This window comes from Roseivirga sp., from assembly GCF_034669765.1.
Classification (GTDB): Bacteria; Bacteroidota; Bacteroidia; order Cytophagales; family Cyclobacteriaceae; genus Roseivirga.
Genome location: NZ_JAXMOQ010000005.1, coordinates 346,030 through 403,567, shown reverse-complemented (window position 1 = coordinate 403,567; position 57,538 = coordinate 346,030). Strand labels below are relative to the sequence as shown.

The 57,538-nt window shown below is 40.2% G+C and carries 55 protein-coding genes (2 of these 55 running past the window's edge); 30 read left to right on the top strand and 25 right to left on the bottom strand.

Annotated features, from left to right (window positions below):
• The 4 genes from VOI17_RS12665 to VOI17_RS12650 all read left to right on the top strand — a co-directional run.
• Window positions 1-164, top strand: the end of a protein-coding gene (locus tag VOI17_RS12665; RefSeq protein ID WP_323757588.1) for a porin. The gene continues 889 nt to the left of window position 1, outside the view; the window shows 164 of its 1,053 coding nt (coding positions 890-1,053); its start codon lies beyond the left edge, outside the window; the stop codon is at window positions 162-164.
• Window positions 165-347: 183 nt separating this feature from the next.
• Window positions 348-701, top strand: coding sequence for a phage holin family protein (locus tag VOI17_RS12660; RefSeq protein ID WP_323757587.1), 354 nt, complete (start codon window positions 348-350; stop codon window positions 699-701).
• Window positions 698-1,105, top strand: coding sequence for a hypothetical protein (locus tag VOI17_RS12655; protein WP_323757586.1), 408 nt, complete (start codon window positions 698-700; stop codon window positions 1,103-1,105). Before VOI17_RS12660 ends, VOI17_RS12655 begins: the two co-directional genes overlap by 4 nt.
• Complete coding sequence (locus tag VOI17_RS12650; RefSeq protein ID WP_323757585.1) at window positions 1,095-1,850, top strand: geranylgeranylglyceryl/heptaprenylglyceryl phosphate synthase; 756 nt, start codon at window positions 1,095-1,097, stop codon at window positions 1,848-1,850. The genes VOI17_RS12655 and VOI17_RS12650 overlap by 11 nt, the downstream gene beginning before the upstream one ends.
• On the opposite strand, the gene VOI17_RS12645 is transcribed toward VOI17_RS12650, so the two are convergent.
• The 7 genes from VOI17_RS12645 to panC form a co-directional block, all read right to left on the bottom strand.
• Window positions 1,836-2,759 carry an AraC family transcriptional regulator gene (locus VOI17_RS12645; protein WP_068416427.1) on the bottom strand — a complete coding sequence of 308 codons (924 nt, stop codon included), beginning with the start codon at window positions 2,757-2,759 and terminating at the stop codon, window positions 1,836-1,838. The genes VOI17_RS12650 and VOI17_RS12645 overlap by 15 nt on opposite strands.
• 129 nt (window positions 2,760-2,888) lie before the next feature.
• A complete protein-coding gene (locus VOI17_RS12640) occupies window positions 2,889-4,028 on the bottom strand; it encodes an acyl-CoA dehydrogenase (RefSeq protein WP_323757584.1) in 1,140 nt (379 codons plus the stop codon).
• Between the two features lie 54 nt (window positions 4,029-4,082).
• Window positions 4,083-4,772, bottom strand: coding sequence for a zinc metallopeptidase (locus tag VOI17_RS12635; RefSeq protein ID WP_323757583.1), 690 nt, complete (start codon window positions 4,770-4,772; stop codon window positions 4,083-4,085).
• Between the two features lie 9 nt (window positions 4,773-4,781).
• A complete protein-coding gene (gene rfaE2, locus VOI17_RS12630) occupies window positions 4,782-5,207 on the bottom strand; it encodes a D-glycero-beta-D-manno-heptose 1-phosphate adenylyltransferase (protein ID WP_323757582.1) in 426 nt (141 codons plus the stop codon).
• 37 nt (window positions 5,208-5,244) lie between these two features.
• Window positions 5,245-6,249 (bottom strand): lysylphosphatidylglycerol synthase transmembrane domain-containing protein, encoded by a 1,005-nt coding sequence (locus VOI17_RS12625; protein ID WP_323757581.1) that lies wholly within the window; start codon window positions 6,247-6,249, stop codon window positions 5,245-5,247.
• A 7-nt stretch (window positions 6,250-6,256) separates the two neighbouring features.
• The gene (gene panD / locus VOI17_RS12620) at window positions 6,257-6,604 is read right to left on the bottom strand and encodes an aspartate 1-decarboxylase (protein WP_323757580.1); all 348 of its coding nucleotides are present in this window, start codon (window positions 6,602-6,604) and stop codon (window positions 6,257-6,259) included.
• Window positions 6,605-6,629: 25 nt separating this feature from the next.
• Window positions 6,630-7,478, bottom strand: coding sequence for a pantoate--beta-alanine ligase (gene panC / locus VOI17_RS12615; RefSeq protein ID WP_323757579.1), 849 nt, complete (start codon window positions 7,476-7,478; stop codon window positions 6,630-6,632).
• Window positions 7,479-7,609: 131 nt separating this feature from the next.
• On the opposite strand from panC, the gene VOI17_RS12610 reads away from it, so the two are divergent.
• The 3 genes from VOI17_RS12610 to glmS are packed head-to-tail and all read left to right on the top strand — an operon-like array spanning window position 7,610 to window position 11,586.
• Window positions 7,610-8,422: a glycogen/starch synthase gene (locus VOI17_RS12610; RefSeq protein WP_323757578.1), complete on the top strand. Its 813-nt coding sequence runs from the start codon at window positions 7,610-7,612 to the stop codon at window positions 8,420-8,422.
• Window positions 8,415-9,707 (top strand): DUF4270 family protein, encoded by a 1,293-nt coding sequence (locus VOI17_RS12605; RefSeq protein WP_323757577.1) that lies wholly within the window; start codon window positions 8,415-8,417, stop codon window positions 9,705-9,707. Before VOI17_RS12610 ends, VOI17_RS12605 begins: the two co-directional genes overlap by 8 nt.
• A gap of 43 nt (window positions 9,708-9,750) precedes the next feature.
• Complete coding sequence (glmS, locus tag VOI17_RS12600; RefSeq protein WP_323757576.1) at window positions 9,751-11,586, top strand: glutamine--fructose-6-phosphate transaminase (isomerizing); 1,836 nt, start codon at window positions 9,751-9,753, stop codon at window positions 11,584-11,586.
• A 51-nt stretch (window positions 11,587-11,637) separates the two neighbouring features.
• Here glmS and VOI17_RS12595 read toward each other — a convergent pair whose 3' ends face one another.
• A complete protein-coding gene (locus VOI17_RS12595) occupies window positions 11,638-12,306 on the bottom strand; it encodes a 3-hydroxyacyl-CoA dehydrogenase family protein (RefSeq protein WP_323757575.1) in 669 nt (222 codons plus the stop codon).
• Between the two features lie 49 nt (window positions 12,307-12,355).
• Here VOI17_RS12595 and VOI17_RS12590 point away from each other — a divergent pair, with 49 nt between their 5' ends.
• From VOI17_RS12590 to VOI17_RS12580, 3 genes are all read left to right on the top strand, one after another.
• Window positions 12,356-12,739 (top strand): RidA family protein, encoded by a 384-nt coding sequence (locus VOI17_RS12590; RefSeq protein WP_323757574.1) that lies wholly within the window; start codon window positions 12,356-12,358, stop codon window positions 12,737-12,739.
• Between the two features lie 91 nt (window positions 12,740-12,830).
• The gene (gene gltX / locus VOI17_RS12585; protein WP_323757573.1) at window positions 12,831-14,345 is read left to right on the top strand and encodes a glutamate--tRNA ligase; all 1,515 of its coding nucleotides are present in this window, start codon (window positions 12,831-12,833) and stop codon (window positions 14,343-14,345) included.
• Between the two features lie 41 nt (window positions 14,346-14,386).
• Complete coding sequence (locus VOI17_RS12580; RefSeq protein ID WP_323757572.1) at window positions 14,387-14,608, top strand: hypothetical protein; 222 nt, start codon at window positions 14,387-14,389, stop codon at window positions 14,606-14,608.
• 26 nt (window positions 14,609-14,634) lie between these two features.
• Here VOI17_RS12580 and VOI17_RS12575 read toward each other — a convergent pair whose 3' ends face one another.
• Window positions 14,635-15,636: a hypothetical protein gene (locus VOI17_RS12575; protein ID WP_323757571.1), complete on the bottom strand. Its 1,002-nt coding sequence runs from the start codon at window positions 15,634-15,636 to the stop codon at window positions 14,635-14,637.
• A gap of 33 nt (window positions 15,637-15,669) precedes the next feature.
• Between VOI17_RS12575 and VOI17_RS12570 the strand changes: the two genes are divergently transcribed.
• The 6 genes from VOI17_RS12570 to chrA are packed head-to-tail and all read left to right on the top strand — an operon-like array spanning window position 15,670 to window position 21,760.
• The gene (locus VOI17_RS12570; RefSeq protein WP_323757570.1) at window positions 15,670-15,993 is read left to right on the top strand and encodes a 2Fe-2S iron-sulfur cluster-binding protein; all 324 of its coding nucleotides are present in this window, start codon (window positions 15,670-15,672) and stop codon (window positions 15,991-15,993) included.
• A 1-nt stretch (window position 15,994) separates the two neighbouring features.
• Window positions 15,995-16,600 carry a thymidine kinase gene (locus VOI17_RS12565; RefSeq protein WP_323757569.1) on the top strand — a complete coding sequence of 202 codons (606 nt, stop codon included), beginning with the start codon at window positions 15,995-15,997 and terminating at the stop codon, window positions 16,598-16,600.
• The gene (locus tag VOI17_RS12560; RefSeq protein WP_323757568.1) at window positions 16,597-18,843 is read left to right on the top strand and encodes a T9SS type A sorting domain-containing protein; all 2,247 of its coding nucleotides are present in this window, start codon (window positions 16,597-16,599) and stop codon (window positions 18,841-18,843) included. The genes VOI17_RS12565 and VOI17_RS12560 overlap by 4 nt, the downstream gene beginning before the upstream one ends.
• Window positions 18,843-19,532 carry a DNA repair protein RecO gene (gene recO, locus VOI17_RS12555; RefSeq protein WP_323757567.1) on the top strand — a complete coding sequence of 230 codons (690 nt, stop codon included), beginning with the start codon at window positions 18,843-18,845 and terminating at the stop codon, window positions 19,530-19,532. Before VOI17_RS12560 ends, recO begins: the two co-directional genes overlap by 1 nt.
• Before the next feature lie 53 nt (window positions 19,533-19,585).
• On the top strand, window positions 19,586-20,560 hold the full coding sequence (locus tag VOI17_RS12550; RefSeq protein WP_323757566.1) for an isopenicillin N synthase family dioxygenase: 975 nt from the start codon (window positions 19,586-19,588) through the stop codon (window positions 20,558-20,560).
• Between the two features lie 15 nt (window positions 20,561-20,575).
• Window positions 20,576-21,760: a chromate efflux transporter gene (gene chrA / locus VOI17_RS12545; RefSeq protein WP_323757565.1), complete on the top strand. Its 1,185-nt coding sequence runs from the start codon at window positions 20,576-20,578 to the stop codon at window positions 21,758-21,760.
• Here chrA and VOI17_RS12540 read toward each other — a convergent pair.
• On the bottom strand, window positions 21,744-22,637 hold the full coding sequence (locus VOI17_RS12540) for an LD-carboxypeptidase (protein WP_323757564.1): 894 nt from the start codon (window positions 22,635-22,637) through the stop codon (window positions 21,744-21,746). The two genes, chrA and VOI17_RS12540, sit on opposite strands and share 17 nt — an antisense overlap.
• A gap of 73 nt (window positions 22,638-22,710) precedes the next feature.
• Window positions 22,711-25,332: an ATP-dependent chaperone ClpB gene (gene clpB, locus VOI17_RS12535; protein ID WP_323757563.1), complete on the bottom strand. Its 2,622-nt coding sequence runs from the start codon at window positions 25,330-25,332 to the stop codon at window positions 22,711-22,713.
• A 164-nt stretch (window positions 25,333-25,496) separates the two neighbouring features.
• Here clpB and VOI17_RS12530 point away from each other — a divergent pair, with 164 nt between their 5' ends.
• The 3 genes from VOI17_RS12530 (at window position 25,497) to VOI17_RS12520 (ending at window position 29,503) form a co-directional block, all read left to right on the top strand.
• Window positions 25,497-25,919 (top strand): thioesterase family protein, encoded by a 423-nt coding sequence (locus tag VOI17_RS12530; protein WP_323757562.1) that lies wholly within the window; start codon window positions 25,497-25,499, stop codon window positions 25,917-25,919.
• 17 nt (window positions 25,920-25,936) lie between these two features.
• A complete protein-coding gene (rlmN, locus tag VOI17_RS12525) occupies window positions 25,937-26,977 on the top strand; it encodes a 23S rRNA (adenine(2503)-C(2))-methyltransferase RlmN (RefSeq protein WP_068416376.1) in 1,041 nt (346 codons plus the stop codon).
• An 81-nt stretch (window positions 26,978-27,058) separates the two neighbouring features.
• A complete protein-coding gene (locus VOI17_RS12520; RefSeq protein ID WP_323757561.1) occupies window positions 27,059-29,503 on the top strand; it encodes a Plug domain-containing protein in 2,445 nt (814 codons plus the stop codon).
• Here the strand turns inward: VOI17_RS12520 and VOI17_RS12515 are convergent.
• The 4 genes from VOI17_RS12515 to VOI17_RS12500 are packed head-to-tail and all read right to left on the bottom strand — an operon-like array spanning window position 29,500 to window position 33,455.
• Entirely contained in the window at window positions 29,500-30,414 is a 915-nt protein-coding gene (locus tag VOI17_RS12515; RefSeq protein ID WP_323757560.1) for a rhomboid family intramembrane serine protease, read from the bottom strand. The two genes, VOI17_RS12520 and VOI17_RS12515, sit on opposite strands and share 4 nt — an antisense overlap.
• Window positions 30,415-30,420: 6 nt before the next feature.
• On the bottom strand, window positions 30,421-31,218 hold the full coding sequence (locus VOI17_RS12510; protein WP_323757559.1) for a rhomboid family intramembrane serine protease: 798 nt from the start codon (window positions 31,216-31,218) through the stop codon (window positions 30,421-30,423).
• Window positions 31,219-31,223: 5 nt separating this feature from the next.
• Window positions 31,224-33,086, bottom strand: coding sequence for a DNA mismatch repair endonuclease MutL (gene mutL, locus VOI17_RS12505; protein WP_323757558.1), 1,863 nt, complete (start codon window positions 33,084-33,086; stop codon window positions 31,224-31,226).
• A 15-nt stretch (window positions 33,087-33,101) separates the two neighbouring features.
• A complete protein-coding gene (locus VOI17_RS12500) occupies window positions 33,102-33,455 on the bottom strand; it encodes a hypothetical protein (RefSeq protein WP_323757557.1) in 354 nt (117 codons plus the stop codon).
• Between the two features lie 109 nt (window positions 33,456-33,564).
• Here VOI17_RS12500 and VOI17_RS12495 point away from each other — a divergent pair, with 109 nt between their 5' ends.
• Genes VOI17_RS12495 through VOI17_RS12485 form a run of 3 tightly spaced genes read left to right on the top strand, consistent with a single transcriptional unit; the run spans window position 33,565 to window position 38,484 of the window.
• On the top strand, window positions 33,565-36,492 hold the full coding sequence (locus tag VOI17_RS12495; RefSeq protein ID WP_323757556.1) for a glycoside hydrolase family 3 N-terminal domain-containing protein: 2,928 nt from the start codon (window positions 33,565-33,567) through the stop codon (window positions 36,490-36,492).
• A gap of 38 nt (window positions 36,493-36,530) precedes the next feature.
• Complete coding sequence (gene bshA, locus VOI17_RS12490) at window positions 36,531-37,673, top strand: N-acetyl-alpha-D-glucosaminyl L-malate synthase BshA (RefSeq protein WP_323757555.1); 1,143 nt, start codon at window positions 36,531-36,533, stop codon at window positions 37,671-37,673.
• 10 nt (window positions 37,674-37,683) lie between these two features.
• Window positions 37,684-38,484: a hypothetical protein gene (locus VOI17_RS12485; protein WP_323757554.1), complete on the top strand. Its 801-nt coding sequence runs from the start codon at window positions 37,684-37,686 to the stop codon at window positions 38,482-38,484.
• A 12-nt stretch (window positions 38,485-38,496) separates the two neighbouring features.
• Here VOI17_RS12485 and VOI17_RS12480 read toward each other — a convergent pair whose 3' ends face one another.
• From VOI17_RS12480 to VOI17_RS12470, 3 genes are all read right to left on the bottom strand, one after another.
• Window positions 38,497-38,664: a hypothetical protein gene (locus tag VOI17_RS12480; RefSeq protein ID WP_157716201.1), complete on the bottom strand. Its 168-nt coding sequence runs from the start codon at window positions 38,662-38,664 to the stop codon at window positions 38,497-38,499.
• Window positions 38,665-38,853: 189 nt separating this feature from the next.
• The gene (locus tag VOI17_RS12475) at window positions 38,854-39,270 is read right to left on the bottom strand and encodes a DUF1761 domain-containing protein (RefSeq protein WP_323757553.1); all 417 of its coding nucleotides are present in this window, start codon (window positions 39,268-39,270) and stop codon (window positions 38,854-38,856) included.
• Window positions 39,271-39,293: 23 nt separating this feature from the next.
• On the bottom strand, window positions 39,294-39,740 hold the full coding sequence (locus VOI17_RS12470; RefSeq protein WP_323757552.1) for a hypothetical protein: 447 nt from the start codon (window positions 39,738-39,740) through the stop codon (window positions 39,294-39,296).
• A 212-nt stretch (window positions 39,741-39,952) separates the two neighbouring features.
• On the opposite strand from VOI17_RS12470, the gene VOI17_RS12465 reads away from it, so the two are divergent.
• From VOI17_RS12465 to VOI17_RS12455, 3 genes are all read left to right on the top strand, one after another.
• The gene (locus VOI17_RS12465; protein WP_323757551.1) at window positions 39,953-41,050 is read left to right on the top strand and encodes a vWA domain-containing protein; all 1,098 of its coding nucleotides are present in this window, start codon (window positions 39,953-39,955) and stop codon (window positions 41,048-41,050) included.
• A gap of 1 nt (window position 41,051) precedes the next feature.
• Window positions 41,052-42,581 (top strand): magnesium chelatase, encoded by a 1,530-nt coding sequence (locus VOI17_RS12460; RefSeq protein ID WP_323757550.1) that lies wholly within the window; start codon window positions 41,052-41,054, stop codon window positions 42,579-42,581.
• Between the two features lie 193 nt (window positions 42,582-42,774).
• Window positions 42,775-43,188 (top strand): hypothetical protein, encoded by a 414-nt coding sequence (locus tag VOI17_RS12455; protein WP_323757549.1) that lies wholly within the window; start codon window positions 42,775-42,777, stop codon window positions 43,186-43,188.
• A 209-nt stretch (window positions 43,189-43,397) separates the two neighbouring features.
• On the opposite strand, the gene VOI17_RS12450 is transcribed toward VOI17_RS12455, so the two are convergent.
• The 4 genes from VOI17_RS12450 to VOI17_RS12435 all read right to left on the bottom strand — a co-directional run bounded on the left by VOI17_RS12450 (window position 43,398) and on the right by VOI17_RS12435 (window position 46,778).
• The gene (locus VOI17_RS12450; protein WP_323757548.1) at window positions 43,398-43,907 is read right to left on the bottom strand and encodes a nucleotidyltransferase; all 510 of its coding nucleotides are present in this window, start codon (window positions 43,905-43,907) and stop codon (window positions 43,398-43,400) included.
• Complete coding sequence (locus VOI17_RS12445; RefSeq protein ID WP_323757547.1) at window positions 43,897-44,100, bottom strand: hypothetical protein; 204 nt, start codon at window positions 44,098-44,100, stop codon at window positions 43,897-43,899. The genes VOI17_RS12450 and VOI17_RS12445 overlap by 11 nt, the downstream gene beginning before the upstream one ends.
• Window positions 44,101-44,157: 57 nt before the next feature.
• Complete coding sequence (locus VOI17_RS12440) at window positions 44,158-44,727, bottom strand: pentapeptide repeat-containing protein (protein ID WP_323757546.1); 570 nt, start codon at window positions 44,725-44,727, stop codon at window positions 44,158-44,160.
• Between the two features lie 248 nt (window positions 44,728-44,975).
• The gene (locus VOI17_RS12435) at window positions 44,976-46,778 is read right to left on the bottom strand and encodes a M61 family peptidase (RefSeq protein ID WP_323757545.1); all 1,803 of its coding nucleotides are present in this window, start codon (window positions 46,776-46,778) and stop codon (window positions 44,976-44,978) included.
• A gap of 244 nt (window positions 46,779-47,022) precedes the next feature.
• Here VOI17_RS12435 and VOI17_RS12430 point away from each other — a divergent pair, with 244 nt between their 5' ends.
• A complete protein-coding gene (locus VOI17_RS12430) occupies window positions 47,023-48,471 on the top strand; it encodes an ATP-binding protein (RefSeq protein WP_323757544.1) in 1,449 nt (482 codons plus the stop codon).
• Between the two features lie 216 nt (window positions 48,472-48,687).
• Here the strand turns inward: VOI17_RS12430 and VOI17_RS12425 are convergent, their stop codons facing one another.
• The gene (locus VOI17_RS12425; protein WP_323757543.1) at window positions 48,688-49,215 is read right to left on the bottom strand and encodes a RidA family protein; all 528 of its coding nucleotides are present in this window, start codon (window positions 49,213-49,215) and stop codon (window positions 48,688-48,690) included.
• 273 nt (window positions 49,216-49,488) lie between these two features.
• On the opposite strand from VOI17_RS12425, the gene VOI17_RS12420 reads away from it, so the two are divergent.
• Window positions 49,489-49,968, top strand: coding sequence for a helix-turn-helix domain-containing protein (locus VOI17_RS12420; RefSeq protein WP_323757542.1), 480 nt, complete (start codon window positions 49,489-49,491; stop codon window positions 49,966-49,968).
• Window positions 49,969-49,971: 3 nt separating this feature from the next.
• On the opposite strand, the gene VOI17_RS12415 is transcribed toward VOI17_RS12420, so the two are convergent.
• Entirely contained in the window at window positions 49,972-51,129 is a 1,158-nt protein-coding gene (locus VOI17_RS12415; protein WP_323757541.1) for a DUF4221 family protein, read from the bottom strand.
• 214 nt (window positions 51,130-51,343) lie between these two features.
• Between VOI17_RS12415 and VOI17_RS12410 the strand changes: the two genes are divergently transcribed.
• The 3 genes from VOI17_RS12410 (at window position 51,344) to VOI17_RS12400 (ending at window position 56,919) form a co-directional block, all read left to right on the top strand.
• Window positions 51,344-52,279 carry a S41 family peptidase gene (locus VOI17_RS12410; RefSeq protein ID WP_323757540.1) on the top strand — a complete coding sequence of 312 codons (936 nt, stop codon included), beginning with the start codon at window positions 51,344-51,346 and terminating at the stop codon, window positions 52,277-52,279.
• 18 nt (window positions 52,280-52,297) lie between these two features.
• Window positions 52,298-54,679 (top strand): ABC transporter permease, encoded by a 2,382-nt coding sequence (locus VOI17_RS12405; protein ID WP_323757539.1) that lies wholly within the window; start codon window positions 52,298-52,300, stop codon window positions 54,677-54,679.
• Window positions 54,680-54,858: 179 nt separating this feature from the next.
• On the top strand, window positions 54,859-56,919 hold the full coding sequence (locus tag VOI17_RS12400; RefSeq protein WP_323757538.1) for a carboxy terminal-processing peptidase: 2,061 nt from the start codon (window positions 54,859-54,861) through the stop codon (window positions 56,917-56,919).
• Window positions 56,920-57,036: 117 nt separating this feature from the next.
• On the opposite strand, the gene rny is transcribed toward VOI17_RS12400, so the two are convergent.
• Window positions 57,037-57,538, bottom strand: partial view of a ribonuclease Y gene (rny, locus tag VOI17_RS12395; RefSeq protein WP_323757537.1) — the 3' portion only. It continues 1,064 nt past the right edge of the window; the window shows 502 of its 1,566 coding nt (coding positions 1,065-1,566); the start codon falls outside the window, past its right edge; its stop codon occupies window positions 57,037-57,039.

Here is a 57,538-nt window from a genome sequence, read left to right as displayed (position 1 = left end):
ATTTGGCTTACTCAAGCTTAAAAGATGAAACACAATATACCCTTGGCTATTCTAGATACATTGTGGGCCATAGTTTGAAACTACAAAGTGACTTGTCTTATACCGATAAGGCCTTGGGAGATAACCAGATTACTTTTAGGGTTCAATTTGAAATTTCTTTTTAGCATTGGCTGTATTTTTTATTTACAATTGATCTTGTTAGGGTTATCGCTAAATAATCACTCAGAGATTTGAACAAAGTGACTGCTTGATGATTGTTATACTATGAATTGAGTTGGAGCTATTTTAAGTCTAATTGCCTTATAGTTCCTTTCTTCTTCTTAAATTGAAAACTTAAATCCAAGAGTTTGAAACTATTCGATTTTAATAAACTAATAGAGGCCTTCAATGGCTTTATTGAAACCAAGGTTGAGCTTTGGAAGCTTGAGGCGAAAGAGGAGATAGGTGCACTTATAGCCAAAATGTTAGTGGTAATGTTGGTGGCTTTGGGAGCAGTAATGGTATTATTGTTTTTCACTTTAGGTTTGGCCTTTCTTTTGAATGATTTGCTTGAGAGCAATATCTTAGGTTTTATTATTGTAGGCAGCTTTTATGGCATAGTTACGGTTGGGCTTTATGTTAAAAGAAGAACGATTGTTGATGTCATTGTGACGAGGCAGAATAAAGAAATTGAAGGAGTAAGTGAAGAAAATGACTTATGAAATCTAGAAAAGAAGAGTTAGAGCAGTCAAACGCTAACTACAAAGAGTTATTGGAAAGTCAGTTTGAGTCGATCAAAGAAAGTTTCCAGGATACAGGAAAGAAAGTACTGTGGATTGGTGGTGCACTGTTTTTGGCTTATGGCTTGACCAAACTTATTACCTCTGGAGGAGAGAAGGGTGAAGAGGAAACAGAGGAAGGTCAAATAATTGAAATTATACCAGAACCCTCAACAAACAAGAAAGTAAAACTAAGAAAGTTAGTTGAACGTGAGCATACGGACGAATCTGCTGTGGTGAGTGCTTTAAAGCATCAGGCCATTGTTTTTGTTTTAGGTTTGGCCGCAAAAAAACTTGGTGATTTTCTTAGCGAACTAGGAGAAAAAGAAGAAGACAGTGATTCTTAATATATTTAAACAAAGTGCAAGTAATGGAAAAAAATCCCTTGCGCTGCTTATTGACCCAGACGATATTAATGAGAATGGTTTAAAGGCTGTTATTCATGCCGCCATTGAAAATGGGGTGGATTATTTTTTTGTAGGGGGCAGTTTGATAACTACAAACAATTTGGCTCCAGTAATTGAGTCGATTAAATCTCAAAGTAACATCCCTTGCGTTTTGTTTCCAGGTAATGCCATACATATCCATTCTGATGCCGATGCAATCCTCTTTCTCTCTTTGATTTCTGGAAGAAACCCTGAATTACTGATTGGCCAGCATGTAGTAGCTGCACCCGTGATTAAAAGAAGTAAGTTGGAGGTTATACCAACGGGTTATATGCTGATTCATTCAGGAAAGCCTACCAGTGTTTCTTACATGAGCAATACTCAGCCTATACCAAATGATAAACCAAGTTTGGCCGTAAGTACTGCCATGGCTGGTGAAATGTTGGGTTTACAATGTATTTATATGGATGCCGGTAGTGGGGCGATAGAGCCAGTTCCCTCTAAGATGATAAAGGCTGTAAAGCGCAATATTGAAATTCCTTTAATTGTAGGGGGAGGCTTAAATACCGTAAGGAAAGCAAAGGAAGCCCTTGAGGCAGGTGCTGATATTATTGTTATAGGCAATGCAGCACAAAAAAACCTCAGCATTTTGGCTGAGGTTTCTGATGTAGTCCAATGTTTTAATCAGGAGTTAAACGTTAATTAAACTCTCTCTTCTTCTCATTTTTCCTGCAGGAATACCGAACATCATTTTAAATCTACGGCAGAAGTAAGCGGTATCTTTGTAGCCAACCTCACGACCGATATCACGGATGCTCTTTTTAGTGGTACGCAGTAAATCAACCGCAGCTTCCATTCTTTGGTATTCAATGTAATCCTGAGGATTGATTCCTGTAAGCATTTTGAAATACTGACCAACGTAGTCTTCAGAAACACCTGCAACACCAGCCAATACTTTGTTAGAAAGATCACCACCAAGGTTATTCTTGATGTAAGCAAAAATATCGATAAGTCTTGGGTCTTTAAAGTAAGTGCTGTTGGTTACTAATTGCTCAACAAAAAGACGTTTGTCTAAGATATATCTGATAATTTCTACGCAAAGATACTCTGTGTTTACTTTGATAATTCTGTTTTTACCCGGCTTGGTAGAGTTCGTCTCATCAATAATCACTCGAATCAATTGTGCAATCGTTTCGTTACCACGGATGGCAAACGGGGTGATGTTTAACGAAGCAAAGAAATTCACAGAATCAAAAACTTTAGCTTCGAACATTACTTGACTGAATCCATCAACATCATAATCGTTGATGTCAGAATCAGAAGCATTTTGAAGGTATTTCTTCTTGTTCGCAATAAAGTCTTCACTAGAAACAACTGGTGCTGTTAAAGAGCTATATGAAATTGCTGTTGATTTCCCGCCAGGAATGAAAAGCATATCTCCTTCGGAAATCTTTTCTTGATCAGGGCCAAAGAATATGTCCCCATTATTTACTATGAAAATCGTATTTTCTACATCGTAGTGATTTTCAATAGTAACTGGCTTCGCTATTTTCATGTTTCTGCTCTTAATATAGCGTACTCCTAGCGATTCAATGATTTTGTTGTAGTCTTCCATTTACATTCTTGTTAAAAATTATATACACTTACACGCTGTAAAAGTAAAACAGAATGAACAGGAATCAAATAAAAATGACCATAGGCAATATTTATTATGCCAATGGTCATTTTGATAGGATAATTCTAACTATTTGAGGAGTTCTCTGGAGATTACTATCTTCTGTATCTCTGATGTACCCTCATATATTTGGGTGATTTTGGCATCTCTCATCAATCTTTCCACATGATATTCTTTAACATATCCATAGCCGCCATGAATTTGTACAGCTTCAATGGTAGTGTCCATTGCTACTTTAGAAGCAAACAGTTTGGCCATTGCCCCTGCTTTTCCAAAATCCTTTTTCTGATCTTTTAAATAGGCTGCTTTGAAACATAGTAATCGAGCTGCTTCAATTTCTGTAGCCATATCGGCCAGTTTGAATTGAATTGCTTGATGCTGGCTAATTGGCTTTCCGAAAGCTTTTCTTTCTTTAGAATAGGCCAGTGCCAATTCGTAGGCTCCTGAGGCAATTCCTAAGGCCTGAGATGCAATTCCAATTCTACCGCCATTCAACGTTGACATTGCGAATTTGAAACCAAATCCATCGTCACCTATTCGGTTTTCTTTTGGAACTTTAACGTCCGTAAACATTAAGGAGTGGGTGTCAGAACCCCTAATACCAAGCTTATTTTCTTTTTTACCTACAACGAAGCCTTCCATTCCTTTTTCTACAATAAGGCAATTGATACCTCTGTGTCCTTTTTCACGGTCGGTTTGGGCCACTACCAAATAAACCGAAGCGGTATTTCCGTTTGTAATCCAGTTTTTTGTTCCGTTTAATAGGTAGTGGTCGCCTTTGTCTTCGGCTGTGGTTTGTTGGGATGTTGCATCAGAACCTGCTTCTGGCTCAGAAAGGCAAAAGGCGCCAATTTTTTCACCAGTGGCTAAAGGCTTGAGATATTTCTCCTTTTGCTCTTCAGTTCCGTATTTTTCAATTCCCCAGCAAACAAGGCTGTTATTAACCGACATACAAACGGAGGCAGAAGCATCAATTTTAGAAATTTCTTCCATGGCTAGGACATAAGAAATGGTGTCCATACCACCGCCATTGTACTTCGGGTCTACCATCATTCCTAAGAAACCAAGTTCTCCCATTTTCTTCACCTGTTCTAACGGAAAGGTTTGGGTTTCGTCTCTTTCAATGACTCCTGGAAGAAGTTCAGTTTGTGCAAATTCTCTAGCGGCTTGTTGAACCGCTAATTGTTCTTCGGTTAATTCGAAATTCATGCTTTAATATTTACCTAACGTTTGTTAGCAAATGTAATAAATTCAGCTTAATACTTAATCGCGATTCATGAACATTAACACGTAATATAACAACATAGCTAATGAGCCAAGTGCTGCCACTAAATATGTTCTGGCTGCAGCGTTTAATGCGTCTTCAGCCATGCCATGCTCATCTGGAGTAACTATGTTTCGATCATCAATCCAAGCTAAAGCTCTTTTTGTAGCATCATACTCTACTGGTAGCGTGATAAAAGCAAAAAGAGTGAAAATAAAGTAACATGCAATAATTATCGGAAGTCCTACCGTGAATATATCCAGACCAGTTATTATGAAAGATCCAAAAAGCATGATCATAAAAATTGTATTGATGATTCTGCCACTTGCATTTTGAATAGGGACTAATGCAGATCGCATTTCTAGTGGGCCGTATGCTTTTGCATGTTGCACCGCGTGACCACATTCGTGAGCTGCAACAGCGGCAGCCATAACTGAACGACCTTCATATATTTCTGGACTTAGGTTTACGGTTTTGTCTGCAGGGTTGTAGTGGTCGGTTAATCTGCCTTGCACTGAAACCACCCTTACATCATGTATTTGGTTGTCTCTAAGCATTAGCTCGGCAATCTCTCGACCAGTAAGTCCTATGTTCAACCCTACTTTTGAGTACTTCTTAAACTTCTTTTTTAAGTTGTTCTGAACTACCCAACTGACTATTGCGATTACTATAATCAATACTAAAAACATGTTCTTTATTTATTTAAGTCTTTGAATCAAATTGGTTGTAGAGTAACCATCTACTAAATCAATGGTTTTTACCTCCCCACCGTTCGCCATTACGATATCTGCCCCAACAATGTTGCTTAAATCGTAGTCGCTTCCTTTTACCAGAATATCTGGAATTAAATAAGTGATCAACTCTTTTGGTGTGTCTTCGGAAAACAGCGTTACACCATCCACGAAAGCCAAGGCCGCTAGCATTCTAGCTCTTGCGTTTTCATCATTTATTGGTCTTTCTTCACCCTTAAGCCTTTTTACTGAAGGGTTATCATTGAGCCCAACCACCAGCTTAGAACCTAAGGTTTTGGCTTTTTCTAAATAGTCAATGTGTCCTAAATGAAGAATATCGAAACAGCCATTAGTGAAAACTACTTTTTCACCCTGGCTTTTCCACTTGAGCATAAGTGCCTTTAAGGCTTTATTGCTAAATATTTTATTTTTAGTTGGCGTCAATTTTCTTTCTCTTTTTTCTAAAGTTAAGGATCAGTAGACTCAAAAATCCAAATAAAATAACTGAAACTACTTGTGATCCATGCGATACGACAGCAAAAACATAACCATCATTATGAGATATGCCATAAACGACTAAAATACTGGCGACTAAAGCTTGATATGCCCCAATTCCATTATTTACTGGTGCAGCCATGCCAAGACTTCCCATTACCAAGACCGCAATTCCTGCCATAAATGACAGTTCGGCAGTAGGAGTATAACCGAATGAGATGACATAGAGCATAGCAAAGTACAATACCCAAATACCTAAAGTAGAAAGCCAAAAGCCAAGAGGATTCTGTACTTTCTTGATTGCTTTGATGCCTGAGATTAATTCTGCCCATTTTTGCTTGATTTTATAGTAAATGGACTTTGGGTTGTTCTCTTTCTTAGATTTTCTAATGAAGAATAAAACTAGTAGAAAACCCATTATTCCAGCTAAAACTAAATACGGCCAAATGGTAATCAAAAATGGGAGCTTGTCATCAATAAATTGGCTGAAGTAAGATTTGAGCAAGTTGAATTGCATTGCCAATAAAAACACTGCCAATAACATAAGCATAAACAAATCCAATAATCTGTCTGTAATAACCGTACCTAATGAAAATGTAACAGGGATGTCTTGCTCCTCTTTCATAATCGTGCATCGTGCAACTTCGCCTAATCTAGGGATGGCCATATTTCCTAAATAACATGCCATTACAGCCAGAAATGCAGTCCATGTACTAGGTCGTTTGCCATGTGTGCCTAAAAGCATCGCCCACCTATAAGCCCTTAGGCCGTGGCTAAAAAGAGATAGTAAAACGCTTAGTAAAATCCATTCGTACTTGAAGCTTTTTAAGGCTTCCCAGATTTGATTCCAGTCTGTCGTTTTGGAACTGTTGTACAAGATATATCCTGTGATCCCAAGGGACAGAATAAGTTTGAGGATATCTTTTAAGCTGATTTTCAAAATAGCGTTAAGCTAACTTGTTGTTCTTGTCAGGAAAAACAATTTTTGGTTTGAAGGTTTTGGCTTCTTCATAATCCATAATTCCATATGAAACTACAATGATAATATCTCCCACTTGTACTCTTCGGGCGGCAGGGCCATTTAAGCAAACAGTGCCGCTACCTTTTTCTCCTTTAATTACATAAGTTTCAAATCGTTCACCGTTGTTTACGTTTACAATTTGAACCTTCTCATTTTCAATGATTCCGGAGGCATCCATTAAGTGTTCGTCAAGCGTGATGCTACCTACATAGTGCAGCTCTGCCTGTGTTACTCTTGCCCTGTGAATTTTTGATTTAAAAACCTCTATCTGCATACCTTATTAAAATGCGACCGCAAAGCTAATAATTTAAAAGTAAGTTGTCTATTAACCTCACTTTTCCAATTTCAGCGGCTATACAAAGCGCTGTTTTCTTTGGGTCCGAAACTGAGGGGATTCCCGTAAAATTATCAGTTTCAACGACTTCGAAATATTCAAGGGTCAAACGTTGGTTTTGCTTGAATAGTTCGTTGGTTCGCTCAATTACAAGGTTTATTGGTGTGCCATTTAAGATTGCATCAGCGGATTCTTGAAGGGTTTTAAAGATAAGTCCTGCCTCTAGTCTTTCTCCTTGGGTAAGTCGTTCATTTCTCGAAGACATGGCCAAACCATTGGCTTCCCTTTTTGTGGGTACCATATGTATGTCAATCGGGAAGGAAAGCTGATCAATCAGTTTCTTGATGATAAAAAACTGTTGTAAGTCTTTTTGGCCAAAAAAAGCACTATGTGGCTGAAATATATTGAACAGCTTAGAAACAATCTGTCCCACGCCACTAAAGTGATCAGGCCTGAACTTACCCTCCAATGAGTTCTCTAATGCACCAAAGTTGATTTTCAAGTCATGTGGAGCTGCATATATTTCAGCTACTTCTGGAGCAAACACAATGTCACAGCCTGCTTCACATAACAAATCTAGATCGCGTTCGATATTTCTAGGGTATTTTTCTAAGTCTTCAGGATTGTTGAATTGGGTAGGGTTAACGAAGATAGAAACCGCAACAAGGTCCGAACTCTCTTTCGCCTTTTCGACCAGCGAAATGTGTCCTTGGTGCAATGCCCCCATAGTTGGAACCAGGCCAATTTTCTTGTTTTTGAGTCGATGATTGAGAAGCTCGGCACGGAGTTCCCTTATTTTTTTGAAGGTGTTCATTTGATCGCGAAGGATAATCTAATTAACGCTTATTAACAACGCTTTTTTAGATAAATCAAGGTTTTTTCGGGAAATTGGAGTAATTTTGTGCTCATTTTCCAAATGAAGGTGTCATTAAATTTCCATTAATTATGTCAAAATTTCGAATTCTTTACGTTGCGAGTGAGATCAATCCGTTTCTAGAAACCTCCGCTGTTGCTGATTTTGTGAGAAAACTTCCACAAGCGATGCAGGAGAGAGGTATGGAGATAAGGATTCTAGTTCCTCGTTTCGGACTTATTAACGAAAGAAAAAACAGACTGCATGAAGTAGTCAGACTTTCAGGTATCAACATTTCTGTGGGTGATGAAGAAAAACCTTTGGTAATTAAGGTAGCGTCAATCCCAAATGCTAAACTTCAAGTCTATTTTATAGATAATGAAGACTATTTCCATAGAAAATCTGTCTTTGTTGACAAGGAAAATAATTTTTACGCAGATAATGACGAAAGGGCAATTTTCTTCTGTAAAGGCGTTCTTGAAACAGTGAAGAAGTTAGGCTGGGCTCCAGATATTGTTCATTGCAATGATTGGATGACTAGTTTGATTCCACTTTACTTAAAGACTACTTATAAAAACGATCCAATATTTCAGAACACGAAATCAATTTTCACGATCTATAACAATGCGTTCTCTCATCAGTTTGATGCAGATTTGCTTGATAAGGTGAAGATGATGGATATTGATGACAGTATGCTGGAGAATTTAAAGTCAGCTGACTTTGCAGGGTTTATAAAGACAGGTGCGGAATATGCAGATGCCGTTATTAGAGCCGAAGAAGAAGGGCATGAGGGTTTAAATGACCTAGTGACTGAGATTGAAAAGCTTAAGAAAGTAGATACAATTGAAAAGGATGATAATTTCTTAGACTCTTATTATAATTTATATAATGAACTTGTTGGGTAAGATTAAAAGCATTGGGGCCTTAATTTTAGGCCTCACTCTTTTGTTTTCTTGTGAGAAGAATGGAGATTTTGGGTTTGGTTCGGATGACATTTCACCTGTTGAATTTTCGGTAGAGACAGTAGGTACTAGCTCTTCCGTTGTTTTGTTAGATTCTATTTCATCTACAAACTTAGGTGTTGGATTTATTGGAAATATTGATGATCCAGATGTTGGAAAGGTTAAGGCGACCAGTTATGCTCAGATGAAACTTAATGTTAGTGATCTGAATGATATATCTGAAGAGGCTATTTTAGATAGTGTTAAGCTCAGCATTAAATTTGGTTACCTATATAAAAATTTTGCCAAGACGGCTCGTCTTAAAGTGAGCCTTTTGTCTGAACAAATAAAAGACACACTACATATTACAACCAATAGCACCGCTATTTCAAATGAATTGGTGGCTTCTGGTAATATTCTGATTGATGAACTTGATTCAGTTTATACCATAAATGTTGATATGGATTTTGCAAATGAACTATTTGAGCTCATGAGAAATGGAAGTCCAGCGGTAGCAACTCAAGAAGCCTTTGAGGCATCTTATCCAGGCTTGGCATTTCAAACTGAGGACAACGCTTCAAACGCCTATGGGATAGTTTTAAAGCCAGAATCTTCAATGATTGATTTCTATTACAGTGAGGTATCAAGCACTGGTGCTGTAAATGTGCCTGCTACTCATAAGATAACAATTGGAGAGCTCACACATTATTATGGACTTGAACTGGATCGTTCGGGCACCGCTTTAGAGGGCTTAACAACTACTAATCAAGAATATTCACCAAGCTCAGGGCTCCGGTATATTCAGGCGGGCGCTGGAATTCTAACTAAAATTAATCTTTCCGAATTACAAACGTTTGCCAATCTAAAACCTAATGTAATCGTCAATACGGCTCAGGTTTCCATTGGGCCTATTGATGATCCGGTTAATGGTGTTACTCCTCCCACAAGACTTTTGCTATTGCTTACAGATTCAGGTAATAGAGTGATTAGAGATGGAGATAATTTTAGAGCCATACAACAAGATGGGTCAAACCCAATTGGAAGCGGAACACCTTTAACACTCCTTTATGATGAGGATTCAAAAACCTATACAGGGTCAATTACTTCATTTATAGGGTATTATTTTTCTGATGTCTTTAGAAGAAATCAATTCTTCATAGCACCTCCTTCTGTAAATGGGGAGCTGGGGAATTTGGTGTTTCGACCTGAAGATTTTAAACTTAAAGTTTTCTACTCTGAACTTAAATAGGGGAGGTCATCTTCTTATATTTATCTCGTTAAAATAATTATATATGTGCGGAATAGTCGGTTATTTAGGCCATAGGGAGGCTTATCCAGTAATAATCAAGGGTTTACAACGTCTAGAATATAGGGGTTACGATAGTGCTGGAGTGGCCTTAATGAATGAGGGCCTTAATGTTTATAAGAAAAAAGGCAAAGTCGTAGACCTCCATGAATTTGCTAAAGGGAAAAATTTAAAAAGCAATATTGGTATTGGTCATACACGTTGGGCTACTCACGGAGAACCTAACGATAAGAATGCTCACCCTCACCTGTCTAACTCAGGCAAGCTGGCAATGATCCATAACGGGATTATTGAAAACTATTCCTCACTTAAAACTGACCTGATTAAGAAAGGGTTTGAATTTAGAAGTGATACGGATTCAGAGGTATTTATAAACTTTATTGAAGATATTTATTTAAATTCTGGGGTGAGTCTTGCAGAGGCAGTACGTCTCGCTCTTAATAAAGTAGTTGGGGCATATGCAATTGCAATCATTTCCTTAGAGGATCCAAACCTTATGATTGCAGCCCGTAAAGGGAGTCCATTAGTGGTTGGTCTGGGTAAAGGTGAATTCTTCCTTGCTTCAGATGCGACTCCGATTATTGAATATACCAATGAGGTAGTTTACCTTGAAGATCAAGAAATTGCTATTATCAAAGATGGACATTTTACCATTAAGAGTGTTGCTGATGTAGAAATGACTCCTTATGTACAAACTATTGATATTCAGCTTGAGGCGATAGAAAAAGGTGGTTACGACCATTTTATGTTGAAGGAAATTTATGAACAACCAAAATCAATAGGTGATTGTCTAAGAGGTCGACTTCAAGCAAAGGAAGGTAAGCTCAAGTTGGGTGGTATTTTTGACTACGTAACAAAAATGGTCAATGCCGAGAGAATTCTGATTATTGCCTGCGGCACATCTTGGCATGCTGGATTGGTGGCTGAGTACATATTTGAGGAGTTCTGCCGAATTCCTGTAGAAGTAGAGTACGCATCTGAGTTTAGGTATAGAAACCCGATCGTAAATGAAAAAGATGTAGTCATTGCCATTTCTCAATCTGGTGAAACGGCTGATACATTGGCGGCAATTGAGTTGGCTAAGTCAAAAGGAGCAACTATCATAGGTGTTTGTAACGTGGTGGGATCTTCAATTGCACGAGCAACGCATGCTGGTTCATATACACATGCTGGTCCTGAAATAGGAGTGGCAAGTACCAAAGCATTTACTGCTCAGATCTCAGTACTTACAATGATGGCCTTGATGATTGCTGAGAAGAAAGGCTCTCTTTCTGAAAGTAAATACAGGGCATTATTATTTGAACTAGAATCAGTACCAGATAAAGTAGCAAAAGCTTTGTTGCTGAATGATCAACTTGAGGAGATTGCTAAAGTATTTAAGGACGCTAGAAACTTCCTTTACCTAGGTAGAGGGTTTAACTTCCCTGTAGCCCTAGAAGGCGCCTTAAAGCTCAAGGAAATTTCTTATATCCACGCAGAAGGTTATCCTGCTGCTGAAATGAAACACGGCCCTATTGCTTTGATAGATGAAGAAATGCCGGTGGTAGTGATTGCTACGAAAGACAGTAGTTATGAAAAAATTGTTTCTAACGTTCAAGAAGTAAAGGCAAGAAAAGGAAAAGTTATCGCAGTTGTTTCTGAGGGCGATACTGAAATCCCTAAAATGGCTGACTATGTGATTGAAGTACCTCACATTAGTGACGCATTGATGCCACTTATTGCTGTAATTCCATTACAACTATTATCATACCATATTGCGGTAATGAGAGGTTGTAATGTAGATCAGCCTAGAAACTTGGCCAAATCTGTTACTGTTGAATAAAGGGAATGGAAATATAATTGAATAAAAAGGGAGCTTATTGAGCTCCCTTTTTTAATGCGTAATGCGGCTTAAGTATTCTTTTTTGAGTAACGGACATATTTTATATCGCTCTTCTTTGGTATCCTCATACATGGCTTCCAATACTTCGTAAACCTGCTGAACTCCAATTTTATTGCACCACTCAAATGGGCCATAAGGGTAATTAGTGCCTAATTTCATACCTGTATCTATGGCTTCTTTTGAAGCCGTACCTTCCTGAAGCGTATAAAAAGCTTCATTAATAATCATAAAGATAATTCTAGGAGTTACCATCCCAACTCGATCCTCAACCAGCTCAAAGTCGGTATTTAGATTTTTACACAATGCCTCCAAACCCGACTTGGCTTTATCGTTCAAAGCTGAAACCTCAAGAATATCTCGGTTTAAGAAAGAAAGTAGGCCGTTGAATCCATACAAGTTACAGTTGACCTCATCTTGGTAATAGGCCAGTTCTGCGAGTGATATTTTTGGTGCATTCACAAATAGGTTAAGTCCTTCATAAGCGCTAAATATCTCGAATTGCTCGGGGCTATCACCAATGAAAAAATCAAAGACACAGTCAAATGAGGAGAGATCTTCTTCGAAATCATAGTCCGTTTCAAAGCGGTACTCATGTCCAGTATTAAATTTTAATTTAAACTCTTCGATATTCTCTTCGGAACCGATGACTAGAATTTTCATAAATGTGTAATTTGCCCCAAAATTATTCATTAAATCAAACAATCCGAACATGTCGAAAATAATCGTTAACAGCCCAGACGCTCCAGCACCAATAGGGCCTTATAGCCAAGCCGTTAAAGCAGGTAATACTTTATACATTTCAGGTCAGATTCCTTTCGATCAAGCTACTGGCGAAATGATCAATGAAAACATCACAGAAGAAACGCATCAGGTAATGAAGAACATTGAGGCAATTCTTTCAGAAGCTAAAATGACTTTCAACAACATTGTAAAGTGTTCTATCTTTATTAAAGACATGAACCAGTTTGCTACCATTAATGAAGCATATGGTGTTTATTTCAAATCGAACCCTCCGGCAAGAGAATGTGTTGAGGTGGCTAGATTACCAAAAGATGTGAATGTTGAAATATCTTGCATCGCAGTAGATATTTAAAACTAGATAAATTTTAATTCATCGTAAATCACCAAGCCATTCTTAGTGATGGACTTGACTTTTGCGTATTTTTGCGGCCAAATAAAATTTCATGAGCGTTAGAGTAAGATTTGCCCCCAGCCCAACGGGAGCTTTGCATATTGGAGGAGTGAGAACAGCCCTTTATAATTATTTATTTGCCAAAAAGAGTGGTGGCGAATTCATAATTAGAATAGAGGATACAGACCAAAACCGTTATGTTGAAGGGGCTGAAGACTATATTCTTAAGTCCTTGGAATGGTGTGGTATTACGCCTGACGAAGGTCCTCAAACTGGAGGTGACTTTGGGCCTTACCGTCAGTCTGACCGCAAATCGCTCTATAAAGAATATGCCGACAGGTTGATTGCTGAAGGAAAAGCTTACTATGCTTTTGATACTCCAGAAGAGCTTGATGAAATGCGCGAGCGCCTAAAGGAAGCGCGCATGGCAAATCCTCAATACAATGCCATCAGCAGAAATCAGATGAAAAACTCACTGACAATGTCTGCCGAAGAGGTGAATCAGAGGTTAACGTCAGGTGAGGCGTATGTGATTCGTTTTAAAATGCCGAAGAACGATGATGTCCGCTTTAAGGATGTTGTCAGAGAATGGGTAGTAGTGAATACCACCACGCTCGATGATAAGGTTTTGATGAAGTCTGACGGAATGCCAACCTATCATTTGGCCAATATCGTGGATGATCATTTGATGGAGATCACTCATGTGATTCGTGGTGAAGAATGGTTGCCTTCGGCTCCTTTACACGTCTTATTGTATGAAGCTTTTGGTTGGGAGGCTCCGCAATTTGCTCACTTACCATTGCTGCTCAAGCCTGATGGTAACGGTAAATTAAGTAAGCGAGCAGCAGATCAATTGGGCTTTCCAATATTCCCACTAAACTGGGTTGACCCCGTTACAGGAGAATTATCTAAAGGCTTTAAGGAATCTGGTTATTTGCCAGAAGCTTGCATGAACTTTTTGGCTTTGTTGGGTTGGAATCCAGGTACTGAGCAAGAAATGTTTACGATGGATCAGCTCATTTCTGAATTTTCATTAGAAAGAATTAATAAATCTGGAGCCAAATTCGACATTGAGAAGGCGAAATGGTTCAATCAGCAATACTTGAAAAATAAGTCGAATACAGATTTAGCTCAAATGCTGAAGGAAGAAGCTAATGTTGACGGAGATATGGAGCTTTTAAGTGCCATTGCAGGCTCAATGAAGGAACGAATTACCTTCGTTTCTGATATTTTGGAAAGTGGTGATTTCTTCTTTTCTGCACCCACAACTTATGATGAGAAAACCGTAAATAAGAAATGGACGGTAGAAGCGGTTCAGAAATTGACAGAGTTTGCTAACGAAATAGGTCAGCTTGTAAACGTTAGTCCTGAAGGGGCAAAGGAGAAATTTGTTGCCGTTTTGGCTACAGACGATACTCCGCTTGGAAAGGTTATGCCTGCATTGCGTTTGGCCTTAACGGGCGCTGGAGGTGGCCCAGACCTAATGGAGATTATCTCTATCTTGGGGACGGCAGAAACTGCGAATCGAATAAATAAAGCGATTCAAATCCTTAAAACGGCAAATTAAATTACCTCAGTTTTTATTTCACCGAAGTTAACAACGATAACATGGCAAGGAAAAAGGAGAATAAACAAAAAGATCAAAAGCCACGAGTGAATAAAGAACTTGAGGGAATGGAAATTAAGATCGATTCCTTTGGAGAAATTCGTAACTCTTTGTCGATTGATAAAATCAATGAATTCTTGAATAAGAATGTTGATGACAAGAAACTGCGTGATCGAGACGACCTGGATGAGATTAAAAGTAAAGAAAGTGATGAAGAGGAATAGAAACTCCTCTTCTCAACTTTTTTAAATCAATTAAATCTTCTTTTCAATACCTGAATAAAGGCGTCCATTTCATCTCCTTCAATATCCCATTTTTTGTTGTAGGGCTGTGTTTTGCTCAAGGCCTCATCCATACTGTTTGCCGTATCAAGCTCTTCAAGAACCTTCTTCATAAGGGATTGGTCACCATCAAAAAGCGTTTTGGCAAACATGATTCGTTCGTTGAGTGTGAGCGTTTTCTCAAGTGGCTGAATATTGTTCTTTTGAAGCTTTTCAGCTAAAGTGGGCCCATTCGAATTGCCATTAAAACGATCGTTAATCGTTTCTTTTCCATTCTCATGTTTAGCTGCGACTGAAGTTTTCGCCTCTGGTATTTCTTCTATTTCAGGAGTGAAAACTTGTGAAGGAGCTGGTTCAGCGGCTACTTCTTTTTCAAATTCAAAAAGAAGACTCAGTTTATCTTCAGCATTTAGCTTCTGCAAAAACTCAACAGGCTCAGGAATTTCGAAATGAGAGCTCATTGAATCAAACAAATTACCTAGGTAAGCAGGATTGATTGGTGTTTTAGCCGTGTCGTGAATTAATTTGAATCCTTCCGTATGTGTCTTTATGTACCTCAGTTTTCCTTTCGGTAGATTTTCTTTTTGTTCATCAAACCAATGGTTCAATACATATTTTTTTGGTGCGAAGGTCAATAGCATAGTTGTCTCAATCGCTTTGCTCAAAAGTGGTTCCAAATGGCCACGACCAATATTAATGTGGTTCGAAAGCGTATTCATAAACTCTTTGAGTGCTTTTTGCACTTCTTCAGCCTCGAAATCAAAATAAGGGCTTCTGAGTCTGGCTATTTCGGATTGCCATTGAGTGAAAAGCGATTCGATAATGAATGAATTCACTTGTCTGACCTCTGTGAGGGCCATAATAGACTCTCCACTTATTTTATTTTGTCCAGCAAAAAACTCAGTACATATGTCTGCAGCGGTGGCAGTAGAAAAACTCGAGATTGATTCTTGCTTTAGCTTGTAGCTCATGGCTTATTTCTTTTGTTTTGTAAATTAAAAATTATGGGACAGATCACTATTGAAAACCTGAACAATAAAGAGATTTCTAACACAGATAACTCTCAATCGGTACTGGATATTATTCACGAAAGCGGAATCGACTGGATGCATGCTTGCGGAAAAAAAGGCCGTTGTACCACATGTAAAATTATAGTAGTAGAAGGAGCAAACCAACTGAGCCCTATTGAAGAAACCGAACAACTGCTTTTCGATGCAGGTAAACTTCAATCAGGTGAACGTGTGGCTTGCCAGGCAAAGTTACTGGGTGATGTGAAAGTTCGTGTAGCTGACAAAAATAAATTTCCTCATATGACCTATACCGCATAGTATGTTTATCGAGCCACAAGGTAAAATAGCAGGAGAGCACACATCAGGATCCATCGAGGTGGTTTGTGGCTGTATGTTTTCTGGGAAAACGGAGGAATTAATTAGGCGCCTTCGTAGAGCTACTATTGCCAAACAAAATGTGGAAATCTTTAAACCAGCTATTGATACGCGTTATGATGTGGAGAATGTAGTCTCACACAACAACACCGTAATTCGCTCTACTCCAGTGCAGTTCGCTTCGGATATTTTGTTGTTATGTGGCGAAAGCGATGTGGTAGGAATTGACGAGGCGCAATTTTTTGATGATCAAATAATTGATGTCTGCCGAACCATGGCCAATAACGGAAAAAGAGTGATTGTGGCTGGTTTGGACATGGACGCTCAAGGAAATCCTTTTGGGCCTATGCCTCATTTACTTGCAATTGCTGAATTTGTAACCAAATTACATGCCATTTGTACGGTAAGTGGCAGTTTGGCATCATTCTCATACAAGCTTTCAGACTCCGAAAAGACCGTAGAACTTGGGGAGAAAGATATTTATGAGGCTAGAAATCGCAAATATTTTTACCTAGGGTTAGAAGAAAAAAAGAAGAATAAGAAAAAGTGATCAAACGCCTTTTTAGTCTGACTTTGGGAGCCATGATGCTTCTTGCAGTGCAAACCAGTTTTGCACAAGGTCAGATTCCAGTTTTCAATTGGCGATCGCACATCAGTTATAATAATGTGATTGATATTGCTGCGTCAGGCGAGCTTATTTATGCAGCGTCTCCCAATGGGCTTTTCTTTGTCGACTTATCTGAAAATTCTGTCAATCGGCTGACCAAAAGTAACGGACTTTCCGATGTGAGTATAGGTGCCATTGGTTACGACCCTAATTCCAAAGCCCTGGCGATTGGCTACGCAAATGGGAATATTGATTTGCTTTTAGGTGGAGGAATTCACAATATTAGAACCGTTCTAGAGGCGCCCACCACTACGAATAAATCATTTAAGAATATTGCCTTTAATAACGGCAAGGCTTACTTGTCTGGAGATTTAGGCATTATTGTTTTAGACCTTACCTCTGAAGAAATTATTGAATCGTACCAGAATATTGGAGTGAATGGCGAAAGTGTCAGCGTATCAGAAATTGTTTTTTCGAATGATCGTATTTACGCGGCTACAGAAAGTGGTATTCTTTCTGCCAGTTTAGAGAGTGGGGTGAATCGCCAAGATTACAACAATTGGAGAAGAGATTTTACTGGAATTAAGTTTTCGAACATTCAAGAAGTGGGTAATCGACTTTATGCCAGTTCAGATACAGATTTGTTCACCTTCGATGGCATTAATTGGTCGTATCAAGCCTCAGCCGAAGCATCGATTAAGGCCATCATTTCCGATTCAGATTTACCCCTGATTTTAACGAATTCTGGCATTTCCTCTTTCAATAATAATCAGTTTAACCGCCTTTATAGTTTTCCAAAGCAAGGAGTTTCACGAAATGAATTCCTGCAATATCAGAACTATTGGTGGGTAGGAGATGGCTTTGATGGTTTGCTCAAGGTGGAGCCTGACGGTCAACAATCGTTCAAGCCTTCAGGCCCAGCCAACGACAACACTTGGTTGATTGGGGACTATGAAGGCGAAACAATAAAACTCTCTGGTGGATTCGATGAGAATTTTTCCGCTTTAAATAGAGCCCCATTTTTCTCTTCCTATTCGTTTGAAGAGGGCTGGAAGAACACTGCTATCATCAATAGTTCTGGAGATAGCATCAAGGACCTCGTGGGCGTTGAATCAGCCAATGTTGCGGGTAAACCTTCAATGATATTGGCCTCTTTTACGGATGGTCTTTATTCTTTTTCAGATGGAAGTGGTCGCTCCATAAAAGAAATTTCGCCCAATACCACTTTGAATGAAAGTGGAAAAATTACTGGCTTGGCCAAAAGTGAGAATTCGCTTTGGGTTACGGATTATGGAACATTGAATTCACTCCATGAATGGAATTTCGAGGAAGATACTTGGCGTTCCTATTCCCTTACTAATTCCCGATCCAAATATCCTGTGTCGTTATTTATTGCCCCCAATGGTGATAAATGGATGCCGATTGAGGACAGCCGTGGAGGCGGAATTTTGGTGTTCAATGAAACCAGCAACACCGAACGATATTTGAATACGAATGGCGGGCAAGGTGGTTTGCCTGGGAGTGAAATCAATGCTTTGGTGTTGGATGAAAACCAATTTTTATGGGTAGGAACGGATGAAGGAATTGCCTTTTTTCCTAACCTGAATGCCATTCTTCAAGGGCAGGCATTGACGGCCAGTATTCCTATATACGAGAACCGCCTTTTGCTTCGCGATGAAAATATTACTGCGGTGGCGATTGACCCTGCCAACCGTAAATGGTTTGGAACAAATAACAACGGGCTTTGGCTTTTTAGCGAAACAGGTGAAGAATTGGTGCAAAGATTTACCACCCAAAATAGTCCACTGATTTCCGATGCAATCACCTCTATTTATGTGGAGGAAATCTCTGGGGAAGTCTTTGTAGGCACAGACAAAGGTTTGGTGTCTTTCAAAAGTGATGCAACGCTAGGCACTTTCGAGCATCAAAATGTAAAGATTTACCCGAATCCAGTACCACCAAATTTCGATGGGCAAATTGTAATCAATGGGCTGGTGAATAATGCTTCGGTAAAAATTACTGACATTTCTGGTAAGTTGATAAAGGAAACGAACGCCAATGGCAGCACAGCCATTTGGAACGGCCGCGATAATAACGGAGTAAAAGTAAAAACTGGCGTGTACTTGGTGTTCAGCTCTAATGGTGATGGCACTGAAACTTTTGTTGGGAAAATAGTGGTAATCTAATGCTGCACCGTACCCGAGGCATAGTGTTGAGCTACATAAAATATAAGGAGACTTCTATTATAGTCCGGATTTTCACCGAAGCTTTTGGTATGCAAAGCTATATTGTGAACAGCGTTCGGAGTGCTAAATCGAGAGGAAAGATGGCGCTCTATCAGCCGCTTGGATTGCTTGATTTGGTGGTGTATCACAAAAACGGAAAGGATTTACAGCGAATCTCGGAGGCTAAGTTTGGCTATGCGTACAGCTCCATTCCTTTTAATCCTGTGAAAACTGGGATTGGAATTTTTCTTACCGAAATGCTCAGCAAAACATTACGAGAAGAATCTGAAAACGAAGGGCTTTACGATTTTGTACATCAAGCGATGGTCATCTTCGACCATTTAGAAACGAACATCAGTAATTTTCATTTACAATTTCTGATGAAATGCAGTGGCTACTTAGGTTTCGAGCCTCAATCTGCCGAAGGCTTTATTGAGGAGCTTAAAGAAAACGGTGTTCACTTTTCTACTTTGGAGGCAGAAAGGACAATTATTTCTGATTTGATGAACAAGCCTTTAGGCGAGGAAATAATGCTGACAAGTCAATTAAGGCGCGATGTGCTGTCGCATATTATCAAGTTTTATCAGATTCACGTATCGGGATTAAATGAAATAAAATCTCTTGAAGTACTGAAAGAGGTGTTGAGTTAGTGAACTCTATAACGAATATTTAATAAATTAGACTGTTTTTAACCATTTCAGCCATGAGCAAAAAATTATACGATGAGGTTCCCTCACTAGATTTAGCCGATTTCACTTCGGGTGATCCAGCCAAAAAACAAGCGTTTGTAGATGCACTAGGCCAAGCTTATAATAACATCGGCTTTGTGGCGATAAAGAATCATGGACTTTCTGAAGCCCAAACACAAAAGCTATACGCTACTATTCAGAAATTCTTTTTGATGTCTGATGACATTAAACAGAAGTATGAAGTGCCAGAATTGGCTGGGCAACGTGGTTATATAGGCAAAGGGAAAGAACATGCGAAGGGTCGTAAAACGGGTGATTTGAAAGAATTTTACCATGTAGGCCAGGAAGTAACTGATGGCGACCCCATCAAAAATGAATATCCAGATAATATTTGGCCAGAAGAACTTCCAGAAATGGAAGAGATTGCGCTAGAAGTATACAAAACCATTGAGGCAGCAGGAATCAAGATGTTGCAAGCCATTGCGCTTTACTTAGGTTTACCTGAACATTATTTTGATGATAAGGTAAGGAACGGGAACAGCATTTTGCGTCCTATCCATTACTTTCCAATAGAAAACCCAGATGAAGTACCAGATGATGCGGTACGTGCGGCTGAGCATGGCGACATTAACCTGATTACGCTTTTGATGGGTGCGAGTGCCGATGGTCTTCAAGTGCTGAGAAATGACGGTAAATGGATTCCAATTACAGCTTTGCCAGAGCAATTGGTAGTGAATGTTGGCGACATGCTTTCGCGCCATACCAATAACAAGCTAAAATCAACAATTCACAGGGTGGTGAATCCTCCAAGAGCGTTAATGAAGAACAGGCGTTTCTCAATTCCGTTCTTTATGCACCCGCGCTCCGATATGGATTTGACTTGTCTAGAAAGCTGTATTGATGCAGATCACCCAAAGCTTTATGAGGACATTTCGGCTGGTGAGTTTCTCAATGAAAGGCTTATCGAGTTAGGCTTGAAAAAGAAGTAAACTAGCTTCGGTCCATTGATAAAGCGTATTCGATACTATATTTTTCTGCGTGATGTCCTTGTCATAGCGCTAACGGCCTTTGGCGGTGCACAAGCACATTTTGCCATGATCATTAAGATTATGGTAAAGAAAAGGGGCTACCTCACCGAAGAGGAGTTGATAGAATTGAATGCGCTTTGCCAGATTCTACCCGGTCCAACTTCTACCCAAACCATTACGGCCATTGGTTTTAGAATTGGGGGCGCCAATTTGGCCTACCTTACTTTATTGGTTTGGATGCTACCCGCAGTAGCCATTATGACTACAGCTGCAATATTGGTAGACTCTTATCAAACCAAAAATCTGAGTTTAGAATTTACCCGATTTATACAACCCATGGCCGTGGGCTTTGTGAGCTACGGTGCCTATATCATTGCATCAAAAGTAGTCACTACTCGAACGGCTGGTGGATTAATGGCACTTTCGGCCATTGTTACTTACTTTATTTCTAAGCCGATCGCTTTGCCGCTGGTGCTAATTTTTGCGGGAGCGCTTACTGCTTTTAAGTACAAGAAACAGGCACCCGAAGAGAAACAGAAGATAAAAATCAAATGGGGGAACTTTACACTTTGGGCCTTGGTGCTTGTGACCGCGGCTGGTATAGGAGCTGTTACCCAAGATAGATTTGTATTACTTTTTGAGAATTTTTATCGAAACGGAAGTTTGATTTTTGGTGGAGGGCAAGTACTGATTCCCTTCCTTCACACAGAGTTTGTAGAGTTTAAAGGCTTTTTGACTTCCGAAGAGTTTCTTTCTGGCTTTGCCATGGTACAAGCCGTTCCTGGGCCAGTGTTTTCAGTAAGCTCATTTGTTGGAGCTTTGTCTGTTCGAGAGATGGGATTGGGGGCACAAATTTTAGGTGGTTTTGTGGCTGCCTGCGGGATTTTTCTTCCAGGTACTTTCCTGATTTTCTTTGTCATTCGTTTTTGGGATGACCTAAAACGTTACCGTGTTGTAAGGGCTTCGCTGGAAGGAATTAATGCGGCCAGTGCGGGAATGGTGGCTGCCGCAGCATTTGTGCTTTTTCAACCCATCGAGAATAATGTAATGAATGTAAGTGTAATTATTGGCACTTTCTTGATTCTAACCTATACCAAAATACCACCTCCATTCGTGATTTTGGCAGGGCTACTGGCTGGGATATTTATACCTCAAATTTAAGGTTTACCCCTTTTTCACTGACTTCAAAATCTGTAGGAACTCCACAGTAAACAGGGAGGTTGCTTTTCTCATGTCCTAACGGGAAACCATAAGCGATTGGGATATTCAAGTCAGTTATGTTGCGAGAAATGACCTCCAAAGCATCTGCTCCAAAACTATCTTTATGGTCTTTCATAGAAGAAAAATCCCCTATGATTACGCCTGCCAAATCATCAAGCTTTCCAGCTCTTTTTAACTGCACAAGCATCCGATCTAAATGATAGAAGTATTCTCCCACTTCTTCCAAAAAGAGAATCTTTCCTTTCGTCTTGATTTCAGAAGAAGTGCCTATGGAATTGCAAATGATGGATAAATTTCCCCCAATAAGTTCGGCTGTTGTTTGACCATGCTGATTTAAAGCATGAGGGGCAATTTCATAATTTACCTTTCCTTCAAAAAGCATAGCTTTTAAGCTTAGTGTAGCTTGTTCATCCCAATCTAGCGTAACCGCCATTGGTCCATGAATGCAGGCAACAGAACGGTTGTTGAGTTCGGTAATCAGCGAAGTGATGTCGCTAAAACCGCAAATCCATTTTGGGTTTTCGAGGAAATTGCTCCAATTGATTTGCTCTAGAATTCTTGTAGTGCCATAACCGCCACGGGCGATCAGAATGGCTTTGATTTCTGGATCATCTAAGGCGCCTTGTAAATCATCAAGTCGTTGGCTGTCTGTTCCTGCAAAGTAGTGGTCTGTTGCTAGAACGTGCACGCCTAAAACTGGTGTTAATCCCCATTCGGTTAAGGTGTTCACCGCAAAAGTCAAATCAGACTGAATTTTCTTGGCAGGAGCCACGATGGCAATCTTATCGCCTTGACTTAATAATGGAGGGATCAACATGCCCAAAAGTAAAAAGAAGACGCCTGAATAGGACGTCTTCTCTCAACTTTTATGTTGCAGTTGGTTTTAAAAACTACAACTCCTCTACTTTTTCAATATTTACGAATTCGATTTCCTTCTCAGGAGTAAGTTCAATACTTACAACCGAATCCTTATCCACTTTACCAGATAAAATCTGTTTCGAAAGTTCGTTCAATACTTTGCGCTGAATCACTCTTTTGAGCGGACGGGCACCATATTGCGGATCCCAACCTAATTCGCCAAGGTAATCAAGCACTTCGTCAGTGGCTTCAATTTCGATTCCATTCTCACTCAATTGGTTCTGAATTAAGCCAAACTGAATTCTCACAATCTGCCTGATGTTATCGCGGTTGAGCGGCATAAACATGATCGTTTCATCAATCCTGTTCAAAAACTCTGGCCTCACTGCTTTTTTCAGCTGATTCATTACTTCAAGCTTAGTTTCATCAATCACATCCAACACATTCTCGTCAGTAATTTTAGCAAAGTTGTCTTGGATTATGGTTGAACCGATATTGGTCGTCATAATGATGATCGTGTTCTTAAAGTTGGCGACTCGGCCTTTACTATCCGTTAATCGGCCATCATCTAAAACCTGTAATAGAATGTTGAAAGCATCAGGGTGCGCCTTTTCAATCTCATCCAATAAAATTACTGAATAAGGTTTTCTACGCACCGCTTCTGTCAACTGACCGCCTTCTTCATAGCCCACATAGCCTGGAGGTGCTCCAATCAATCTACTCACCGCATGACGCTCCTGATATTCTGACATATCAATACGCACCATATTGTTTTCGTCATTGAAGAGGTATTCCGCCAAGGCCTTCGCCAATTCGGTTTTACCTACCCCAGTCGTTCCTAAGAAAATGAAAGAACCAATCGGACGCTTAGGGTCTTGCAATCCAGCTCGACTTCTTCGAACCGCATCAGACAGGGCAGTAATCGCTTCTTTCTGTCCTGCAACGCGTTTGCCCAATTCTTCCTCCAAGTGAAGTAACTTTTCACGATCAGATTGAAGCATTTTGGAGAGAGGAATGCCCGTCCATTTTGCGACTACTTCAGCAATGTCATCTGCATCCACTTCTTCCTTCAACAAGGTTTTTTCACCTTGCATCTCTTTCATTTTGGCTTTCTGCTCTTCTAGCTTCTGCTCTGCTTCTACAATCTTACCGTAGCGAATTTCTGCTACTCGACCGAAATCTCCTTCACGTTCTGCTTTTTCTGCTTCAGACTTATAACGGTCTATGCTTTCCTTTGCTTCGCGAATGCTTGTGATCACCGATTTCTCGTTTTCCCACTTCGCTTTAAGGTCATCTCGCTTCTCGGAGATTTCTGCAATCTCTTTTGAAAGCACCGTTTCCTTGTCTTTGTTTTTCTCTCTACGAATGGCTTCCCGCTCGATTTCCAATTGCATAATCTTACGGTTCATCTCATCCAATTCTTGTGGAAGAGAATCCATTTCTATACGCATTTTGGCAGCAGCTTCGTCCATTAAGTCAATCGCCTTATCTGGTAAGAAGCGATCAGAGATGTATCGACTTGAGAGCTCTACCGCAGCAATTACTGCGTCATCTTTAATTCGTACTCCGTGGTGCACTTCATATTTTTCTTTGATCCCTCGCAGAATAGAAATAGCATCATCACGGTCTGGCTCATCGACAATTACAGACTGAAACCTTCTTTCTAAAGCCTTATCTTTCTCAATGTACTTTTGGTATTCTTTTAATGTAGTGGCTCCAATGGCATGCAGCTCGCCACGTGCCAAAGCTGGTTTTAAAAGGTTGGCCGCATCCATTGCGCCTTCACCTCCACCGCCAGCGCCAATCAAAGTGTGGATCTCATCAATGAAGAGAATGATCTCGCCAGCGGCATCTTGTACTTCCTTAATTACCGCTTTCAAACGCTCCTCAAATTCACCTTTGTATTTGGCGCCCGCTACCAAAAGCCCCATATCCAATGAGATAATGGTTTTGGATTTTAGATTTTCTGGCACATCACCATCAATGATTCGTTGAGCCATGCCTTCAACAATGGCGGTTTTACCAACACCTGGTTCGCCCAAAAGAATTGGGTTGTTCTTCGTTCTTCTAGAAAGAATTTGAAGCACCCTTCTAATTTCTTCATCACGTCCAATTACGGGGTCGATTTTGCCTTGGCTGGCGAGCTCGTTTAGGTTTTTAGAATACTTGCTTAGCGATTGGTATTTAGACTCTGCATTGGCATCCGTTACACTGTTTCCACCACGTAATTCCTTAATGGCGGCAATCAACTCTTTCTTTCCAAAGCCAACCTCCTTCATCATAGAAGCTACTTTGTCTTTTCCTGCCAAGAGGCCAAGAACAATATGCTCAATGGCGACATACTCGTCTTTGAAATCCTTTAGGAATTCCAATGATTTGGTTAGTGCCGAATGGGCATCGTTGGATAAATAAGGCTGCGAACTACTTCCGCTTACTTTTGGGTATCCGTTTACAATATCTTCCAGTTTGGTTTCAAACTGCACCTTGTTTATACTCAGTTTCTTTATCAGGAAAGAAAGCACATTCTCATCCGATAAAAGGATCGCCTTCAAAAGGTGTCCCGGCTCGATGGCTTGCTGCTCATTACTAGCGGCAAGCTCGGCCGCCTTTTGAATGGCTTCCTGCGATTTGATTGTATATTTTTTAAAATCCATGATTGTTGTTTTCCTTTAAATATTTTCAAGCTTTTAGGCTTACATCTCTACCATAACAAACAATAATCCATTAGTGATGTTCGGAAAATTTGGCCGAAAAATGCTGGCTCATTTCGTTTATTCGGACATTATGTCTTAGATTTACACAAAAAATATTTAGAAATATGCCAAGAGTGAAGATAGAGTTACCCGATGCTTTTATGTTTGAAACAGAAATCAAGGTCAGGATTTCAGACATTAACTATGGCGGGCATTTGGGCAACGATAGCGTGCTGAGCATGATTCATGAATCGCGTTACCGTTTCTTTAATTCACTTGGTTATAAAGACGAACTTTCAATTGATGGTTGTGGTACTATTCAGGCCGATGTTGCTATTGCCTACAAGGGCGAAGCCTTTCATGGAGATGATATTAAAGTTGAAATAGCGGTCGCAGAGATTGGTAAGAAAAGCTTCGAGTTGGTATATCGATTAAGCTGCGGCACCAAAGAAATTGCCCGAGCGAAAACAGGAATTGCTATGTTCGATTACAAAGAAAGCAAAGTGGTGAATATCCCTTCACCATTCCTTTCAAAGATTCAAGCTTAGATCGTTACCTTTGCAAAATGGTTGAGGCAAAACGCGACATTAGACAACTCTCGCTCGAAGAAATTCAGGAATTTTTTGTGAGCATTGGAGACAAGGCTTTTAGAGCAAAACAGGTATATGAATGGCTTTGGAAAAAATCGGCAAAGGATTTTGACCAAATGACCAATATCTCGCTTTCCACCCGTGATCTTCTTAAAGAGAAATTCAGCATCAACCATATTAAGGTAGATGAGATGCAACGCAGCTCAGACGGCACCATAAAGAATGCTGTGCGTTTACATGATGGCATGACGGTGGAGTCGGTGTTGATTCCTACGGGCACTCGTATTACTGCCTGTATTTCATCACAAGTGGGTTGTAGTTTAGATTGCCACTTTTGCGCCACTGCCCGTCTTAAACGCATGCGTAATTTAAACCCTGATGAAATCTATGATCAGGTAGTCGCTATTAAAGAAGAAGGTGAACTTTATTTTGGTCGTCCTCTGACGAATATTGTGTACATGGGAATGGGCGAGCCTCTGCTCAATTACCAAAACGTAATGGAATCCATTCGTAAAATCACTTCGCCAGAAGGCTTGGGAATGTCGCCAAAGAGGATCACGCTTTCTACTGTGGGCATTCCAAAAATGATTATGCGCATGGCCGATGAGGACATGAAGTTCAATTTGGCTGTTTCCCTACATTCTGCCATTGACGAAACGCGCTCGAAAGTAATGCCGATCAACGAAAAAAGCGACCTGAATGAATTGGCGGAATCGTTGATCTATTGGTATCAGAAAACGAATCGAAAAATCACTTTTGAGTATGTGATTTGGAAAGACATTAACGATGATGAAAGACATGCGCATGCCTTGGCCAAATACTGTGGTCGTGTAGCCTCTAAAGTCAATTTGATTGAATACAATCCGATTGATGATGGCATGTTTCAACAAGCAGCCCCAGAAAAAACCGAGATGTATGAGAAGATTCTTGGCGAGAAAGGAATTATTGTAAACGTGCGTAGAAGCCGAGGGAAAGATATAGATGCGGCTTGTGGTCAATTGGCCAATAAGCTATAAACCTTTTGGCTTTACGGCCGTCTATAAATTATCTTATATTCTGATTTCCCTGATTAAATCCATTGTGTTTATCCTGATTTCATGACCAAAAAAATAATTCTAGTAGTACTGCTAGCGTTGGTGTTTAGTGCCGTTCAGGCTCAAAAAGGCACTACAGTACAAGAGAAACTCGACTATTATAATCAAGAATACCCTCAGGAGAAGGTTTACCTACACACCGACAGAAAGTATTATGCACCTGGCGAGCCCATTTGGTTCCAGTCGTATTTAACGGCAGGCTACCTTCATGAAGCTTCTCCCTTCAGTGCTAATGTTTATGTTGAACTCTATGCTGAAAGCGATAGTCTTGTGGCCGAAAAACTAATTTTTTCTGAAGGTGGATTCGGTCAAGGTGTAATAGATGTTCCTCAGCAACTAACAGAAGGCAATTATGTATTGCGTGCCTACACCAACTGGATGCGCAATTTTGACCAAAACTTCTTTTTTGAAAAGCCCATAGTAGTAGTCACTGGTTCGGAATTGGAGAGTTATACTTCTACTGCTAACAATAAAATCGATCTTCAATTTTTTCCTGAAGGCGGGAATTTGGTAAGTGGAATTCCTGCTAAAGTAGGCTTTAAGGCGATCAATAGCTTAGGCAAAGGTATCTATGTGGAGGGCGAAGTACACAACAGTACAGGCACAAAGGTGACGAACTTTAGTACCGAGCACGATGGTATGGGGCTGTTTACCTTGCTTCCTCAGAAGGGAGAATCCTATAGCGTTAAGCTAACGGGCAAAAATGAAACTTATAGCCTTCCCAAATTGGAAAACGAAGGCTATGGCATTCAAGTAATCCAACGGCCAAACCAGTTGAGATTAATCTTTAGGGCTAACGTCAGCAATCCTTCAAAAGGCAGATTTAAAGCGCTAATACATACCCGTGGTTTGGTATCACACACCATAGAAGTGGACCTTTCAAAAGGTGAGGCTTTAGGAGTGATTTCAACAGACGAAATACCAGCGGGTATCTCCCATATTACCCTTTTTGATGAGAATGATAGGCCTTTGCTGGAGCGCTTGGTTTTTATTGAACGTCCAATAGAGACTAGCTTGGCTTTGGACAAAAATAGCTATTTGGCAAGAGAGAAGCTTACTACAAAAATTAAACTGAATGATACGAACGGAGGTCCTTTCAGAGGCATGATGTCGATGAGTGTTTTGGATATGGACAAAGTAATTGATGGGAGTCCGGAACAGACAATTTACTCGGAGTTATTACTCAGTTCGGACCTGAAAGGCTACGTTGACAATCCAATGTACTACTTCAATGGAGAAAATACCGAAGCTAAAAAACACCTTGATTTGGTAATGATGACCCATGGCTGGAGTCGGTTTGTATGGGATGACTTAATGAATGATAATTACCCAGGCTTCGATTTTCCAGTAGAGCTCGGGGTTTCTTTGCAAGGAACGCTGTACAGAGAATCGAGTAAGAAAACAGAATCTTCTGGCAAAGTAACTCTAGTGAATAACCGTTCTTTTCCACCGCTAATATTAGAAACAGAGACGGATAAGGATGGTCGTTTTTCTTTTCAAAATTTATTGGTGTACAAGTCGGATAACCTTTTGCTGAAAGGGAAAAACTCTAAAGATAAAGACAATGTTCGCTTTGAAGTGGATACGCTGAAAGAAAGGGTCAACGCTCCGTTACCCAATTTTAAGTCAATCTTTAGCCAAGAAGAGCTGCTCGAAAAAGAAGACTTTTTGCAATTCAAAAAAGAGAGAGATATGATTGAAAGGGCTTTCAATCCAGACTCTTTATTCACCGATTTAGGGACGGTAATGGTGGAAGGCAGCAAGTTACAAGTTGAGCGGGAAGACAAACAGTTGAAGGAGAAAACCGCTTATGGAAGAGGGACTTCGGCTTTTGATTTCACAGAATGGTCTGCCACGGGCGCGTATACCAATATTTTTTCTGCCTTAGTCGGTAAGTTCCCTGGAGTTACTGTGCGTATGGGGCCAACTGGAGAGCCCACTGTGGTGATCCGTGCAGGAGGCTTTACTTACCCAGCACTTTTTTTATTAGACGATGTTCCCACTGACGCTGCTTTAATTTCAGGTTTATCTCCTATGAATTTTTCAAGAGTAGTTCTATTTAAGGGATTGGCCGCCACGGCTATTTTTGGAGATGCAGGGAAAGGCGGTGTGATGGCTTTCTATACTAAGTCGGCCGATGGTATATCCCTAAGCCCAGAAGAGTTAAAAAACAGTAATACGATGATCGTAGAGTTGCCTTATACCTACGACCAACCCAGAGAATTCTATGCGCCTAAGTATGACGTTCAAAAACCTGAAGATGCCAAGCCTGATAAACGTGCCGTTTTACACTGGCAAACCATGATTGAGTTAGACGAAAATGGAGAAGCTACTATCGAGTTTTGGAACTCAGATGATGCAAAGCAGATTATGATTGATGTGCAGGGGCTTACCAATTCTGGTATTCCATTCTTCATCAACAAAACTTATGCGATAGGAAAGAACTAGTCCTTACTGGCGTTAAACAACTTCTGTTTTTCTTCTTTGGTTAGTGCATCATAGCCTCTGTCAGAAATTTTATCTAGAATAGCATCAATTTCACTTTGCGAGGTTTCTGACTTCTTCTTTTCAGGAGCTTTAGCACTCTTGGTTGATTTAGCGCTGCTGCTCGATTTATCACTTCTGTAAGTCACCTTAATTTTTGGTTGTGGCTTAAAAAGGCTTTTCACCCAAGTTATAAACTGAACAACAACCCTGCTCCAGTCATTGCCACTTTTTAATTGGGTAATAAATAGGAACCCAGCCAAGGCACCCCCTAAGTGGGCTATTTCACCTCCGGCATTGGAACCTGTAGATTGAAGTAATGAAGTAATCACATAAAATGCAGCAATGTATTTTAACCTTACAGGGCCGAGGAATATTAAAGGAATTGTAAAGTTGGGCATAAAAGTAGCCGCCCCAACAACAATGGCAATAACACCACCAGAAGCTCCTAAAAGATAAGTTCCAGCAATTGCTGGTGCGTAGTAGGGAAGTAAATTATATACGAGGAGATATAAGACTCCGCCCAGAATTCCGCCCCAAACATATAATCCTAAAACCTTATTCTGACCGATGTATTCTGCTATAATTTTCCCAAACCAGTAAAGGAACAACATATTGAAAAGAATATGGAAGAGCCCTTCGTGGTAGAAGAAGTAACTGATTAAAGTCCAGGGCTGATAGATCAGCTGACTTGGGTCTGCAGGAAGCATTAAGTAATGACTAATGCTTTGGAAAAGCCCACCATAGCCAGCAATAGTGAAGAATACGCCTATAACTCCCAGTACTACAAATGCCACCACATTGATGACAATCAACTGGTTTAATATATTTCCCGTTTTAAACGCGAGCTTAAAATCGTCTAGAATGCTATTCATGTGTTTTTAATAAAATTCGTTTCTGCTTTTTTTCCAGTAGGTAACCAAGAAAAAGGCAATTATTGCTCCACCGATATGGGCCAAATGGGCCACGTTATCTCCTTGCGCTCTTTGAAATTCAGAGAACAGTTCATAGAGAATGTACACCGTAACCAAGTACTTTGCCTTAATGGGGAAAGGGAGAAAGAGTAGGAAAAGTTCGGTATTCGGGAATAAAAGGGCAAATGCTGCTAAAATTCCAAAAACTGCTCCCGAAGCCCCAACCATTGGGTAATTGCCAAAGAAAGCATAAAGTCCACGTGCGTATTGAACTGATTCTTGTTTCAGCTGCGGGCTGTCTTCATTTCGAGAATACTGATCTATGAAAGGATAAATATACTCCGGTTTGTATACATTGTGCTTGGCAATTAGGCGGTTAAAGTCTTCGGAATTAGGGTTATCTAAGTAGGTTTCTACATCATTTTTTATGGCGCTAACTTCTAAATAATTCGCTCCTGTATAGAAAAGTCCAGCACCCACGCCAGTAACCATATAAAGGATGATGAATTTCTTTGGCCCTAAAAACTGCTCTAATAGTGGGCCAAAAATAAAGAGGGCAAACATGTTCCCAAAAATGTGCATTGGGCTCGATATGTCGTGAAGGAACATATAAGTGATGAACTGCACCGGATTGAAATTATCGGAGGCAATGAAGTACAAGCCAAAGCGGGTACCCAAATCCATTTTCAGTAAAAACTGTACCAACCAAATTCCGATGTTGATATATAGAAGGTTTTTTACAAGGGGAGTAAGTCGTCCAAACATAGGTGTTAGTTAAAAAACTGGTCTATTTTTTCCAATTCCATTAAGAAAGATGTTTTTCTTCCATTGGGTGAATAATTCGGGTTTTTGCAGGCAAAAAGTTGGTCGATTAATGAAGCCATTTCTTCTGGCGACAGCGTTGTTCCTACTTTTAAAGAAGAACGTTTTGCGATTGATCTAGCAATGTTTTCATCAGCACTGATGGAAAGCTCCGACTGATTTTGCTTGAACTGTTCAACAAAGCCCTCGAACAATTGTTTCTCATTGGCTGCTTTTAAATCTGCAGGTACTCCGTTGATCACCACCGTGTTTTTCCCAAATTCTGAAAACTCAAAACCAATGGCACTTATTTCGTCTTTCATACCCATAACGAGGGCAAAGTCGGCAGGGTTGAGTTCCAAGCTTTGAGGAAACAACGATTGCTGAGAAGCACCTGATCGATTCTGGATCATCTGAAAAAAACGTTCATACAAAATACGTTCATGCGCTTCTTGCTGTGCCACTAATAGCAAACCAGATTTTACATGGGTTGCAATATACTTTTTATGGATTTGAAAATACTTTGCCGAAGGTAAAACCGCTTCATGATTCGGTTTATAGGCCTCTGCTGTATTGGCAGCGCTGCCCATGGTGACCGTACTTTGGGCTTCTGGGTGAATATCAAGCTGAGCGTTGTGTCTTTCTTCCTTTTCTATGTCCTTTTGTAGGCCGTCATACAGTTTTTCCCAGTGCGAAGTAGATTCGCGCTTTTTATCCAAGTCTCGGAATTGCCCATAAGTTCTATCGGATTGGCTTGGGTTGTTTCCTGTGCTTGCGCTTTGCGGCTGCGGCCTGAAAGACGCAAAATTGACATCGGCACCAAAATCTAAGGCAGGAGTAATATTGTGCGTTCCTAAGGCTTGTCTAACGGCTGCTTTTACAATGGCATAAACCGTGCGTTCATCGTCAAACTTTATTTCAGTTTTGGTAGGATGAACGTTGATATCGATGTGCTTTGGATCGAGCTCTAAAAAGAGGGTATAAAAAGGGAAATTACCATCAGGAATAAGTCCGGTAAAAGCGGTAGTTACCGCATGGTTCAGGTAATTGCTTTTGATGAAACGATTGTTCACAAAAAAGAACTGCTCGCCACGGGTTTTCTTGGCAAACTCAGGTTTGCCTACATAACCGTAAACTTTTAGCATGTCGGTTTCTTCTAAACAAGAAGCCATTTGTGCCTGATATTTCTTTCCAAAAATACCCACAATTCTATTGCTCAACTTACCCGAGGTAAGATGGTACATTTCTAAATCGTTGTGGTACATGGTCATTTCCACTTCAGGATTGGCCATGGCTACCCGCTGGAATTCATCAACAATATGACGGGTTTCTACCGAATTTGATTTTAAGAAATTCCGCCTAGCGGGAACGTTGTAGAATAAATTTTTCACGCAGAAGGAAGTGCCAACAGGAGTTGAAACTGGTTCTTGCTTTTTTACTTCCGAAGCCTCAATTTGGAGTAATACGCCAAGCTCTTCGCTTTCCTTTCTAGTTTTGGCTTCTACCTGACTTACCGCAGCAATAGAGGCCATGGCTTCGCCCCGAAAGCCCATAGTTTTTATGGTGAAGAGGTCTTCCGTAGAACGGATCTTTGATGTGGCGTGACGTTCGAAACACATGCGAACGTCTGTTTCAGACATTCCTGTTCCATTATCAATTACTTGAATTAGCGCTTTACCCGCCTCTTTTATAATGAGTTTAATGTTTGTGGCACCCGCATCAATGGCGTTTTCCAGTAGTTCCTTGACCACCGAAGCAGGACGCTGAACTACCTCGCCAGCGGCAATCTGATTGGCGATATTATCAGGAAGTAATCGTATTAAATCGGGCATGAAAGTTTGAAGAAATTACTTTCGCATTTTCTTCCAAATTAAATAAGGAACATAAAGAAGGGCAAGGTAGAAAATTTCTTTTCCGATGTAGACGAAACCACCCACAAACAGTATTAAAATCACAAAAATGATCAAACGTAACATGATGGTTTGATCCACTCCGTTTTTGGCGTGCTTCATGTTTTTTCTAAATGAACCTTCAATCTGTGAACGATAACCCGGATCGAGATTCGCATTTTCGTTCATCCCCATTTCAGCTTTAATTCTACTGGTACGGTTTTCGATGTCTTCTTTAACAGGATCGTAGTACCGAGGCTTGATATCGTATCGCTGATAATTAGGTTTCTTTACAAGACTTGGTAGCTTCATAATATTGTTTCTTATAATTTGGCGTTCTTTATATCGCAAAGAATTTCGCTATAAAATGCGCCATGAGCAAATTTATAGTTTATTTGCTATAACTAAAAATTACGGCATAATGCTTAAAAAAGTTACTTACACCTTTCTTCTACTTACCATTTTTACTGCAGCCACTAGTGCACAAAAGATCTATTCAAAGATAGATACTGTGAGCCAAAAAGCTTGGGCCGATAGTGTTTTCAATAGCATGACTCCGGAAGAGAGGTTGGGTCAACTATTTATGGTGGCAGCTTATTCTAATCTAGACGAAAAGCATTTTGCTGAAATCGATGCCCAGATTTCTAAATACAACATTGGTGGTCTAATCTTTTTTCAAGGAGGAGCAGGCAGGCAAGCCAACCTTACCAACCGCTTTCAGGCAAAAGCTAAAGTGCCATTGGCCATTGCTATGGATGCAGAATGGGGGATAGGCATGCGATTGGACAGTATTATGGACTTTCCAAAGCAGATGACGCTAGGTGCCATTCAAGACAACCGACTGATTTATGAAATGGGTAAGGAAGTAGCAAACCAGTTCAAGCAGTTGAACATGCACATCAACTTCGCGCCAGTAGTCGATGTAAATGTGAATCCTAAAAACCCAGTAATTGGCTACCGCTCTTTTGGCGAAAATAAATTCAATGTGGCTGAAAAAGGAGTGGCTTACATGAAGGGTATGCAAGATTTTGGCATTATGGCCAACGCCAAGCATTTCCCCGGCCATGGCGATACCGATGTAGATTCTCATGCAGACTTACCAGTGATTAATCACAGCAAGGAGCGGATGAATGATATTGAACTTTATCCTTTTAAGGCTTTAATGAAAGATAGTTTGTTGAGTGTAATGGTGGCCCATTTGCAAATTCCAGCTTATGATAGTCGTGAAAAAACCCCAACCACACTTTCGCAAAAAGTTGTGACTGATCTTCTAAAAAATGAGCTCGGCTTTGATGGCTTAGCCTTTACCGATGCCATGAACATGCAAGGAGTAGCTAAATATTATGAGCCAGGAGAAGCCGATGTACGTGCTTTGATGGCAGGAAATGATATTATTCTATTTCCATTGGATGTGGCTAAAGGCATTGAACAAGTAAAGAAAGCCATCAAAAAAGGAGATTTGACACAAGCTTCATTGGACTATCGGGTCAGAAGAATTTTAGAAGCAAAGTATTGGATGGGTTTATCGAAATACGAACCAATTTCAACAAACAACCTTACCGAGCGCATCAATACCAGCTATTCAGAAATGCTCAATCGCATTCTTTACCAGAAAGCGATGACGGTGGTGGATAATACTGATCAGCTTTTGCCTATCATCAGGCTCGACAGTGCCAAGTTTGCCTCACTGAGTTTTGGCGCAGCCGATAATCAGGAGTTTGAGAATACCCTAAGTAAGTATGCCAAGTTCGATCACTTTAAGGCTGGAACTACTTATCAATCATTGCTAGACTCGCTGTCTTCATATAGTACTGTAGTTGTTGGCTATGGGGGAATTACAAATGCTACTAAAGATCAACATGGCGTAAAGTCGGAAGAAGTGCAGTTCATTCGTGATTTGCAAGCCAAAACCAATGTGATTGTAGTTGCTTTTGGCAATGCTTATGGCCTTCAGTTTTTTGATGGGGTGAAGAATATTATTTGCACTTATGAAGACAATGAGATAACAAGAAATATTGCTCCGCAAATCATTTTTGGGGCACTTCGTGCCGAAGGTAAATTACCAGTAACCACAGGCGACTTTAAAAGCGGTACAGGAATTAAGACGATGACCGCGTCTCGTTTGAGCTTTGGATTACCAGAAGAAGTGGGGATGAATTCCGAAACTTTGAAAGGCATTGATGCCTTCATGAAAAAAGCAATTGACGGAAAAGCGACCCCTGGTGGTCAAGTGATGGTGGCCAGAAAAGGAAAGGTGATTTTCAACAAGAATTATGGCTATCAAACCTACGACAGTCTTATCGCTGTAAATGATGAAACCATGTACGATTTGGCTTCAATTACCAAAGTGATGGCCAGTGTTCAGGTGTTGATGTATTTGAATGAAAACGGCCTTATTGATATGAATAAAACTTTGGGCGATTACTTGCCTGAAGTGAAAGGGACCAATAAAGAAGATTTAGTCATTCGAGATGTGCTTTTGCACCAGGCGGGTCTTCAACCTTTCATTCCGTTTTGGAAAAGAACGGTGGATAATGGCATTTTAGATCAGGCCTATTATAGCGAGACTCCAGGTCCTAGTTATAAGTCTACGGTTGCCGATCACATGTATGGAAGCCCAGCCTTGGCTGATTCACTTTGGAAATGGGTAATTGATGCAGATTTGAGAAAAATGCCCAGAGGTGATGAGAAGTACGATTACCTCTATTCGGATATGGGCTATTATTTCTTTTACAAGTTGACTGAAAACATTTTGGACAAACCTTTCGATACTTTCTTGAACGATAGACTTTATGCTCCACTTGGTTTACAAACCATGGGCTACTTGCCAACCGAGAGAGGTTTTTTGTCAGAAATTGCCCCAACGGAAGACGATAATCTTTTTAGAAAAACTTTGTTGAGAGGGACTGTACACGATCAAGGTGCTGCCATGTTTGGTGGGGTTGCCGGGCATGCGGGGCTGTTTTCTAATGCCCTCGATTTAGCCGTTCTTATGCAAATGCACTTGCAATTGGGCCAATATGGAGATCAAAAATATTATGATTTAAATACCATTCCTGCTTTTGCCAATCAACAAACCGAAGATAATCGCAGAGGAATGGGCTGGGATAAACCAATTGTGGGCAAAGATGAAGGGCCAACTTCACGTTACGCCTCAGCATCTACTTTTGGTCACTCTGGCTTTACGGGTACTGCTGTTTGGGCCGACCCTGAACAGGAGTTGGTATATGTCTTTCTTGCCAACAGGGTTTATCCGAATGCAGAAAATGCAAAACTGATTCAGTGGAACATCCGTACCAAGATTCAAGATTTAATCTACGAGTCGATCTGGAACTTTAATAAAGACTAACCAGTTGAAAGAAAGTTGGCTTTAAAGCGCTAGAATTAATGAATATTGGAATCGTGTGTTACCCAACCTTCGGTGGTTCGGGAGTTGTAGCTACAGAACTAGGAATAGGGCTGGCTAAAAAGGGATATAAAATTCATTTTATCACCTATTCTCAACCTACTAGATTGGACTTCTTTAACGAGAATCTATTTTATCACGAAGTAAATATTCGTTCCTATCCGCTTTTCAAATTCCCTCCTTACGAACTTGCTCTAGCTAGTAAAATGGTGGATGTAGTAAAATACGAAAAACTTGATTTGCTGCATGTGCATTATGCAATTCCGCATGCTTCGGCAGCGGTGTTGGCAAAGCAAATCCTGAAAGATCAGGGTATTGAAATTCCGGTAATTACGACTTTGCACGGTACCGACATTACTTTGGTGGGCAAAGATCCATCCTACGAGCCAGTGGTAACGTACAGCATCAACCAGTCCGATGGTGTTACTTCGGTTTCTGAAGATTTGAAGAAGGATACCTACAAGCATTTCAACATCAGACGCGAAATTGAAGTGATTCCCAATTTTATCGATCTGGAAAAATTCAAGAAACAACGTAAAGAACACTTTAAAACCGCCATTTGCCCTAACGGGGAAAAGCTGATTGTGCACACGTCAAACTTTAGAAAAGTAAAACGTATTGACGATGTAGTGAAAGTGTTCCATAAAATTCAAGAGCAAATCCCTGCTCGTTTACTTTTGGTAGGCGATGGACCTGAAAGAGGTCATATTGAAACACTTTGTCGTGACCTAGGTATTTATGAAGAAGTTCGCTTTTTAGGAAAATTAGAGGCGGTACAAGAAGTGCTTTCTGTTGCCGATTTATTCTTAATGCCTTCTGAAAAGGAAAGTTTTGGTTTATCTGCATTAGAGGCCATGGCTTGCGAAGTGCCATTGGTGACTTCAGATGCGGGTGGTATTCCTGAGTTGAACCTGCATGGCATAACAGGTTTCGTGTCGCCAATTGGTGATGTGGAGGACATGACGAAAAATGCGCTGTATATTCTGAAAGACGAGAATTTGCCGACTTTCAAAACCAATGCTTTAAAAAGAGCCAAGGATTTCGATATCACAAACATTCTTCCACAATACGAAGCTTATTACGAAAAGGTAGTTGCCGAAATGAAATCGAAGGCCACAGTATAAAAGAACCCGAATGAAGGTGAGTATCGTTGGTTGTGGTTGGTTAGGCTTGGCTTTAGGAAAGAAATTATCTGAGGAAGGCTTTTCCGTAATGGGCAGCACAACTTCAAAAGAAAAATTTGATTCACTTTCTAAGGCTGGAATCAGTCCGTTTTTACTCAAAATGGATCCGATGCCGATGGGTGAAGATTTTAATGCCCTTTTTCAAACCGATGTACTCGTTATCAATATTCCTCCAAGCAGAAAAAGAAATACGCCTGAGTACTACGCTGAACAAATCAAGTACTTGAAATATTTGGTGGATCAGCACAATGTGCCAAAAGTTATTTTTGTGAGCTCCACTTCCTATTATCCGAATACAGAAAATTGGGTCACCGAAACTACCAATTTCGATTTAGAAAATGGATCGACAAAAGCGGTGGTATTGGGTGAAAGGGAAGTTCAACAAGTGGAGGCTAAACTTACGGTTCTCCGTTGTGGAGGCTTAATGGGTGAAGACAGAATTCCAGGGAAATGGTTTGCGGGAAAGCCCACTTCAGGAGCTTCCACTGCAGTTAATTACATTCATCGTGATGACGTCATCAATATTATTCAACAATTGATAAAGGGTGGTTTGCCAGAAGAAGGCATACTCAATTTAGTTTGCCCAGAACACCCAACACGCAAAGAAGTACACGAAGCCATGGCGCATAAGTATAACTTCGACCAGCCCATTTGGGAGGCGCCTGACTTTATTGATTCTAAAAAAGTATCGGGAAAAAAGCTTACTGACCTAGGGTATAGCTTCTTAAAACCGAGTCCTCTGGATTTTTAATGAGAAACTAATTCAGCTCTCAATTACCTCTAAAAAAAGCTCACCACGTTTTAATTTGTTGATGGCCTTTATAGACTTCAAGCGGTTATTGATTTGAGTGAACATTTCATCTTCGGCTTGGGCTATCTGCCAGCCTTGTTTGTAGGCAACAGGTAGTGTTTGTTGTTTTTGATTTTTCATGTCTGAGTTGTTTGACCACTCCTAAATAAAAAAATTACCCAGTTAGTTCCCGAGATGACCATCGAGTACAATAATTTTTTCAGCTACATCCCAGACGAATAAAAGCCCATGAATGTTTAGGTGATGACAACCTAAACGCATGGGCTTTGAAATTTGTTATTTACTGTGCGGCTTTTTAACGTATGTTGGCTATTTCCAAACCCCTAAAATGACACCGATAATGGTAAAGGCAATGGTGTGGTAAAGCGAATCAATCATAATCAGCCCAACTCCTTTTCTAGCGAAATTATAATTAAGCGCGGTAGAAGGAATAATAAAGAATAGGCCTGTCATTAATCCCATCATTCCACCCATTGTGGCATCCATATCAGGATTTTCGCCAAAGCCATAAAAGAACATGGCCATTCCAAAACTCACTACGAATGAAAGGATCAGAGCGCTACCGAATAGTTTCCCCATGTTTGCGTTCTTGAGTTCATCATCAGAGAGACCAACGCCTCGCTGCCAAGCTTTACCAAAAAGAGGGCCGTACCATATAGCGCCCAATGCAAAATAGGCCACTGTCGATACGACAACCGCCAACCAATTGATGTTTGAAATGTCCATAGTTTATATGTTTGGTTAAAAAATTATTTCTTGACTTGAATACCGGAGTACAAATCATCCGGCAGACCATCTTCATCCCAATCCAAAAAACCTGTAAACTCTCCTTTGCCATCCATCCACACAAACTTGTAAGCCGTGGTAATGTCATTCTCAGTAAGGTATACGCTATCACCTTTTACTTCCCATGTACCGAAAGTTTCCATAGATACCTCTCCAGATAAATCTGTATAAATAGAAGTATAATTTCCATCACTCGTGTAGGTGGTTAAAATGGGTTTAATCCCGAGAATCTCTTCCCAACTACCAATAGGCACCTTGAAGGCTGTTTCTTCTGGCTTACCGTGGTCTATGGTAACGATCATAGATTCGTTATACCATTCACCAATAATGAGCTCAGCATTGTTGGTTTTAGCACAAGAAGAAATTGCACAAAGCACGAGACCGAAAAAGAGCAGTTTAGTGAGTTTCATTCAGTTTTTTTTATAAAAGTTAAGTAAAGGAAGGCAAAAATAGCCGTTCGCTAAAGCGTCTTTTATTTGAACTGGTTATTAAATGTAAGTAATTACCTAATAATTAAGATGTTCAAACTGAAGTTTTATTAGGTCAGAACAGTCGTAGATTGCTAAAAGAAACCAGACTTAAATTAAACCAATTCATTATCAATCGCGTTGTCTAGGCATTCATGAAAGGATATCGATTTTCAAAATACATTCCGCAAAAAACGGCTGGGCAATCGGTCTTTGACAACCTACTGAATATTTTCTTACAGCTGATCAGTATTACAGGAGGTGAGGCTGGCGAAGCCCTCAGCTGGTTGACGAATTTAGATAAGCAATACAACATCACCAATGGTAATTATGGCATCGGTGATTTTATTGAAGACCTGAAAGATAAAGGCTATCTGACCGAGCAAAACGGAGATGGTAAGTTTCAGGTGACCGATAAAACGGGGCAGGAAATCAGGAAATCTTCTTTGGAAGAAATTTTCGGCAAGCTGAAAAAATCAGGAAAAGGGCAGCACAAAACTTCCTTTTCAGGGATAGGTGATGAAACGGGCACAGACAGGCGTCCTTTCGAATTTGGTGATTCACTTCAGCAAATCGCCATGACGGATTCTATTCGCAACGCGCAAATCAACAACGGTTTTGGAGAGTTTAAGCTGACCGAAAATGACTTGGAGGTCATTGAGACAGAATATAAAACTCAGACTTCAACCGTGCTGATGATCGATATTTCCCATTCCATGATTTTGTATGGGGAAGACAGAATCACTCCGGCCAAAAAAGTGGCAATGGCCTTGGCCGAACTTATTAAAACCAAATACCCAAAAGACACGCTTGATGTGATTGTTTTTGGAAACGATGCTTGGCAGATAGAAATCAAAGATTTGCCTTACCTGCAAGTTGGGCCTTACCATACCAATACCATTGCTGGGCTAGAACTGGCCATGGATATTTTAAGAAGAAGGAAAAACGCCAACAAACAAATTTTCATGATTACAGATGGGAAACCCACCTGCATGAAGGTTGGAATTAAATATTATAAAAACGCCTTTGGGCTCGACCCCAAGATTTTTAATAAAACACTGAACTTGGCGAGTCAGTGTAAAAGATTACAAATTCCTATTACCACTTTTATGATTGCATCAGATCCATATCTGAAGGAGTTTGTGAAGGAATTTACCGCAGCCAATAACGGCAACGCCTATTACAGCAGCCTCAAGGGCTTGGGGCACGTTATTTTTGAAGACTTTAAACGCAATCGCAGAAAACGATTTTAACATGAGCTATTACAAATTGACCTCTGATCAATTATTGAAGATAAATACCCTTGCCGCTTTGAAAAAGGCGGGTTATCAAAGTAAATCTGTAAAGGATGAACTTCGTGATAACCTCATCAAAAAGCTAGTCAACAAGGAGCCTACTTTTGAAGGCATTTGGGGTTATGAAGATACCGTAATTCCTGATGTGGAACGCGCCATCCTTTCCAAGCACAACATGAATTTGTTGGGTTTAAGAGGGCAAGCCAAAACCAGAATTGCCCGTCAAATGACCTTGCTTTTAGATGAGTATGTGCCGGTGATTGAAGGCTCTGAATTGAATGATGATCCGTTGAATCCCATTACTAAATTTGGGATAGAGAAAGTGAAGGAAATGGGAGATAAAACGCCTGTTGCTTGGCTCCATCGCAGCGATCGTTATTCTGAAAAGCTGGCTACGCCCGATGTGTCCATTGCTGATTTAATTGGGGATGTTGACCCGATCAAGGCGGCCTCTTTAAAGTTACCTTATTCAGATGAGCGTGTGATCCATTACGGCATGGTGCCGAGGTCGCATAGAGGTATTTTCGTCATCAATGAATTGCCCGATTTGCAGGCCAGAATTCAGGTTGCACTGTTCAATATTTTGCAAGAAGGTGATATCCAAATCAGAGGTTTCAAACTGAGACTTCCTTTAGATATTCAGTTTGTGTTTACCGCAAACCCAGAAGATTATACTAATCGAGGTAGTATTGTAACTCCTCTGAAAGACCGTATCGATAGTCAGATTATTACCCATTATCCAAAAACTTTGGAAATAGGAAAGCAGATTACGGTACAAGAAGCAGATATTAAGGAGGCGCAGAAAGAGAAAATTGTCTTGAATGAAATAGCGCAAGATCTTATTGAACAAGTGGCTATTGAAGCCCGAAATAGTGAGTATGTAGATGAGAAAAGTGGGGTTTCGGCTAGACTGACCATTTCGGCATACGAAAATTTATTGAGCGCTGCGGAAAGAAGGGCTTTAATGAATGGTGAAAACCAAACTTACGTTCGTATTTCCGACTTTGTAGGTGTAATTCCTGCCATTACGGGCAAGGTAGAGTTAGTATATGAGGGCGAACAAGAAGGGCCTGGTATAGTAGCGCATAACTTGGTGGGGAAGGCCATTCGGACACAGTTCTTAGATTACTTCCCAAATCCAGACGATAAGAAGAAGGACAAGGGAGAGAAAACGGAAAACCCTTACAAAGCCATTATCAATTGGTTTGGAGAGGGGAGTTCGATCGACTTACTGAACGATCTTTCTAACGAAGCATATGAGAAAGCGCTTTTATCTGTGCCTGGCTTGGCAGACTTAGTAAAGAATAAGTATCCTAAAAAATCTAAAGACGAGCAACTGTTTCTCATGGAGTTCGTGCTTCACGGCTTGGCCGAATACAGTAAACTGAGCAAGTCTGCTTTAGATACTGGCACCCGCTTCAAAGATTTATTGAGTAGCATGTTTTCCATTGACGATATGGAAGGCTTTGATGAGGATGAGCTGAGTTAAGCTTTATTAAAAAATCAAATTCACTAAAAAGGCTCTTCGGAGCCTTTTTTCGTTTACCTATGGGAGATTAGTTAACAATGATTTTTTATTAAAACAACAGAGCTTAGGGTGACCTTTAGCATCATAAATCATTAAGGTATAGAGTGTTTTTTATGGCTCGTGATTTTAGTCGAAAAAAGTAATCGAGATGTCTATGAAGCGTATAGTTACTGGAGTAATATTAATTAGCCTTTCGGCCTTTTCATGTAAAAAAGGAGTGATAGTTGAACCTAAATTCCCTTATACGCTGACTTATACTAATAGTAGTTCAGCTTTATTGATAATAGAAGCGATTTACGAAAATGACAATGTCCTGATTCGTAAGGAAGAGATAATTATTGAAGTTAATCAGAATCATGTAGAATCTGGGTTTGCTTTGGAATCAGAGCGTGGGGTTATAGAAGGAGCTACAAGACTACTGATTAAGTATAATTCTAAGGTAGTTGATTGTAGTGACCCAAGATTAGATTTAGGATTTAGACAATGCCTTTTAGATTTAGGGACACTTAAAGAAGGAGGGACTGCTGTCAGTAAAGAGCTTGTTTTTACAGACGAAACCTTGAATTAGCAAAAATGATCATCTTTTAGATTTTGAGACTATGTAATCTCAGCAGTTTTTAAAGAGAAAAGTCTGTGAGTCTGGTGGGGTTTCTATCATTCAATCACAATATCAAAGCCATTCAACGATGCGAGCACCTCAGGGTTAGAAAACCTTGCCTTTTTTAAGCGATTGTTATTTGGGTTGAACGGGCAGCTGTAAGCCTCATTAAAAGCAATTCAATCGGGTTGATCTCGTTGATTACGAATTTTACCAAGTGCCTCGATATCTTCTTTATCAATTCCCCTGCCCACTGCTCGTTTATTAAGAATTAAATCATTGTAGCTTAGAAAATGTAAGTTATTGTCATCGAGAGAAACTTCCTGTGCTCGCTTGAAACAAGTAGAAAAAGTTTCAAGCCCTATCATCTGAGGCAAAAACTCCATTCTAAAATGTTTATGTGGAATTCTCAAGAATTGATTTCTATCGAACACCGTATTTTCAATTGTAGAAATATCGATACCTATGTCTTTTAATGATTTCAGTAAGTTATGAAAATTGCTGGTTGTCGGATTATACCAAAAATCGATGTCGTATTGAACTTCAGACATGCCAGACCCCATGGCTGAAATTCGATAGTATCCATAATAACTCACTGCGACACCTCCAATAATTAGATACTCTACTTTGTTCTGGTTTAGTGTACTGCAAATATTCTTTAAAGCAGTCCTGATTTCATTATTTATCATCTTTAACCCATTGTAGTTCTATCCAATCAATAGTGGAGGTGTCATTGACTTTATTAGTATTCTGTGAGGATAGAGCAGCTTGGAAATCTAAAAGGTCCAGTGCACGAATGAGCGCCTCTTCTTTTGAAAGTGGTTTTCGAGCATAAGTTGGTTTTTTATCCTCAAAACTGTTGTAAGTCAGTAACTTCGACATAAGTCAAAAATACGAAAGCTTTTCCATAGCTGAAAGAGAGTAATCAGAGGAGCTTTATCATTCAATCACAATATCAAAGCCATCCAATAGTGCGAGCACCTCAGGGTTAGAGAATTTTGCCTTTTTTAGGCGATTGTTATTGGGGTTGAATTGGTAACCATGGGCTTCTCTGAAATCAGCCTTGGATAAATTGCAGTTCACAAAAGTGCTCCCCACCAAGTTTGAGCCTTTAAAGGTGGAGGCAGATAAATCGGTGTCTATAAAATCACATTCCTTGATTTCGCTGTTTAAGAAACGGGTAGAAGGAATTTTCAATCCTTTGAAATAGCAATAACTGATTTGGCAATTCTCGAAAGAGAAAGACAGTAGCATTTTACTGATGGGTTCGAAATCAATTCCGCTAAGCTTACAGCCCTTGAAGCTAATGTCATCCCATTTGGCATTGACCACTTTCACAGCCGCGAGATTGCAACTTTCGAAAGTGCAACCATCAAAAGAACTACTTCTAAAATCAGCACCAGTGAAATCACAATTCACAAAGTGGCATTCATCGTAAAACTCACCATCAAATGAATGGTCTTTAAAGTCTTCGTTCTTAAAAGTGATTTCGCTGTGTTCTTTCATCATTAAATATTAGATCCTTCGTACCTCAGGATAGGAAAACAGGCTGTTAAATTTCAAACATTTTTTTGAAGTCTAGTCTGAGTTATCTTGCCACTAGCAACGGAGTTTTTTTTCAAGAAATAACCTCCGTTGCTGTTCTGTGCACAATGCTTTTCATCCTGAGGTACGAAGGATCTAGAAACCGATCCTGAATAGAAAATTCCGATTTACCAATCCCTCCTAATTCATTCCTCTTAACTAATAACCAATAACTACCTCTTTCTCAACCAAGCCTCTCTTCGGGCTTTTGCTTTTGCATCCGCATTGGTGTCCATTGCAGTAGACCATGCTTGGGCTTCTTCTAGAGTAAGTTTCGAAGTTTTTTCTTCACCCCAAATTTTGCGGTACTTAATCTCAATGCTGTCGCCCGGTTTGTGAGCCGCTATAATTTCGTTGATGTTAGAGTCATCTGTTAATACGGTGCCAGCAATGCTTAAAATTACATCTTCTGATTCTACACCCGCTTTATAGATTGGCGAACCCACAGTGGCGTTGCCTGTTGATTGCCAGCCACCTCTTTGGTTGCGAATATTTCCTCCAATGCTTGCACGGCCTTCCGCTCGGTTGGTATAAGTCACGCCCATTTTCTTGAATAAACTTGCGTAATCTGGCATTTGACTGTCCAAAATGTATTTTCCGAAAAACTCATTGGCGAAGCTTTCTCCGGCATATTCGGCCATTCGAGCTTGTAAGTCACGAACGCTATAAGGGATTTCCGTTTTGCCGTGTTTCTCCCAAACGTACTTCATGTAATCGTCTAAGTTTTTGCCATTGTCCATGGTGCGTAAGGACATATCAAGGGCCAAGCCCAATACCGAACCATAGGTATAGTAAGAAATGAAAATGTTGCTCAAGTTGGTCGGGTCAATGGATGTGGCCGCATCAACAAATGGCGCTTGGTAACTCATTTCAATGGGGTTGTGGAAATTTCTGCCTGGGGCATTGATCACATAGCCTACACTTCCACCCAATCCATTTACATATTGATCAGTAGAAATACTGCCAGAACGTGCCTGCATCAGTCCAGTATAATAACTTGTAAACCCTTCTGCAAACCACAATTCACCCGACATGTTAGCGTCTTCAAAACTGAAGGGCTCTAGTGATCTAGGTCTAATTCTTTCCACATTCCAGTTATGGAAAAACTCATGCGACATGGTGCCCATCGAGGTGGAAGCCAATGGTCTTTCGACTGGCAATCCGCTCACCACATAAGTTGAGTTTCGGTGCTCCATACCATCGCCACTGGCGTTAGGCATATAGCAAGAAAGGAAAGTGTACTGGCCGAAATCGTAAGTAGCCAATTCGCCAAAAACGGCTTTTTGCTGCATTACAATACCCATAGTTTCTTCGAAATAAGCATCCACTTCTGCATCGGTAGTGCCGTCTTTATGCAAGGCCAAACGAATGGTTTGTCCATCTACATTTCTTTCTCTGAAATACAAATCGGCAATTTCAGTTGGGCTGTCCATTAAGTAATAAGTGTTTGGCGCGTAGAACGTATTATTGCCCAAATCCTTCAGTTGCGTAGCCACTTTCCAGTTTCGGTCTTCCCTCACATTGAACTTTACTTTTACCGGACGTTGGTCTAAACCTCTGGCCCAAGCCAAAGTAGCGGGCATGTTGAGGTGGGCGTGACTTTCATCAATACCAGAATAAGTGCCACCAGCACGGTTGGCATAGAGCGTATATTCAAAGTTGACTGTCCCGTTATGTCCAGCCACATTCCACTGGTATGGGTTTTCTCTGGTGATAGGTAGGGCCTTTCCGTTACTGTCCGTGGCCTTAACGTTGTACACGTTTTTGGCAAACTCATGCACGGCATAACGGCCAGGCGAACTACGGCTCATGCGCACTTCCAATACTTTGTTTTCTAAGTTGCTGAACTTGATTTTAATATTGGCTTCGTGGTGCACTGCATTATCAAACGAAAGTTCGTATTCGTTGTAGGTTTGGGCTTGTAGACTGATGGCCAAGAAGCTCAGTAAGGCTATTGTTAGGTTTCTTAGTTTCATGTTTTCGACTAAAAGATGGATGTTGTTGTATTAATACTCTCTTCCAAAGATTGCTGTATTCTTGATACAAAGGAATCAAAATAAAGAGAAAAGCAAAATGTAGAAGGTTGCCTAAAGCCCAAGCTGCTATTCCTTAGTAGTGACTGATAGTTAATGTTAGCCAGAATTCTTATGTGACCGTTATGTGACTAAGCCTAATAATAATAGCTATATTAGCTCATAAACAACAATTTTTATATGATTTATGAGTGATCAAGAGCTGAATATCCTATTGAGTGAGTTACGTTCATTTCCCAATGAAACAGAGTGGCTTGAATTCAAGGTTAACAATGATGTTGAACTTGGAGAGTATATTTCAGCATTATCAAATTCGGCATGTATTCATGACAAACCATTTGGATATATTGTGTTCGGCATTGACGACAAAACTCATAGAATCGTTGGTACAAATTTTAATCCCAATAAAAAAGGTAAGGGCAATGAAGATCTAATTCCATGGATCACTAGACTTTTAAATCCAAGAATTCATTTTGAAGTATTCACTATAAATCACGCTGAAGGAAACGTAGTTATATTCCGAATACAGGCAACAACGAACACTCCCGTTGCATTTCAAGGCACTCCTTTTGTAAGGATTGGCTCTTACAAGCAAAAACTCTCGGATAATCCCGAAAAAGAAAGACTGATTTGGACTAAAAAGCCAGGTGTTCAATTTGAGAATGAAATAGCAGAAGATAACTTAGACATAGACCAAGTATTAAAACTATTAGATTATCCATCATACTTCGATTTAATGAATATCCCACTTCCATCGGATAAAAGTGGGATAGTTGAAAAGCTAATAAATGAGAAGCTTATTCTGAAGGAAGGTTCTAAATATGCCATCACAAACCTTGGAGCCATACTCTTTGCAAAGGAAATAGAACATTTTGAAACTCTTGAAAGAAAGGCTGTTAGAGTTATTATATATGACGGGAAGAATAGGCGAAAAACTATAAAAGAACAAATAGGAAAAAAGGGCTATGCTGTTGGCTTTGAAGGCCTAGTAAACTATATAGATGATCAACTTCCATCTAATGAGATAATAGATAGTGCTTTAAGAAAAGAAGTGAAAATGTATCCTAAATTGGCGATTAGGGAACTAGTAGCGAATGTAATTATTCATCAAGATTTTAGAGAAAGAGGTACTGGTCCGATGGTAGAATTATTTTCTGACAGAATCGAGATTTCTAACCCAGGCAAACCATTAATTAATACGCTCAGGTTTGTAGATCATAACCCACAGTCAAGAAATGAAAGATTAGCACACTTTATGCGGAGATTGAATATATGTGAAGAAAGAGGAAGTGGAATAGACAAGGTTCTATTCGAATGCGAATATTTCCAACTTCCCGCTCCAAAGATCATTGAAGGCGAGAACTACACTAGGATCATTTTGTACTCCTATAAGACGTTACGTCAAATGGATAAAGAGGATAAAATTAGAGCATGTTATATGCATAGTTGCTTAAAAATTGTATCCGGAGAATACATGACAAATCAAACACTCCGGGAGCGGTTTGGGATTAATGAGAAGAATTATTCTATAGCGTCAAGAATAATATCAGAAACGATTAAATCTGGCTTAGTGAAAGACTATGACCCTGATAGTAGCTCTAAAAAGCACGCTAAATATGTTCCATTCTGGGCTTAGTTTAAGTGATACTAATGTGACTGAGCTAGACAAACCCTCTTTAAAAGGGCGGAAAAGCAATTTCTTATGTGATAAAATCGCGCTAATCGAGTAAACCACCTCGCCAGTTGTAACTAACGAGGTGCGCCTCTCACACCACATAAAGAAAACTCCCAACTTCTTAGAAAACCTTATCATTCATAGTATCATTTGATACTATCATGAAGCCCTAAAGCATCACTTATAAACCGCCCTTACCTCCACCTCAATAAACATATTTGGGTTGACCAAGGTAAATACTCCAATGGTCGATCTCGCTACTTTATTGGGGTTTTCTTCCGTTGCGAAGAATTCAGCATAGGCTTTAAACCAGCCATCGAAATCAGGCTTGTTGTCGTTTTCTGGGTCGGGAGCAACATATACTTTCATGGCCACTACATCTTCTAAGCCCAAACCTTCTTCGCCCAAATAATCAGCAATTCGTTTTAAGGTGCTCACGCTTTGTTCATAGGTATTTCCAAATCTCTCACGGTCGCCTTCGGGCTTGGTTTCGTCTTTTGGGTTGGCCACAATACCACTGGCAAAATAGATGCTTTTTCCCGCGGGTACTTTCACCCCCTTTAGAATGGATGATCCCTCTCTTTCGAAGCGAACAACCTCCTCTGAGGTGTGCTCATTATCGTCATCGTTGTCTTCGGTTTCACAAGAGGAAAAAATGGATAGAATAATAAAGAGAAATAAAAGGTGCTTAGCTTTTAGTGCCATTGGTTTAGGTTTTAAGTTGAAGATACAAAAGTTAATATATGGTTGGGATTGGAGCCGCCTTAATTCCTATAATCTGACCTTAGGTAAAAAAACGCCAGCCAGATCAGGCTTTCTGTATTATCTTAGAAAAAAATATTTATTCTAGGGGAAAGCGATTGGCAGTAATCGGGAGTTGAGGAATAGATATTTGTCGATAAGGTTGGTGTCGGCCTAGTTGAAATGAAATGATCATTGGGTTAGGGTTTTCAGCTTCCACCCAAAAAGATAAGATAATTGGAAAGGAATATAATTGAAGAGTTGGGCAGTTTGGCTTTGGCTACTCGCCTGAAAAACTTGAGTGAGCGATTGGCCAAAGATGTGGCCGCTATTTATAAAGAATCTGACTTCGATTTTGAACCCCGTTGGTTTGCTGTAGTGTATGCCCTAAAGAATGGGGAAGAGCTGGCGGTGACAGAGTTGGCGGCCAGTTTACAACAAACCCATCCTGCCGTAAATCAAGTAGCAAATATTTTAGTAAAGAAGAAGTTGGTGATTGAATCGAAAGACGAAGCCGACCAAAGAAAGCGCCTTTTAAAACTCAGTGATAAAGGCATTGAATTAGTAGGTAAAATGGAAGGCCTTTGGCTTAAAATTAAAAAGGCCAACGACCAGCTTTTAATCGATAGCAAGCAAAACTTCCTAGACGACATAAAGACCATAGAATCCGCACTGGATGAAAAATCTATGTATGACAGGGTGAAGTCTCTATTGTAAGCCCTACCAGGTCAACTCAAAGCGTTTAAAACTCATAAAATCTTCTTTGTTCTCGGGGTTTTCGGGATGGTTAATGGAAATGTAAAGCCCACCTTTTCCTACAAATGAATTGTAGGGAGCCAACGCTGTATTTTTCCCGAAGTATGTTTCTCCAACGGGATTCAAGTCCTTATCCAATATTTGAATGGAAAACGTTCTGGGGAATGACATAAGCTGGGAGATCTTGTCTCCGTCTTGTATTTCTACGCCTGGGAAACAAAACCTATAATAGACCTCTCGGTATTGGTCATAAATAATGTTTCCGTAATGAGCTGTTACAATCGGATACATCCCTCTATCCTCTGGCGAACCATCTGTAGGGTAGCGGTCGATGCTTTTCTTAAAATATTTACTTTCTGCTAACACAGGAGATAGTTTGGAGTTTGGCGAATCTGCATAATAAACATGATGATCTCCGAAAAAGGAATAGACAAACTTAGGGCCAGCGCTCATACTGAATCGGAAATAAGTCTTTTTGTCTCCCCAATATCCCTTCGGGAAGAAATGAGGAAGAGGAGTGGTTTGGCCTGAAGTAAGATCAATAGAGTAAGTCAAATGTGTAGCGGCCATTTCATCGTCCGAGAGTAAATATGGATTTCCCATAAAGCTGGTTTTTACCATAAGTTTTCCGCCTATTAATGCCGAGTTAGAGGGGAAAGCACTGGGCCTAAACGAGGCATTGGAGTAGCCCAAAGGAGGTTCATATTTTGATCCTTCCACCGAACCCTTCAAAATATTGGAAGTGTAAACTGAATTTTTGTTAGTAGGGAAAATCATGATGCTGTCGAAACGAACAATATGAAAGGCCTCGATTTCATTTACGCCTTTTGGGCCTTCAATAGCATATGAGTTTTGATGAACCAGTTTCTGCTCGTTCATGGAGTAGGCCTGAACTTCATTGGTTTGCTGATTGAGGGAAAACAACAAACCATCTCCTGAATTATCGTGGTAGGCCAAGAAGCTACTCAAATTTGAGGTCTGATTATCGAGTAAAAAGTTAATCGTTTCGCTGGGCACTAAGCTTGCATCCGGCTTGTCTTTTGGCTTGGAGTTTCCACAACTGAAGATCAATAAACCAATGGCTATAATAGAGAGTGCGGAGAGGTTTTGTTTTCTTGTCATAAGTCAGATCTAAGTTAAACTAAATTCATAGTTTTAGATAAGATTGCACAATAATTTTTGCACTAGAATCGTGCAGCCTACTGTTCATGATCGCTCATTATTTTGTTATTAACGAGTGTGAGGGTTTTTTAAATTGTTGATTTCCAATTGTTTGTAATGGGTATTTGTTTTAGGTATGTTTTTTGGTAAGTAGTTACCTATTATTGTAGCAGATATGCCAAGAACATTGATTTCCTTACTCTTAGTTTTATGCTCTGTTTGTTTAAACGCCCAGTCGTTCGACCGCACAGAAGTAGTTACTCAACTGGCTCAAATCATTGATCGAAATTATGTATTTCCAGAAAAGGGGAAAGCCATGAGTGACTTGATTCTCTCAAAGCTTAAAAAGGGAGAATATATTGCAATCGAAACAGCTGATGCAATGGCAAAGCAACTTGATACCGATTTGAAGTCAGTGGCCAATGATAAGCACATTCGGGTAACTTATAACCCTACACGTTTTGAGGCCATTCAGCAAGGTAGCCCGACAGGCGGTAGACCAGCCCAAGGTAATTATGGCTTTGAAGAGGTTGATATTCTTGAGGGAAATATTGGTTATTTAGACCTAAGAGGATTTTCCGATATCCGATTTGCAGAAGAGGTAGCAAAGGCAGCAATGGATAAACTGATTCAGTCCGATGCTATAATCTTCGACCTAAGAAAAAACGGAGGAGGCTCTCCATCCATGATCAGGTTTATTTCGAGTTACCTTTTTGGAGATCAGCCAGTTCACTTGAATACTTTTTATTGGCGGCCAAGCGACAGCTATTCAGAAACCTGGACAGCCCCAGACTTGGCATCAGTTTATAAGCCGAATGTGCCAGTTTATGTGCTCACCAGCAATTACACTTTTTCTGCGGCAGAAGAATTTACTTATAACTTGAAGAATCTAAAACGTGCCACCATCATTGGTGAAACTACGGGCGGAGGGGCGCATCCGGGTGGTCCAATGCTCATCACTGATGGGTTTATTGTGAATGTGCCGCAAGGCAGGGCGATTAACCCAATTACCAAAACCAACTGGGAAGGAGTGGGGGTTAAGCCCAATATTGAAACAACAGCTGATGCTGCTTTGGATAAAGCTTTGGAGCTTATAGGGGCAAAAAACTAACAGAATTAAATTTAGAATATGATCAAGAACTACATCAAAATTGCACTTAGAAGTCTGTTGAAAAGTAAGGCAACTTCAGTCATCAATGTGTTGGGCCTGTCTATAGGTATGGCCTGCTGTATCATTATTTTTCTATTTGTTCAGAATGAATTATCGTTCGATAAGTTTCATTCTAAATCTGATAAAATCTTTAGGGTGCTTACGATAGACAGGGCCTTGGGAGTAAGCAATAGTTTAGTAGGTATTACACTTCCCGCTTTGGGGGAATCTATGGAAGATAATTTTCCGGAAGTAGTAAACAGGGTGAGAATGTTACCTCAGGGAAGGCAATTGATTACCTATGAGCAACAAGGTTTTTATACCGATCATTTTGCTTATGCCGAACCTTCTATTTTTGAAATGTTCGATTTCAAATTGGTGGAAGGCGATATGGACAATGCCTTGAAAAACCCCAATACAGTGGTGGTAACGCAGAGCATGGCGCAGAAAACTTTTGGCTCAGATAATCCCATCGGCAAGCGAATTGACATTGGAGGCCAGCCGGGTTTGGAAGTGGTAGCCGTAATGAAAGATGTAACTGAAAATAGCCACCTTAATTTCGATGTCATTGTTTCGATGCAGCAGGCAGATACCACCTCTGGTTTTTCACAATTCCTCAATTCATGGCAAAGCATCAGCATGGTGACCTATGTGGAATTGGCCAATCCTGTGAATGAAGAAACGGTGGAGGGGAAAATGGAACCCTTGATCCGTTCGAATAATGTGGGCGAAAATTTTAGTGTTACGCTTCAACCTTTAAAGGATGTTCATTTAAAATCTAGTGGAATTCTTTTCGAGAACTATAACCTGGGCAAAACTGACGAAGGCTATGTGTATACTTTGGCTGCCGTTGGTCTTTTTGTAATGCTCATTGCCTCTTTCAATTTTATGAATTTGTCCACCGCCAGATCGGCCAATAGGGCAATGGAAGTTGGAATTCGAAAGGTGTTTGGGGCGGTAAAAAAGCAACTGATCAATCAGTTCATGGTAGAGTCAATCTTCCTTTGTCTTTTCTCCTTGGTGATCTCCATCGGCTTGGTGGCAGCTTTGGGCTCGGCAGTGAGCCTTCCGTTTAACGATAACTTGGCCATCCACTTTATTTCTAACCCCGTTTGGATAGTAGGTGCAATCGTCTTTACTGTAATATTAGGGCTGTTTTCGGGAAGTTATCCTGCTTTTATGTTGTCCAGCTTCAGCCCAATTAGCATCCTACGCGGTTCTTTTAAGACCAGCGGAAAAGGCGTTGTTCTAAGAAAATCTTTGGTGGTCTTTCAGTTTATGGTGTCCATTGTCATGATTATTGGAACGACCATCGTGTATGACCAATTGCAACTTTTGCGCAATGCCGACAAAGGTTTTGATACAGAACAAATTCTCACCTTAGATGTGAGTCACCCGAGCTTACAACCTTCTATTCAAGTGCTTAAAAATAAGCTAGAACAAAATCCTTCCATCATAGCTACAGCTGGTACGGCTTCAATGCCAGGCCGTACCTTTGGTCGAAGAGGAGTTACTCCTGAAGGTGCTGGGCCAGATGATCGATGGATCGTGAGTGTGCTTAATTTCGATGAGGGTTTTGTAGACTTGATGGGGATGGAAATTGCCCAAGGAAGACTCTTTAATAAGGAAATTGCTACAGATCAGCAGCAGGCTGTAATGATTAATGAGGCCATGGCCAGGCAGTTGGCTTGGGATGAGCCAATAGGGAAGAAGTTATCTTTTGGCCAAAATGAGTCCACCATTATTGGTGTAGTGAAAGACTTTCATTTTGCTTCACTTCGCTATCAAATCGAACCACTGGCCATGTTCTATAATCCTAATGGCGGAGGTAGCTTGGCCATTAAATTGAACGCAGCAGATATAAGCAAAACAATGGCTTTTGTGCAAAGCACTTGGGCTGAGGTTTTTCCGAATAGTCCTTTAGAGTACCGTTTCTTTGATGAAGAATTTGGTCAGCAATATCAATCCGATGAAAAGTTCGGAACACTAGTTTTTAGCTTTACTTGGCTGGCTATTTTCATTGCCTGTTTGGGTCTATTCGGACTTTCAGCCTTTACCGCCCAGCAAAAAACAAAAGAGATTGGAGTGAGAAAAGTGTTGGGTGCCTCAATTTTCGGAATCGTTGTATTGCTTTCAAACCAATTCACAAAACTGATTATTGTTGCTGTGCTTTTGGCCAGCCCTTTGGCTTACTATATGATGGAGTACTGGTTGAGTGATTTTGCCTATCGTGTGGATATTAACTGGCTGTGGTTCTTGGCTTCGGCAGTTGTGGCTTTGTTTATCGCTTTGGCCACAGTAACCTACCAATCGGTTAAAGCTGCCATGGTTAATCCTGCCAGATCGCTGAGGTGCGAATAGATTTTAGCAAACTTTAACATTATTGAGAGTAGGGGTCGCAACCTAAATGATTAGAATTGGTTTAATTGTTGTATCCAAAGAATGTGATCATCGGTAAAGACGAAAAGCGCTTATTTTCGTTAGATTTATACCCTTCCCTCTATTTGGGTTTTTTGAGTTTGAAAAGCTTATTACTTATTATGAAATTGTTTAAAAAGTTAATTATCATACCTGCTCTCATATTATTGGGCAGCACCAATATTTATGCTTCTGATGCGGCTGATACTACAAAGTATTTGCAGCCAAAGTCAGAGCACATCAAGGAAGCCATTATGGTCACTCAAATCCTTGATTTTTTTCATTACAGAGAAATTGATTTAAATGACTCGCTGTCTTCAGTTATTCTAGATAATTTTATTGAGTCATTGGACGGCAGCAAAAATTACTTTTTAGCTGCAGATATTAAGTCGTTTCAGAAGTATCGCTTTGCTTTCGATGAAGATTTGAAGCGTGGGAATTTAGTTCCAGCCTTTTACATCTTCAATATTTATAAGAAAAGGGTGGAAGAGCGCCTTAAATATGCTTTGGCAGAATCTTCAAAGAAATTTGACTTCACGAAAAATGAAGACTTTGTTTTTGATAGAGAGAAGGCGCCTTATCCTCAGTCTGTTCAAGAGCAAGATGAATTATGGAGAAAAATAATAAAGAGTCAGGCCCTAAGCTTAAAATTAAGTGGTTCTGAAGATAAAAAGATTTCTGAAACGCTTGTAACGCGTTATGAGCGTTTTAAAAGTAATGTAGACAAGTACAATAGCACTGATGTCTTCGAGATACTGATGAATTCCGTAACCGAGTCATTCGACCCTCATACAAGTTATTTTGGACCAAGAAGTGCCGAAGACTTTCAGCGTGAAAGTTCTAAAGCCATGGAAGGAATCGGTGCTACTTTACAGCAAGATGATGATTTCACAAAAATTGTTGAGTTGCGCCCTGGTGGCCCGGCTTTTTTAAGTGGTCAGATTAATGTAGATGATAGGGTAGTGGGGATTGCTCAGGGAGCTGAAGGTGAAATGATTGACGTTGTAGGGTGGAGATCTGATGAGGTAGCTGGTCAAATTCGTGGAGCAAAAGGAACCTTGGTTCGCATAGAGTTCTTACCCGCGGGAAGACCAGTAGGTGGGCAGACTAAAATCGTGAACATCGTTAGAGACAAGATTAAATACGATGAGGCGAAGGCTAAGAGCCAGGTGGTTCAGTATGAAGAAGGGGGTAAAACTTACAATTTGGGAGTTATTACGCTTCCCGATTTCTATTTGGATTCTGAAGGTCTTGAAGGTGGAGAAAAGGATTATAGTAGCGCTACCAACGATGTTAAAAAGCTAATTACACAACTTCAAGAAGAGGGTGTAGAAGGAGTGATGCTGGATTTAAGAAACAATGGTGGAGGTTCATTACTGGAAGCAATTAGTTTGTCAGGTTTGTTCTTACCCGGTGGCCCAGTAGTTCAAATTAAATATGCGAATGGCCAAATTGCTAAGGAAGACGATAAGGAGAAAATGTTTTATAATGGCCCATTAAGCATCATGACAAACCGTTTTTCTGCCTCAGCCTCTGAAATTTTTGCTGCCGTATTGCAGGACTATAAAAGAGCTGTGATTGTTGGAGAGCAGACTTACGGTAAAGGGACCGTTCAGAACGTGAGGGGATTGAATGATTTCCTACGAGAGCCAACTACTGATGAACTGGGCTTGATCAAATATACCATAGCAAAATTCTATAGGGTAACAGGGAGTAGTACTCAGCATTTGGGTGTTTCGCCAGATATTAGTCTACCATCTGCTTTTAGTGCCGAAGAATTTGGGGAAAGCTCAAAACCAAGTGCATTACCATGGGATAAAATTCCAGCGGCAAAGTTTACTCCACTTAATTATGTAGACAATGACTTGATTGCCAAATTGAAAAAGTCTCATGAGGAAAGATTAAAGACAGATCAGAGCTTGGTTGATTACCAGTATGATATAAATGAGCTGAATAAGGCCAGGGCGAAAACTTCAGTTTCATTGAATTATGATACGCGTAAAAAAGAAGCTGATGACTTCGAAAAGAAAAGAGATGCCAGAGTAAAAATTGGAGATTCTCTTAAAGAATTGGGTTCAAGCAAAGGGTTAAATCACTCTTTGAATGAATTGAAAGATCCATTCTTAAAGGAAAGTATTATACTCTTAGCTGAACAGGTTGCAGCGAAAAAGAGCAAAGGATAAGCGGCTATCGTAAAGGTAGAACAAATAAAAATGGCTGGTCTTCAGATGAAGGTCAGCCATTTTTGTTTTTTAGTCTGAGTAAGAATTCCTTATTCAAGACGCTTATCAAGTACAATGCTATTTAGCGTAGTTTACTGCTCTCATTTCACGAATTACAGTCACCTTAATTTGTCCTGGGTACTGCATGTCCTTTTCGATTTTCTGCGAAATATCAAATGAAAGCTGACCCGCTGTAGTATCAGAAACAGAGTCGGCATCTACCAAAACTCTTAATTCTCTACCAGCCTGTATGGCGTAGCATTTATTCACTCCGTCAAAGTCTAAGGCAAGCGCCTCAAGGTCTTTTAGTCGTTTGATATAAGATTCCATCACTTCTCTTCTAGCGCCAGGGCGAGCGCCTGAGATAGCGTCACAAGCCTGAATAAGTGGAGAGATCATTGATGTCATTTCAATTTCATCGTGGTGAGCTCCAATCGCATTACAAATCTCTGGATGCTCCTTGTATTTCTGAGCCAATTCCATTCCTAATAATGCATGTGGAATTTCTGGTTCTTCTGGCCAAACCTTTCCAATATCGTGAAGCAAACCTGCTCTTTTCGCACGCTTGGCATTTAAGCCT

What these genes read in the sequence shown, in the direction of transcription:
- VOI17_RS12655 (WP_323757586.1), top strand. Translation starts at nt 698, where the DNA reads ATGAAATCTAGAAAAGAAGAGTTAGAGCAGTCAAACGCTAACTACAAA.
- VOI17_RS12645 (WP_068416427.1), bottom strand. Translation starts at nt 2,759, where the DNA reads ATGGAAGACTACAACAAAATCATTGAATCGCTAGGAGTACGCTATATT.
- VOI17_RS12640 (WP_323757584.1), bottom strand. Translation starts at nt 4,028, where the DNA reads ATGAATTTCGAATTAACCGAAGAACAATTAGCGGTTCAACAAGCCGCT.
- VOI17_RS12635 (WP_323757583.1), bottom strand. Translation starts at nt 4,772, where the DNA reads ATGTTTTTAGTATTGATTATAGTAATCGCAATAGTCAGTTGGGTAGTT.
- rfaE2 (WP_323757582.1), bottom strand. Translation starts at nt 5,207, where the DNA reads ATGCTCAAGTGGAAAAGCCAGGGTGAAAAAGTAGTTTTCACTAATGGC.
- panD (WP_323757580.1), bottom strand. Translation starts at nt 6,604, where the DNA reads ATGCAGATAGAGGTTTTTAAATCAAAAATTCACAGGGCAAGAGTAACA.
- panC (WP_323757579.1), bottom strand. Translation starts at nt 7,478, where the DNA reads ATGAACACCTTCAAAAAAATAAGGGAACTCCGTGCCGAGCTTCTCAAT.
- VOI17_RS12610 (WP_323757578.1), top strand. Translation starts at nt 7,610, where the DNA reads ATGTCAAAATTTCGAATTCTTTACGTTGCGAGTGAGATCAATCCGTTT.
- glmS (WP_323757576.1), top strand. Translation starts at nt 9,751, where the DNA reads ATGTGCGGAATAGTCGGTTATTTAGGCCATAGGGAGGCTTATCCAGTA.
- VOI17_RS12595 (WP_323757575.1), bottom strand. Translation starts at nt 12,306, where the DNA reads ATGAAAATTCTAGTCATCGGTTCCGAAGAGAATATCGAAGAGTTTAAA.
- VOI17_RS12590 (WP_323757574.1), top strand. Translation starts at nt 12,356, where the DNA reads ATGTCGAAAATAATCGTTAACAGCCCAGACGCTCCAGCACCAATAGGG.
- gltX (WP_323757573.1), top strand. Translation starts at nt 12,831, where the DNA reads ATGAGCGTTAGAGTAAGATTTGCCCCCAGCCCAACGGGAGCTTTGCAT.
- VOI17_RS12580 (WP_323757572.1), top strand. Translation starts at nt 14,387, where the DNA reads ATGGCAAGGAAAAAGGAGAATAAACAAAAAGATCAAAAGCCACGAGTG.
- VOI17_RS12575 (WP_323757571.1), bottom strand. Translation starts at nt 15,636, where the DNA reads ATGAGCTACAAGCTAAAGCAAGAATCAATCTCGAGTTTTTCTACTGCC.
- VOI17_RS12570 (WP_323757570.1), top strand. Translation starts at nt 15,670, where the DNA reads ATGGGACAGATCACTATTGAAAACCTGAACAATAAAGAGATTTCTAAC.
- VOI17_RS12565 (WP_323757569.1), top strand. Translation starts at nt 15,995, where the DNA reads ATGTTTATCGAGCCACAAGGTAAAATAGCAGGAGAGCACACATCAGGA.
- recO (WP_323757567.1), top strand. Translation starts at nt 18,843, where the DNA reads ATGCTGCACCGTACCCGAGGCATAGTGTTGAGCTACATAAAATATAAG.
- VOI17_RS12550 (WP_323757566.1), top strand. Translation starts at nt 19,586, where the DNA reads ATGAGCAAAAAATTATACGATGAGGTTCCCTCACTAGATTTAGCCGAT.
- VOI17_RS12540 (WP_323757564.1), bottom strand. Translation starts at nt 22,637, where the DNA reads ATGTTGATCCCTCCATTATTAAGTCAAGGCGATAAGATTGCCATCGTG.
- clpB (WP_323757563.1), bottom strand. Translation starts at nt 25,332, where the DNA reads ATGGATTTTAAAAAATATACAATCAAATCGCAGGAAGCCATTCAAAAG.
- VOI17_RS12530 (WP_323757562.1), top strand. Translation starts at nt 25,497, where the DNA reads ATGCCAAGAGTGAAGATAGAGTTACCCGATGCTTTTATGTTTGAAACA.
- rlmN (WP_068416376.1), top strand. Translation starts at nt 25,937, where the DNA reads ATGGTTGAGGCAAAACGCGACATTAGACAACTCTCGCTCGAAGAAATT.
- VOI17_RS12520 (WP_323757561.1), top strand. Translation starts at nt 27,059, where the DNA reads ATGACCAAAAAAATAATTCTAGTAGTACTGCTAGCGTTGGTGTTTAGT.
- VOI17_RS12515 (WP_323757560.1), bottom strand. Translation starts at nt 30,414, where the DNA reads ATGAATAGCATTCTAGACGATTTTAAGCTCGCGTTTAAAACGGGAAAT.
- VOI17_RS12510 (WP_323757559.1), bottom strand. Translation starts at nt 31,218, where the DNA reads ATGTTTGGACGACTTACTCCCCTTGTAAAAAACCTTCTATATATCAAC.
- mutL (WP_323757558.1), bottom strand. Translation starts at nt 33,086, where the DNA reads ATGCCCGATTTAATACGATTACTTCCTGATAATATCGCCAATCAGATT.
- VOI17_RS12500 (WP_323757557.1), bottom strand. Translation starts at nt 33,455, where the DNA reads ATGAAGCTACCAAGTCTTGTAAAGAAACCTAATTATCAGCGATACGAT.
- VOI17_RS12495 (WP_323757556.1), top strand. Translation starts at nt 33,565, where the DNA reads ATGCTTAAAAAAGTTACTTACACCTTTCTTCTACTTACCATTTTTACT.
- bshA (WP_323757555.1), top strand. Translation starts at nt 36,531, where the DNA reads ATGAATATTGGAATCGTGTGTTACCCAACCTTCGGTGGTTCGGGAGTT.
- VOI17_RS12485 (WP_323757554.1), top strand. Translation starts at nt 37,684, where the DNA reads ATGAAGGTGAGTATCGTTGGTTGTGGTTGGTTAGGCTTGGCTTTAGGA.
- VOI17_RS12480 (WP_157716201.1), bottom strand. Translation starts at nt 38,664, where the DNA reads ATGAAAAATCAAAAACAACAAACACTACCTGTTGCCTACAAACAAGGC.
- VOI17_RS12475 (WP_323757553.1), bottom strand. Translation starts at nt 39,270, where the DNA reads ATGGACATTTCAAACATCAATTGGTTGGCGGTTGTCGTATCGACAGTG.
- VOI17_RS12470 (WP_323757552.1), bottom strand. Translation starts at nt 39,740, where the DNA reads ATGAAACTCACTAAACTGCTCTTTTTCGGTCTCGTGCTTTGTGCAATT.
- VOI17_RS12465 (WP_323757551.1), top strand. Translation starts at nt 39,953, where the DNA reads ATGAAAGGATATCGATTTTCAAAATACATTCCGCAAAAAACGGCTGGG.
- VOI17_RS12460 (WP_323757550.1), top strand. Translation starts at nt 41,052, where the DNA reads ATGAGCTATTACAAATTGACCTCTGATCAATTATTGAAGATAAATACC.
- VOI17_RS12455 (WP_323757549.1), top strand. Translation starts at nt 42,775, where the DNA reads ATGAAGCGTATAGTTACTGGAGTAATATTAATTAGCCTTTCGGCCTTT.
- VOI17_RS12450 (WP_323757548.1), bottom strand. Translation starts at nt 43,907, where the DNA reads ATGATAAATAATGAAATCAGGACTGCTTTAAAGAATATTTGCAGTACA.
- VOI17_RS12445 (WP_323757547.1), bottom strand. Translation starts at nt 44,100, where the DNA reads ATGTCGAAGTTACTGACTTACAACAGTTTTGAGGATAAAAAACCAACT.
- VOI17_RS12440 (WP_323757546.1), bottom strand. Translation starts at nt 44,727, where the DNA reads ATGATGAAAGAACACAGCGAAATCACTTTTAAGAACGAAGACTTTAAA.
- VOI17_RS12435 (WP_323757545.1), bottom strand. Translation starts at nt 46,778, where the DNA reads ATGAAACTAAGAAACCTAACAATAGCCTTACTGAGCTTCTTGGCCATC.
- VOI17_RS12430 (WP_323757544.1), top strand. Translation starts at nt 47,023, where the DNA reads ATGAGTGATCAAGAGCTGAATATCCTATTGAGTGAGTTACGTTCATTT.
- VOI17_RS12425 (WP_323757543.1), bottom strand. Translation starts at nt 49,215, where the DNA reads ATGGCACTAAAAGCTAAGCACCTTTTATTTCTCTTTATTATTCTATCC.
- VOI17_RS12415 (WP_323757541.1), bottom strand. Translation starts at nt 51,129, where the DNA reads ATGACAAGAAAACAAAACCTCTCCGCACTCTCTATTATAGCCATTGGT.
- VOI17_RS12410 (WP_323757540.1), top strand. Translation starts at nt 51,344, where the DNA reads ATGCCAAGAACATTGATTTCCTTACTCTTAGTTTTATGCTCTGTTTGT.
- VOI17_RS12405 (WP_323757539.1), top strand. Translation starts at nt 52,298, where the DNA reads ATGATCAAGAACTACATCAAAATTGCACTTAGAAGTCTGTTGAAAAGT.
- VOI17_RS12400 (WP_323757538.1), top strand. Translation starts at nt 54,859, where the DNA reads ATGAAATTGTTTAAAAAGTTAATTATCATACCTGCTCTCATATTATTG.